Below are 57,196 nucleotides of genomic sequence, written 5' to 3'. Positions count from 1 at the left end.
CACGGCTGCCAGTGTTTCGGTGAACTCCTGGTTTGTGACGGGGCTAGGGGCCACCGCGTTGTAGATGCCTTGCCAGTGCGACTCTTCCATGGCCTGCATAAAGAGTCGGCAAACATCGTCCAGGTGAATCCACGACATGTACTGCTTGCCCGAACCCAGCACGACGCCGGCACCTAGCTTCACTGGGCGCGCAAGCTGCGGCAATGCTCCCCCTTCGGGACTCAGCACAATACCCAGGCGCATAACCACTGTTCGGACACCTAGGTCTTGGACTTTCAAGCCCGCCAGTTCCCACTGATACGATACATCAGCCAGGAAGTCTTCGGCCGGAGCGGGGGCAGTTTCTTCATCCACGAGCCGGTCGCCGCTGTCGCCGTAAATGCCAATGGCGGAGGCGGAGAGGAACGACTGCACATGATGCTTGCCTTTGGCTAGCTCCCGAAAAAGCAGTTCGGTGCCACCCAGGCGGCTGTCCATGATGTCGCGCTTGCGCTCCGCCGTCCATTTTCCCTCCGACACGCTCGCGCCGGCCAGGTTAATAACGTAGTCGGCATACGGAATAGCGGCCTCATCTACGGTACCGTGGCTAGGGTCCCAGCGGAAGCTCCGGTAGCGTCCCGTAGTCGACTGACGGCTTAGCAAGGCTACATCGTAGCCCGCATCAATGAGCATTTCGGCCAGGCGTGAGCCAATAAGACCTGTACCTCCCGTGATGAGAACCTTACGCGACATTCTTGTAGTTGCCAGTGGTGAGTTGCTGTGGTAGAGGGCCGGCTAGCTGTTCAGCTAGGTAGTTCGTCGGATTCGTGAATACGGATGCAAGCTAACAGACTGCCGCAATCTGCCAACTACTGCACCGTAACTACGCGCTTATCAGGAGGCCCGATTTACTTTCCAATCAGGCGCAAAAACTCGCTGCGTAGCGCTTCGCTTCGTCCAAATTCGCCGCCGTACTCGGCCGTGAGTGTGCTGCTGCTCGTGTCGTTCACGCCGCGGCTCATCACGCAGAGGTGGTCGGCTTCGATGAGCACGGCCACGTCGTCGGTACCTAGGGCTTGCTTCAGCTCTTCGGCAATCTGGCGGGTGAGGCGCTCCTGCACCTGCGGCCGGCGCGCGTAGTACTGCACCACGCGGTTCAGCTTCGAAAGACCAACTACATGCTCGCCAGGCAAATACGCAACGTGCGCCTTGCCGATAATGGGCACGAAATGGTGCTCGCAGCAGGAAAACAGCGTGATGTCGCGCTCTACCAGCATCTGTTGGTATTGGTAACGGTTGGCAAACAGCCGCACTTCTGGGCGGTGTACGGGGTCGAGGCCCTTAAACCACTCATGGACAAACATTTTGGCAACCCGCCGCGGGGTGCCGTTCAGGCTGTCGTCGTTCAGATCTAGCCCTAGCAGGTTCATAATTTCGCGGAAGTGCTCGGCAATACCAGCAACTTTCTCCTCATCGCTAAGGTCAAAAGCATCCGGGCGAAGAGGCGTGCGTAAATCAGGAGAAAGGTGGGCATCAACCGGGACAGCAGCGCCGTCCGGGGCAGTTGCCGCGGGCACGGATTTATCCATGATATTCTACAGAGTTGCGGTCGGTTTCGTACAGCGTGACCGATAAGGCTAGGTGCGAGGCTAGGTGGGGCCGCAACCGATTCCAGATCACGACAGCGATATTCTCGGCCGTTGGGTTGAGATGACGGAAGTCTTCCGTATCAAGGTTCAAATTTCGATGATCAAAGGTATCCAGAATCTCCCGCTTTATGAGCGTGCTCAGGCGCTTCATGTCATAGACATAGCCCGTATCTGGGTCAATGGGACCCGTTAACCGAACGGTCAACTCGTAGTTATGACCGTGGTAGTTGGGATTGTTGCACTTGCCAAATACCCGCTCATTTTGTTCCGCGCTCCACACTGGATTGTGGAGCCGATGGGCGGCATTGAAGTGCTCGGTGCGACAGACAGTAACTGGCATAGTCGTACCTGAACCAGTGGATTGCGTTTTTGTTCGCGGTGTTTGCAAGGTCCGACTCATTCAAAAAAGCTAGGTCTGGTACCTGGCTGCGGCAATCATCAGCGGAGCATGGGCAATGCAACCGGAGCCTGCCCGATTAAGCTAGCTTAGGTAGGCATGTCGTGGATTATCAGAATGGAATATAGGCCTGCTAACGCGTAGAAAAAGGCGCTTATTTTTGTACTTAGGTTATATAGGTTGTGATGAATTAAATAAAATGATGCTTTGTAGGGGAAAACCAAGTGATGGCGAGCATACATGGCATGAGTATGGCTAAATTCGAGAAGTAGTCTCTACCAGACGAAAACCCTGGAATTCTTGTAAATAACTTTCAATCAATAGTTTAATTTTTATGAAAAAAGGCGTACTCCTCTCCCTCCTGGTGTTCGTTATGACGGTGACCGGCTACGCTCAGAAGTCACCCGTAGACGAAACGGACATGGCAGTTAAAGGCATCCCTCGCAAAGGACAACGCGTTACTATCCAGCTAGATAGCAAGCGGGTGGATGAATCCTGGCAGAAGCAGTTGAACACGCAGTTCGGCAGCAAAATGAAAAGCGACAAAGGTATTTATAGCTTAGATGGTATCATTATAGAGGATATTTCCAAGACGCCAATTCGCGTAATCAGCAAGGTGGATGCCCAGCCCACAGGGACGTCGGTATGGTGGTCGATTGACCTAGGTAACGCTTACCTGAGCAAAGAAGCTACGCCGGTGCAGTGGAAATCTGCTGAAAAGTATCTGAAGGATTTCGCCCGTAGCCTCTACCGCGAAGACTTGGCCGTGCAGATTGCCGAAGCCGAAAAGCAGATGGTCGCATCGCAGAACAACCACCTAGCTGTTATTGCTAAGTCTGAGGCCATCAAGAAGGATATCGAGAAAAACAAGGCGCGCAAGATCGAAATCCAGCAGCAACTGGTTCAGAACGCAGCCGAACTGTTACAGTATAACAACCTGATCGACGCTAACCTGAAAGAGCAGGAAGCTGCCCGCGCCGACATTGTGAACATGCGCGTAGCGCTGGAAGCTGTGAAGGACCGTGCGAACAAGATCGAGTAGTTATAAGCTAGCCCGATAAGAAGAAGCCTCGTCGTATGACGAGGCTTTTTTATGCTTCTTAGGTGAGTAGTAAGCTAGGTTGCGCTACATCGAAGCGCGTACTGCTCGCTCAGCTGCCAACTCATCTTTCCAACCTACCACATGCACAGCGCCGGCCTCGCTACGGTGTAGAAACCATAGGCGCAGGCTCTCCCGCACGGCGGGGTAGTGGCGTATCAGTGCCGCCCAAGTCATTACATCCGGTAGAATCTGCTGGCTAGGTCGAACTGGTACGGCCAGGATTACCTTTTCCAAAGCGCCGGCTTCCTCCAGCACTACCATGCCGATGGGAACTACCTCTAATATGGTGCCGCTGGGCTGGCTTTCCGTGAGAATAAGCACAGCCAATGGCTTGCCCGTCGGAAACTCGGACGTTGGAACCGTATGAGTCCCAGGAATAAAGCCGTAGTTGCCGGGATAGGGGAGGAACTCGATAAGACGATCAGTGCCTGCCCGCTGCCGGTTGCGGAATTCTTTGGTAGCCGGATCATACTCACGCTCGTGGTTGGTGCCCGCGGGCGTTTCTACCACGGCTTGCAGCAGTTTATGGTCGGACGAAAAAGTGGGTAAATTGGCATAATCGGGCTGGCAGCTAGCCAGCCCGATCAGAGTAGTTGTTGTAAAAAGGTAAGGAGCAAGAAAACGCATAATAAGCAGCGTTACTGCGCTAGCCCTTCATCGAGCATGCGCAAAGGATTAAGCTGGTCGAGGCGCAGTATGAAACGGATGTTGTTGGTGAAATTTTGGCGGCTACTTGGAAAGCCATTCTGGTACTGCGAGCCGGCCACCGGAAAGTAGAGCTGTAAAATATCGTGAGCAATTGGCAGCACTAGGCCGGCATCATAAAACACGCGCTGAGCCGCCCGACCCGGCGCAACCAGCTGCTTCTCTTTCGTGGCACCTAGGTCGGTAAAAACGGCCAGGGGCGTCACGGGCAAATCAATTTGTAGGTTGAGCGTACTCATCCAACGCTGGCTTATCACCGGCAGATACGCTTTGAATGCCCCGTCCCGGCCATCCGTTTGGTGTACCTGAGCGGTAAGCGCATCAGAAATCTGCTGGCGGTCCAAGAACACCGTTTGGCGCCGATAGTCCGGGCTGCCGCTCAGGCCCATAAAGAACTCTGTGGCATCTGATTTTTGCAGAAAGCGCCCACCAAACAGGCGAAGCTGAACCCGTTTCTTGGGCGCGTACAGCCGCTCGTAGGTAGCAGCCATGCGCAGCAAGCTAGCTTCCCGTGGTTTATTGTCTTCCGACAAGGTTGGTACTAAGTGATTAAGCTCCACATGAGCGGTCCACTTCTGCAAAGCATTGCCACCGCGCACGCCGTACTCAACCGTCTGAATGCTAGAGGTACGGTTCTGGTCCTGGCTATGTACGGCAGTGTTAGCTAGCTTCACGAAGTGCTGTGGCGCGTTATAAGCCGAATGTGGCAGCATCAACGTAAGGCTAGGTTCGGCTTTGCTGTAGCGCTCAAAACGCTGAACCGTAACGCCTAGCACCACCTGACGTGCTGCCCGCCGTGGTAGCACGTTGAGGTTCAGCGTGCCAACGCCGTTCAGCTCATTTCGCTTGAAGCTGTACATAGGTATAGCCAAGTAGCTGAAGCGCTTTCGATCTAAGGGACTGTTGTAGAATGCCGCGCCCAGCATAAACTTATCGGAGGTGTTAGCGCCCACTACAGGTAGCCAGTTGATGCTGGCTTTGTCCCAGCGCTCCACGCTAGCCAGGGGCTTCAAGCTGATGGGTTCCAGTTGCCGCAATGAACCTTCGATTTTCATTCGGTCGTCGCGGCGGTTGAGTTGCGGCGTGACATACGCCGGATCAACTACGACGGCCGCAACGCCGGCACGGCGAAAGTTGAGCTGCGTTTCGGCATCTTCCTCGCCAAAGCCAAGTGCAGGCGTCCACTGCGTTTCCAGAACTTTTCCTTGAGCATCCAAGGTCGCTACTGGCACGGCAAAAGGCGCTACAGATTCGTTTCGCACTAATACTTTCACTTGCGCATCAGTTACCTGCAGATCAGATACCGTGGCATTGTAGCGGTTCGTAGTGCCCAGCATTTCCTGAAAAAACCAACCTAGCTTTTGCCCGGTGCTTTCCTCAAACACAGCCTGCATATCTTCCGGATAAGGGTGGCGAAACTGCCAGCGGGAGTAATACGCATGCATGGCTGCGTCAAATTTCTCCTGCCCTAGGTAAGCTGCTAAGTAGCGGAGCAACGTCGCCGTTTTCATGTAAACGATAGTCGCGTAGTTGATCTTGCCATAAGCGGCGGCCATGACTCCGCTCACCGGCTGATCGAGCCCGCGGCTGGCAGTGACCTGATACGGCACTTGGTTGAGTGCGGCTGTTGTAAGTCCTGCCAAACCTAGGGTACCCGCCACCTTGCCCGATTTCAGCAGGAAGCCAAACTCACCCGCTGTCGAATCTTCTCGTGTAGTTACCCGGTTTTCTACATAGGAATTTACGCCTTCATCCAGCCAGGCATAGTCCCGTTCGTTGGAAGCCAGCACGCCATAGAACCAGTTGTGCCCTACTTCGTGCACAATAGCCATCGGCATGGTCACCGTTATCATAGGATATTCCATGCCCGAGCCGGCACTCAGGGCCCCATCTACGGCCGTCGCCGACGAGTACGGGTACTCGCCCACCCACTGTGAGTAATACGTTAGGGCATCATTTACATCCTGCAAGCCCTTGATCCACTTGCCGGCTTCGTTGTTGGTAAACAATACCCAAGAAGTTACCTGTCGCCCAGAAGGCAGCGTAACGCCACTCTTCAGTACGTTGAAGCGCTTATCGGCAAACCAGGCGAAATCGTGCACGCGGTCCTGCACGTAACGCAGGGTTTTGGTGTCGGTAGAAGACGCAGGAAAAGAGAGGTCGTTGCCGAAGTCCTTTTCTGTTTTCTTCTGCGCCGTAGCAGCAGCTAGCTGATCCATGCGCTGCTGCTCATCCGGGTTTTGCAGCATGCCCGTCGCGCCAACGATATAGTTGGCGGGCAACGTGATACGCACATCAAACGAACCAAATTCTGAGTAGAACTCGCCCTGGTCTAGGTAAGCCATCGGGTGCCAGCCTTTGCGGTCATATACAGCCGGCTTAGGGTACCACTGTGTGATTTGGTACGATTGCTCAACGTGCCCGAAGCGGGAAAACGAATCCGGAATCTTAACCCGGAAAGGAGTCGTGATGGCGGCTTTTGCTCCCGAGGCCAGCGGCTGCGGCAGAATAAGCTTGGCAATATCAGGGTTTAGCGGGTCGTATTCCAGTCGCGCCGCTTGCCCATTTACCTTGAAATCAAGCTGATCAATATAGCCGCGCTGCTCGGGCTTGGCAAACTGAAACTTCGTGCTGCCATTGCGAAGCTGTTGCTTGGCAAAAGCTGTGGTATTGTCGCGATAAGCGTTAGGCCAGAGGTGAAACCAGATGAAAGTCAGCTGATCGGGAGAGTTGTTAGTGTAGGTAAGCTCCTCCTGAGCGGTCAGCACATGCTGGCGGTCATCCAGCGTCACATCAATGGAGTAGTTGACTTCCTGTTGCCAATAATCAGTCGGGACCGACGCTTGTGCCAGCGTAAGCAAAGGGGTGAGAGCCAGCCAAATGCCAGCCAGATAGCGCTTCATGTAAGGTTGGGCGTTAGCAAGCAAAGGTAGATACAGCGCGAAAGTACGTCTTCAGCCCTGAAACGCCGGAGTATAACCTTTGCGGAGTTTAGCCCGTTTGCCAAGACAAGATTCTCACCATCATCCGCCTCGGCGGATTCATCCCTTTACCAATATGTCATTCCATAAGCAGCCCAAAGACGATACCCAACACCAGAACCACCTCGACGGCACCACCAAAGTTCTGAGCGGTGACCTGCTAGAGGAAGCCTCCCGCGCCGGCCTCGACAATACGCTTCAGCGCTGGATTGAAGACCTGAAAGATGTAGACAACCCTGAGTTACACCAGCTCATCGTCGATTTGCAAGCGCTGAAAGCGCACTTTGGCGGCGGCGCGATAGATAACCGTCTGGTTGGAACGTTGCTCGGCCGCCTGGGTGAAAACACCATCAAAGCCGCGGTATTTGCCACCGGCAATACCAAGCCCCGCGTCGAAAACCTAGGGGAAGCCCTGCTAAAGGCCGCCAAGTGGGTGCAAAGCCCAACTACTACTCCCGAAGAGGATTTATCGAATAGTAATGCCAAAAGCTAGGCTAGGTTCCGACCTAGGTTAGTTGAAAACAAAAAGCCGGCTCCTTCTCAGGAGCCGGCTTTTTGAATAAAAAGCAGAGCTGAAGCGAGCTTAGCCGCGCTTCTCTTTGATTTTGGCTGCTTTGCCCGACAGGCCACGCAGGTAGAACAAACGGGCACGACGAACCTGACCGCGACGCACCAGTTCGATCTTGTCGATGTTGGGCGAAAGCAGCGGGAAAATACGCTCCGTGCCGATCTGGTTCGAAATCTTACGAACGGTGAAGGTCTCGCCGTTCGAGTTTGGGTTTTTACGCTGAATAACAACGCCCTGGAACTGCTGAATGCGCTCCTTGTTACCTTCGCGGATTTTTACGTGCACGTTGATGGTGTCACCGGCGGCGAAGGCAGGGAAGCTGGCGCGGCGCTCCTGGGATTCCTGCTGGATAAAATCGAGTAGTACGCTCATGGCTGGAAAAAACTGTAAAAGGACGGCGCCGCCGCCCAGATTATTTTTGGCTAAAGAGGCGCAAATATAGCGCTCTGTTTCGAAGATGTCAACCCTTTTCTTGAAGGATTGAATAAGTTGATGATTAAATGACCTTTACAGCGCTAGCTCGGCCATTCTGGAATTTGTTGCTAATTGATTTACTGGCTTACTCAGCCAGCAGATCGGGGCGACGCGAACGGGTGCGTTCTACGGCCTGCTCGTGCCGCCAGATCTCAATTTGCGGCGTGTTTCCGGAGAGCAGAATCTCTGGCACGTGCTGGCCACGCCATTCGGCCGGGCGCGTGTAAACCGGCGGAGCCAGCAGGTTGTCCTGGAAAGAATCGCTCAGTGCTGACTCCTCATTGCCTAGTACACCGGGTAACAAACGCACTATCGCATCAACCAGGATGGCGGCACCTAGCTCTCCACCGCTCAGCACGTAGTCGCCCAAGCTGATTTCGTGCGTGATATAGGCCTGGCGGATCCGCTCGTCGATGCCTTTGTAGTGCCCGCAAAGAATGAGCAGGTTGCCCGCCAACGACAAGCGATTCACCAGCGGCTGGCGGAGCGTTTCGCCATCAGGCGTCATGTAGATGACAGCATCATAGGAGCGCTCCGCTAGCAAACCATCTAGGCACGCTGCAATTGGCTCAACGCGCAAGACCATGCCCGCTCCACCACCAAACACATAATCATCAATCTGCCCGTGCTTGTTGATGGCAAACCGGCGCAGATCGTGCACATGGATTTCCGCTAAGCCTTTTTCCTGCGCCCGCTTCACAATGGAATGGGCGAGGGGGCTAGTCAGCAAATCGGGTTGGCACGTGACAATATCAAGGCGCATGATGGAGGGTGTAAACTAGCGTTAGCGCAGGTGCAAAGCCTAGGTTAGCAGAAGAGAATTACTGCTCGTTGGGCTCGTCCTGCTCGCGGGAGCCTGGGGTGAGATACACGTCCAGCAGACCTTCCGGCAGATTCACGTACAGCTTTCGTGCTTCCTGGTCGGCTCGCGAAATCAGCTCATCTACCACCGGAATCAGCACTTCCTTCCCCTGATAGCGCATCGCCAGCAGATCCTGCTGCGGAAGCTCGTAGAACGTTTCGACCGTACCTAGCTCACCTAGCTGCTCATCGACAACGGTGTAGCCGATTACGTCGTGGAAGTAAAATTGATCTTCTGCCAATTCCGGCAGCTCCTCAAGCGGGCGGTACAGATTGGCATTGCGCAGCGGCTCGGCCGCCTCGATCGTATCGATGCCTTTGAGCTTGAGCAACGCCCGATCGTTCGTTTGAGGCTGAACGCGCTCTACTGTGAAGGCAGTTAGCTTGCCTGGCGCCGTTGGTAGCTCCAGGTACACCGACTTCACTTTGCGGTACGCGTCCAGATTGTCTACGTCCATGAACGCAACTACCAAGCCTCGCAGGCCGTGGGGCTTTACAATGGAGCCAAGCTGATAGCAGTCGTCAATCGTCATTCTGGGAGAAGGTTAGGAGGCGATAAAAAGCTGGGGAGCTTAAGAGCAAGCCCGCGAGATGCAGGCGCTACTCTTAAACTCCCCAGCTTAGTACTGATTAACCTAGGAAGCTGCTTCTTCGGTTGCGGCGGCTTCCGTGGCTTCGCCTTCAGCGGGAGCCGGGGCAGCGGCAGCAGTAGCAGCAGCTTGCTTCTGGCGGATGGCTTCAGCGCGAGCTTCTTTCACCTTGGTTTCGGCAGCAAGCTGCGCTTTGCGTGTCTCTTCCTTGGCGGTACCCAGGGTAGTGCGCTTGCTCTCGATCTTGGCGTCTTTCTGCTCTTTCCAGTCAGCGAAGCGCTGATCGGCAACGTCTTGGGCAATAGCACCTTTGATAACACCCAGTTGCAGGTGCTTGCGGTACAGCACACCACGGTACGACAGCATAGCGCGTACAGTATCGGTAGGCTGAGCACCCTTCATGATCCAGTCGAATGCCTTGTCGGCGTCGAAGTTGATCGAAGCGGGGTTGGTATTGGGGTCGTAAGTGCCGAGTTTCTCGATGAAACGGCCGTCGCGAGGTGCGCGGGCGTCAGCTACTACGATGTCAAATTGCGCGGCTTTTTTGCGGCCACGGCGGGCAAGGCGGATTTTAACTGCCATAAACCTGGTTGGTTATGCGACGCATCCCGTGCGTCTGGTTGAAAGTGAGGCGCAAAGGTACGGAAAAGTATTCTATTGCCCAGCGCATAACTTGAATTATCCGCTGGGTAAAACTGCTCCGTCCGTGAAAGGATGACTACTGATTTGCACTATGCTATGTTAGTAGAGTTTGACTTATATAATTGGAGAATTATTAATAGATTTGATTTCATGTTAACATATTTTTAATAAATAATAAGTTTTACTAGCTTTTGAGAGTCATAGAAGTAGATGCACCTTGAAAGCTTTATCACGAAGAGACTTCCTCACAAAAAGCGCCGCTCTGGGAGCGGGTGCCTACCCGGCTCTATTAGCACTGAACCTGTTGCCGGCTGCGCCTGCCCACGCTTTTCAGCTACAGGGAAGCGGCAAAGGCAAGCACATCATCATCCTAGGGGCCGGGCTGGCTGGCATGACGTCGGCCTATGAGCTGACAAAGCTAGGCTACCAGTGTACCGTGCTAGAGGCGCGCACGCGCACCGGCGGCCGATGTTGGAGCATTCGCAACGGTGCTATTGCCGCCGAAACAACCAACCCGCAACAGGTAGCTAGGTTCGATAATGGGCTGTACTTCAACGCCGGACCATCGCGCATTCCGCACCACCATCAGCTCACGATGCACTACTGCCGGGAGCTGAGCGTGCCGCTGGAAGTGTACAACAACGTCAACGAGAACACCTACTACTACGCCGAAGGCAAAGGGCCTTTATCAAACAAAAAAGTGCGCGCCCGCGAAGTTCATAACGATATGCGGGGCTATATGAGCGAGCTGCTCGCCAAAGCCGTCGACCAGCGCAAACTCGATACCGGCCTGAGCCAGGAGGATGCTGCGAAAGTCATTGAGTATCTGAGGGCGGAAGGAGGATTGGATATTGATAAGCTCTACAAGGCCTCAGCCCGGCGGGGCTACCTGGAAGCGCCGGGAGCCGGCACAAAAAGCGGAAAGCTAGGTGACCCGCTTAAGCTGGCCGAAATAATTCAGTCGGGCCTGCTTGATCCGGACTTCTACAACGTTGCCGAGTACACTTATGAACTGCAAATGACCATGTTTCAGGCCGTCGGCGGCATGGATCAGATTGCGAAGGCGCTGGAGAAGCGAGTAGTGACCAGCCTGAACCTAGGTGCCGAAGTAACGGCTATCCAGAACCAGGCAGAAGGAGTGAAGGTCACTTATAAAGACCAGAAAGGCACGCACGAGCTGACGGGTGATCTGTGCATTTGCACCTTGCCCTTGCCCGTGTTGAGCAACATCAACCACAACTTCTCTTCTGATGTGAGCCGGGCCATCGACTTTGTGCCCTACATCCAGACCGGCAAGATTGGCTTGCAGTTCAAGCGGCGCTTTTGGGAGGAGGATGAGCAGATTTTTGGGGGTATCACGCACACCAACAACGATCTGACGCAGATCTTTTATCCTTCCTACGACTACCTGGGCAAAAAAGGAATTCTGATTGGCTACTACAACTTCAACGAAAAGGCGAAGAAGGTCGGCGAGCTTACGTATCAGGAGCGGGAAAAGCTAGCTCTGCAAAAGGGGCAGCTCATTCATCCGCAATACCCTAGGGAGTTTGAGCAGTCCTTTTCCGTGAGCTGGCACAAGCTGCCCTACAGCCTGGGTGGCTGGGCCTTGTACGGTTCCGATGAACGCAAAATTCACTACGCGGCGCTACTCAAGCCCGAGAAGAACGTGTATTTCGCCGGGGAGCACACTACGTACCTAACGGCTTGGATGGCGGGCGCTTTCGAATCGGCGCGTAGTGTGGTGGCCGCCGTACACGGGCGCCTGAGCGAGCAGCGGCTCAGCTATCCGAGCGTCGGCAGCAACTAGCGGAGCACGATCTACAACCTGAAACCTCTTAACGAACACTACATGGCTACCTCTATGAATCGACGTATCTGGCTGAAGTCGGGTGCGCTCCTGGCCGGCGGGCTAACCTTTTTGCCCGATGGGCTTGCGGCCTTTGCGGCCCGTTCGGCTGTTCTCGACAGCCCAAAGCAGCTGACCGATGAAGCCGCCGTGCTGGAAGGGCCGCCGCAGCTAAAAGCTAGGTTGCTGGCGAACGAAAATCCCTTTGGGCCTTCCGAAAAAGCCAGGCAAGCCATGGTCGAAGCCATGTCGACGAGCTACCAGTACCCATTTGCTTACACACGGGAGCTGGTGCAGAAGATAGCCGCGTATGAGGGCGTGACGCCCGAGCACATTATGGTCGAGGCGGGGTCCAGCCCGTTGCTGCAAGCGGCGGCCATCTACTACGCGCAAAAAGGCGGCGCCATCATCACCGGCGACCCATCGTACCGCGACTTGCCCGACAGCGCCAAGGATCTGAGCGCGATCATCGTGGAAGTGCCGCTCACCAAGGACTACAAGCTAGATCTGGAGGCAATGGAGCAGAAAGTAGGCAGCGGCACTGCCTTGATGTATCTGTGCAACCCCAACAACCCGACGGGCACGATGCTGGACACGGCCAAGCTGAAGGCCTTCTGCGAACGGGTGTCGAAGAAGGTACCCATCTTCATCGACGAAGCTTACATCGACTACGTGCCCAACCCGCAGGCAACTACCATGATTGAGGCCGTGAAGAAGGGGCAGAATGTTATTGTAGCGCGCACCTTCTCCAAGCTGTATGGCTTTGCCGGCCTGCGGGTGGGCTACATCGTGGCGCAGCCCGCAACAATTAAGCTGCTGAGCAAATATGCCGTGGGTGGTATGAGCATCTCGGCGCCGGCTATTCGGGGCGCTTTGGTGAGCTACCAGGATCAGGAGTTTATGAAAGATACTTTGCAGAAGACCTTGACTTCCAAGGAGTTTTTGTACGAAACCCTGAAGAAGGAAGGCTATGAATACATTCCTTCGGTCACCAACTTCGTGATGTTTCCGCTCAAGATGGATGGCAAGCGCTTCGTGGAGGAGATGGCGCGGCGTGGGGTCGGGATTCGCAACTGGAAGTTCAACAACCAGGAGTGGTGCCGCGTGAGCATCGGCCGCATGGATGAAATGCAGGCCTTCGCCGACGCCTTCAAGCAGCTATCCTAGCTCTGATTACCTGACCAAGACATTTATAACCATGCACAAACGCTTACTTATCCTAGCTTTCTCTTTGCTCGGGGCAGGTGCCTTGCAGGCGCAAACCAATCCGCTCACGCTCGACGAGTACAAGAAAGCCAAAGCTTTCCAAATCAAAGACCCGGATACGGAAACCTACGTCAAGTTTGAAAACACGTACATTCTGGATCGTTATGAGATGCGCAAGCCCTACTTTATTACGGGCGACGATGGGTTGAAAAAGCGCATGGACCTCTACAAGCTGCTCGCCAAAGAAGGTATGCAGGAGCTAGGTTTGCTGGTGCTTTATACCAACGAGAAAGGCAAGCGCTATCAGGCGCTGGTGCCCGATTTCACGGCCGACGGCAAAGTGTGGGAGCAGTACTTTGAGGACATTCACGCCATCGACAAGGAAGAGAAAAACTTCGTGCTGAAGCTTTCCTATGTGCTGTCGAAGGAGATGAGTTTTCAGCAGTACAAGAACATCAACCAGGGCAAAGACCTGAAGCTGGAATCGGCCACGTACGGCAACGATATCTGCTTCCCCGGCGACCAAGAAGTGGCCATGGAAAATGGCAGCAGAAAGCTGCTGCGCGACATTCGCCCCGGCGACCGGGTAGTGACGGTTGACCCGCAAACCAGGCATGCTACCATTACGCAGGTGAAAGAGCTGGTAGCCCACGAAGCGCATAACTATGCCATTACGCGCCTGGTCACGGTTGCAGCGCGGGAGGTAGCCAGCCCCGCGGCCACGGAAGTGCGCCTGACCAACCAAGTGCTTGAAGCCACGCCAAACCACCCCATGATGACCCGCAGTGGGCAAAAGAAGATGGGTGAGATTCAGGAAGGGGAGGAAGTCTTATGCTTCAACAAAGCCACCAAAACCTACGAGCCCTACACCGTATTGCAGAAGAAGGAGTACGCCGGCGGCGTGCAAAAAGTGTACAACATGGTAGCGGCGGAAGGCACCACATTCCTGATGAACGGCGTGATGGTGATGCAGAAGTAAACCTGTCATTCCGACCGTAGGGAGGAATCTGAGAAAACCGTTCTGGCCAGTTACATCAGATTCCTCCCTACGGTCGGAATGACAAACAAAAAAGGCGGCTCCTGTGCAGGAGCCGCCTTTTTCTATGAAACCTAGGTTTAGTTACGCCGCCATGCGAGCCGCAACTTTCTCCTTGCGCTTGATCTTAACGATACCCACTTTATCCATCGTCCAGATGAACATGTAGGTTGGATCGAACTCCCACCATTTCACACCGAAGTTAACGCGCATGGGCAGCTTATGGTGGTTGTTCTGAAACAGCTCACCGAACGCCAGGAAGTCCAGGGCCAGCGTATTCTTGGAATGGTCGTGGTTGTCGAAGTTCTGGTAGCCGTATTTGTGGCCGCCCCAGTTCACGATAGCGCCGTGCAACGGACCCATCAGGAAGTGAATTGGGAGCAGCAGGTACATCCACCAGGCCGTAGCGAAGTTGATGTAGAACAGCACATATGCCGTGCCCCAACCGAGGCGTGAGTACCACTTATCACCTAGGTTTTCAATGGCATTCCACTCTGGGTAGTCACCTTCAAAACGTTCAGCTAGCTCGTATTTCCGGTTTAGTACATCGTTGTAGATGTTCTTCGTCTTCCACATCATCGTGAAGGCATTCGAGGAGAACAGCGGCGAGTGCGGGTCCAGCTCCGTGTCGGAGTAGGCGTGGTGCATGCGGTGCAGCAGCGCATAAGCCCGCGGCGACAGGAACGACGAACCTTGGCAGATATAGGTGAACAGGAAGAAGAACTTCTCCCAGAACTTGTTCATCGTAAACATCTTGTGCGCCGCATAACGGTGCAGGTAGAAGGTCTGCGTGAACAGCGAAAGGTAGTAGTGGGCAATGAAGAAAACGAGTATAGGCATGGGCCAAAAAAGGTTAGGAACGCATTCGGGGAGCAACGAGCCGCCGCCCGCTAAAGCCAAATAGGAACAGAGAAGTTCATATTGGTTTCACAAACCTACTGCCAGTGCTGCGGGAGTTCAATATATAGCAGAAAAAGACCAAAATCTTGTTCAGGTCCAACTTAATGCACAACCTCAGCACGCCGTCAGAACGGCTACTTACCGGTGGTGGAGGCTAGCGCACTGCCTGAAAAAGCAGGCCGCAGGAGTTGGGTCGGTTAGCTAAACAGCTCGCGGGCTGCTTCCCAGTGTGCCATGTCCGGTACGGGCGCCTCAAAGGTCATCGGTTCTTTCGTGACGGGATGCTGCAACTCCAGCCGCCGGGCGTGCAGTGCAATGCTGACGTCGGGCAGGGGTGCCAGAAAACCATATTTCACATCTCCCACAATGGGCGTACCCAGGCCCGTAGCAAGCTGCACCCGAATCTGGTGCGGGCGACCCGTAATCGGGTTCACCTGGATCAGGTAGCGGTTGCCTGCCTGACCTAGCAGCTCGTAATCCAATTCTGCCTTAAGGCCTTGAGGATGCGCTGAGGAGTAAGCCTTGGTGACGTTGCGGATAGGATCTTTCACCAGCCAGTGGACCAAATGCCCTTTCTCCTGCTCCGGGCGTTTGCCGACCAGCGCCCAATAGGTTTTGTGCACGGTATTGTCGCGGAACATCTCGTTCAGGCGGCTTAGGGCTTTGCTGGTTTTGGCCATGGCCACCACGCCGCTCACCGGCCGATCGAGGCGGTGCGCTACCCCGATGAACGCGGCGCCGGGCTTCTTGTACTTGAAGCGTAGGTATTCGGCTGCCTTAGCCGAAAGCGGCTCGTCGCCCGTCGCATCGCCTTGCACGAGCATACCCGCGGGCTTGTTAAGAATAAGTAAGTGATTGTCTTCAAACAGAATTTCGTTCTGCTCGGACCACAAGTTAGGACGGTTCACTAGTTGGCAATGAACAATTAATAATGAGCAATGAACAATTATCAGTTGTCAATGAGCGCTTATACTTGATAATGGCAATCAATTGCTCACTGCTCATTGATAATTGTTCATTGGATTAGTACGCTTCCTGTTCGCTTGGGAAGTCGCGGTTCTTTACGTCCTGTACGTAGTGTTGCACGGCCTCGCTCATGATTTCGTGCAGATCAGCGTAGCGGCGCAGAAAACGCGGTTTAAACTCTTTGTTGATACCTAGCATATCGTGCACCACCAGCACCTGCCCATCTACGTGGGGGCCCGCGCCGATACCGATAACCGGAATGGTAAGCTGCTCGGCTACTTGTTTGGCCAGAGACGAGGGAATCTTCTCCAACACTACGGCAAAGCAACCTAGCTCTTGCAGAAGCTTAGCGTCTTCCAGAAGCTTCTGAGCTTCAGCTTCTTCTTTGGCTCGCACGCTGTAGGTGCCAAACTTATAGATGCTTTGCGGGGTGAGACCTAGGTGCCCCATCACCGGGATGCCGGCCGTGAGAATGCGCGTGATGGATTCCTTGATTTCGGCGCCGCCTTCCAGCTTGATGCCGTGGCCGCCCGATTCCTTCATGATCCGGATAGCGGAGCGCAGCGCTTCCGAAGAGTTGCCCTGGTAAGAGCCGAATGGCATGTCCACCACCACAAACGCCCGCTTCACACCCCGCACGACGGAAGAAGCGTGGTAAATCATCTGGTCCAGAGTAATAGGCAGCGTCGTTTCGTGGCCGGCCATTACGTTGGAGGCCGAGTCGCCAACGAGCAGCACGTCGATGCCGGCGCCGTCCAGAATGGTGGCCATCGAAAAATCGTAGGCCGTGAGCATGGAAATTTTTTCGCCGCGCTGCTTCATGGCCAGCAGTTGGTGCGTGGTCACGAGCTTAACTTCTTTGTGCTGCGACATGAGTTTTAGTGCTTAGTGCTTGGTTGGTAGGGCTTAGCAGACATTATCCAGGTAAGATGTGCTATAGCGCGAGCCAAAACTGAAGATTTTTTTACAAACCTACGGCAACCCGGCCCCTGCGTTCATCACGGCTACCTAGGTAGTAAGCACCAATTATCAGGCACTGCACTTACCGGTTCAAGAAGCTACGGTTGCGATTTAGCTTCAGATCCTGCAACAAGCTCGACTTCGCCGCGATGGTCACGTTGTAGCCGCGCGTGTAACCGAAGGGGCGCCAGTTGCCGCTGATCTGCCAGCAGTGCAGGTCGCGGTAGAAGTCCAACGACGTGAAGGTGACGTTTTTGTTCTTGAAGTCGTAGCCAGTGCTGTAGCCGAGGCGGAAGTTCTCCGTCAGTTTCACCGAGCCACTCAAGTTGAGCGCCGCTACCGTGATGGGCACAGGCCGCAGATACCGATTAAGCACCGTCAGGCGGCTGGGGCGCGGGCCGGGGTCGGTGTAAGAGGCGCTGAACGAGCTGCTTAGCTCCCACGGAATTTCAAAGTCTACGTAGTCTTCGTACGGGTCAGCTTGTTGCGAGGCGCCGAGCACCGGGTCGTTCGTAGGGGCAACGGCGCGTTGTACGTTAGACTTTTTCTTGGGCTTGGCAGCAGGATTGAACTGGTACGACAGCTGCAAGTTGGCCGCCAAAAGGCGCGCTAAACGACCCTCGTTGAATAAATACTCGTCGATGCGGGTTCCAGTAGAATCGCGCTGATAAAAGTCAAACTGGCTGCTCAGGAGAAGGTTCAACTTACGGGCAATCTGCGTGCGGAAGCTAGCCGAAAGGGGAGCTAGTTTAAACTCAGGGGCCTCGAAGTTATAGCCAGTACCAAAGTCAAGCCCATCAATCAAGCTTACCTTTTTGAAGGGGTTTGTCCCTGTGGTGTCGTTGTTGTCGCGCACCTTCATTTCCACGGAGTTCTGAAGCGTAAAGCTGAGCTGTGAAACTTTTGCGCCCCCAGGTTGCCCGAAAATAAATCCGCTACCAATATAACGAGACAGGTAGTAGGCAGTGCTATTATTAAGCTGTGGTTGGCCGATATCCTGGTAATACAGCCGTAAAGCATCATAATTATAATAATTAGGATTACCGTAATTATTAGGCGAGAAGCTATAGGTCAAGCTAGGTGTAATCTTGTGGCGGATTGCCTCAATCTTTTTGCCTTTGATGGGCACAATACCATAGATGGTGGTACCTAGGCTTGCGCCTCCCGATATCGTACTGACCGAGCTAAACTTTCTTAATGTGTCAACCCGTATAGCGCGAACCTCTGGCACATATTGATAATCGAGTTGTTTGTTATACCACGAGGCACCATAGTTTACAGAAGGCGTAAAGCTTAGATGCTTGAGTAGTGTGTAGTTACCCAGAGAGATATTGAACCGATGCTGAATACCATTCTGTGAGTTGCGCAGAATAGGCTTCAGATTAGAAAAGTCGAAAGGAATAGTACGAGTAGTGGTACTACCTCCAATTAGGGGAAGACCATTTAGACTCTGTGGTGACTCTAAATTGGAAATCGTGTTTCTGGCGTTTACATCATAGCTGATGGAAAACTGCTCGTAGAAGCGGCCCCTAGGTGTGATGCCGAGCCATTCGTATGGATACTGGCGTGCTACCTGAACTGCAATATCAGGTAGGAGAAGCGTCATCGAACCAGATTGGGTGTTCTGGCTCTGCGAGAGATTAATAGCGTAGTTGATGGGCAAATTTCGGATTTGCTTCTGATAGCTTATCGTCGAGCTAAAAGCCGGCGTCAGATAGCGCCGCACATCGAACGAGTTCTGGCGGTTGTAGTCGTTGCTGCCGGCCTGCACGCTGGCCGAGAAGCGGCCGCCACCCGGCTTCTGCACCGGCGAGTGGCTCCAGGTAAGCCAGATGGTTTTTGGGGAGGTGAACCTGCGAGGTTCCGCATCGGTAGTAGCGGTAGTTCTTGGGAAGATGGGTTCAGCTGGTCGCTGACTGTATTGCAAGCTCAAACGGCCATTGTAGGCGTAGCGCTTGATGTACTGCATCTCGCCGGTGAGGCCAAAGCCACCAAACGACTCAGCGGCGCCGGAGTAAATATCCCCCGTGACGCGCACGCCGATGTAGTCGTTGGCCGCCCAGTAGTAGCCACCATTGCGCAAGAAAAAGCCGCGGTCGGTGGTAGAGCCAAAGGTGGGAATGATAAGCCCCGAGGCGCGCCCATTGCTATGCGTCATGGGGAAGTAGCCGAACAGGAAACCTAGGGGCGTCGGGATGTCGCCGATAACCAGGTTAAACGGTCCGGTTACGACTTTCTCGCCCGGAATTACCTTCATCTTGGTGGCATTGATGAAGAAGTGCGGATGCTCCAGGTTACACGTCGTGTAGCGCCCGTAGCGCCCGTACATCTCATTCAGGGCGTTCTTCTTGATGGTTTCGGCGTGGATGTAGCCTTCACCCTCCGACGTTACGGCTTCGGAAATTTTACCCTTCCTGGACTTGAAGTTATAGTTGATAACCCCTGCCGAGTACACGCCGCCTTCGTTATTGAACACCGGCTTGCCGCGCACCTTGCCGGTCGAGTCGGCCACGCCTTCAGCTCGCACCAGGTTGGTGCCGTAGTTCACCGTAATCAGGTCAGCCTTCAGCTCCATCTTGCCGTAGTTGACGTCGGCTTTGTTGTAGAGGTAAGCCGTCTTGCTTTGTACCTCGAAGCGGATGGAGTCCTTAGCCACGTACTTCACGGTTGTTTCCAGGGCGCCTTTACGGGGCGTTACCCGGAGCGAATCAGCAACCCGGGCCGTGTCGGCAACCACTACGGTGCGCGTAACGGCAGTGTCGCCGTTAGACAAGGGCAGGCCCGGCCGGCCATCCGGCCCCAGGCGCCTCACCCTGGCAGGCTCATCGGGTTTTTGCGGACGCTGCTGCGCCGTAGCGGCGGAAGACAGACCTAGCCAGACCAGCAGAAACGGCAGCAGCGTGGCAAGCCGAACCAGGTGGGGCAAGTAGCGAAAGGAGGGGGGGCTGAACAGCGCGGACAAGGCCACGTAGTTTTATTCGTTTATTTTGTGGCGGTTTGCAAAGGTAGCGGGTAGCTACCCCAACTAACGAACTCTGTGCGGAATATTGTCGCTCTTTGTGTTTTTGGTCTGTTATTTTTAACGGGACCATCGCAGGCCGTGGCGCCGGGTGCCCCCGGCGTGCCGCGGGCTAGGTACCGTTTGCGCACGGTGGTGCTGGATGCCGGGCACGGCGGTAAGGATCGAGGGTGCGCCGGTACCAAAGCCCGCGAGGCCGATGTAGCCTTAAAAATCGTGCTGGAAGTCGGGCGCCTCATCGAGGAAAACCTGCCCGACGTGAAGGTGATTTACACCCGCAAGACCAACGTGTTTGTGGAGCTGGCCGACCGGGCCGGCATTGCCAACAAGCACAACGCGGACCTGTTCATCTCGGTGCACTGCAACTCGGGTCCTTCGGTGGCGCATGGCACTGAGGTCTGGACGATGGGTACGGCCAAAACAGCCGCCAACTTATCGGTCGCAAAGCGCGAAAATGCTGTTATTTTGCAAGAAGATAACTACCAGGAGCGTTACAACGGCTTCGACCCGAATTCGCCCCAGAGCCATATCCTGTTTTCGCTTTACCAAAGTGCGCACGTCCAGAACAGCCTCCGCTTCGCGCAGCGGGTCGATCAGCAGTTCCGCACCAAGGTAGGGCGTGCCTCGCGCGGGGTGAAGCAGGCTGGTTTCCTGGTGCTCTGGAAATCAACGATGCCCTCGGTGCTGATCGAAGCCGGCTTCCTGACGAACCGCACCGAGGAGAACTATCTGAACGATAAAGCCGGACAGTCGTATATGGCTTCAGGTATTTATCGGGCCTTCCGGGAGTACAAAAATGAGCTGGAAGGCATGAACGAAGAGTAATAGCGCTTCGTACACATCGTGACCCGTAAGTACGTGTCAGTCAAAACCCAACCTCTTCCCGCATCCGTCGTGTCGAAAGAAATAAAAGTTTCCTTGTTGGCCATTGTTGCCTTAGTTGCTTTATACCTAGGTTTCACCTTCCTGAAGGGAAGCAACGTGCTGTCGTCTAACAAAACGTACTACGCCAAGTACGATAACGTAGATGGTCTGGCAATTGGCAACCCCGTCGTGCTCAACGGTATCAAGGTGGGGCAGGTGAAGGAGATGCAGCTGCTGCCGCAGGAGATGAACCGCGTGAAAGTTTCGGTAGAGCTAGGTAAGGATGTGATAGTGGGCGACTCCACGGTGGCTAGCTTATCCGGTTCTTTGCTGGGCAGCAAAACGATAACGCTGTTTCTGGGCAAAAACTCGAAGGTTTTTGATGGCGGCGAAGAGCTAAAGTCGTACACCGTGGCCAGCATCACCGATGCGTTTCAGGCGCGGGCCTTACCGGTGCTGGGTACCGTCGATTCGACGTTGGTAAAGGTAAACGGCTTCCTGAACAAAGATGCTAGGTTGAGCATTCAGCAAACGCTGCTGAACGCGCAGGGCTCCTCCGAAGCCCTCAAGAATTTGCTGTTGATGAACCAGCGCAACATCAACCAAATCACGACCAACATGGCGCGGCTCAGCGGCGACCTAGCCGTGACGAGCAAAAAGTTTGACCGTATTGCGGCTAACTTCAGCCAGCTGACCGATTCGCTCAAAGCCGCTCCTGTTGGGCCGGCTTTGCGTAAGATGAACCTGGCAGTAGGAGAGGCACAAACTGCTATGAGCACGCTCAATAAGTCGCTCACTAGTACAAGTGGCTCTTTGGGTAAGCTCATGAACGACGATTCGCTTTATAATAACCTGAGCGCTACAGCAGCCAGCTCCAACAACTTGCTGGTCGACCTGAAAGAAAATCCCAAGCGCTACGTGCACTTCTCTCTCATTTCGTTTGGCGGTAAAGACAAAACGAAGAAGGAAGTGACAAAGAAGCCGAATGGTGAAGTAGAGGTTGAGACGAAGAAGGTGACAACTGCGCCGCAAACCTTGCTGCCCACCGACTCTACCAAGAAAGACTAACACCTGTTCGTCATTGTCTGCAGAACTCCTACCTTTAAAATCCGCCTTCGGGCGGATTTTTTGCTTCACACCCATCCGGTGAAGTGGTGAGCTGGTGAAATGGTGAGTTTAAAACCCATTAACGGTAGAATGTAAACCCACCATTTCACCAGCTCACCACTTCACCATCTCCTCCCACCCACTCATGGACGTAGCGTTCAACAAAAACGAAGACCAACTCAAACAGCTGACGTATCAGCTGCGGCACCGCCTGCAAAAAGTAAAGCTAGGTGGCGGTGAAAAACGCATTGAAGCGCACAAAGCCAAAAGTAAGCTCACGGCTCGTGAACGAATTGAGTACTTGCTTGATAAGGATTCCGAAACCGTTGAAATCGGTGCTTTCGCTGGCGAAGGTATGTACCCCGAGGAGGGCGGCTGCCCTAGCGGGGGTGTGGTAGTCGTAATCGGCTATGTACAAGGTCGGCAGTGCGTGGTAGTAGCCAACGATGCCACTGTGAAGGCCGGGGCGTGGTTTCCGATTACGGCCAAGAAGAATCTGCGGGCGCAGGAAATCAGTATTGAAAACAAGCTGCCCATTATTTACCTCGTCGATTCGGCGGGGGTGTACCTGCCTATGCAGGACGAGATTTTTCCGGATAAGGAGCACTTCGGGCGCATCTTCCGCAACAACGCCGTGATGAGCAGCCTAGGTATCGTGCAGCTGGCCGCCATTATGGGGCCGTGCGTGGCCGGCGGCGCCTACCTACCCATCATGAGCGACGAAGCCATGATTGTGGATGGTACGGGTTCGGTATTTCTGGCAGGCTCGTATCTGGTGAAGTCGGCCATCGGCGAAACCATTGACAATGAGACCCTAGGTGGTGCCACTACGCATTCGGAAATATCAGGCGTAACCGACTACAAGTTCAAGAACGACGAAGAGTGCCTCGACCACATTCGCAACATCTTTGATAAGCTAGGTGCCCAACCGTCGGCTGGTTTCTCGCGCAAAGCACCCGCACCACCCACCGAAAACGAGCAGGAAATCTACGGCCTGCTGCCCGCCGACCGCGCCAAGCCCTACGACATGATGGACATCATCCGGCGCTTGGTCGACAACTCGGAGTTTGAACCCTATAAAGCCCTCTACGGCCAGACGCTCATCTGCGGCCTGGCTCGCATCGATGGTTGGGCCGTGGGCATTGTGGCCAACCAGCGCAAAATCGTGAAGACCAAGAAGGGCGCCATGCAGATGGGCGGCGTCATCTATTCCGACTCGGCCGATAAGGCGGCGCGCTTCATCATGAACTGCAACCAGAAGCGCATTCCGCTGGTGTTTCTGCACGATGTATCGGGCTTCATGGTGGGCTCGCAGAGTGAGCACGGCGGCATCATCAAAGACGGCGCGAAGATGGTAAATGCCATGAGCAACAGCGTGGTACCGAAGTTCACGGTCATCATCGGCAACAGCTACGGCGCCGGCAACTACGCCATGTGCGGCAAAGCCTACGACCCGCGCCTCATTGTGGCGTGGCCTACGGCGCAGCTAGCCGTGATGAGCGGAGCCGCCGCCGCCAACACGCTCCTCCAGATTCAGGTAGCTAGCCTCAAGGCCAAAGGCGAAACCATCACGCCGGAAGCAGAGAAGGAACTGTTGGATAAAATCAAAGCCCGCTACGACGAGCAGCTCTCGCCCTACTACGCGGCAGCTAGGTTGTGGGTCGATGCCATTATCGACCCGCTGGAAACGCGCAAGGTGATTTCTGAGGGTATTGCTATGGCGAATCACGCGCCGATTGAGAAGCCGTTTAATGTAGGCGTGATTCAGGTGTAGAGAAGGTTGTAGGGCTTGCTAATAACGCAATTGAAATTCTCGAGTGTCCTTTATTAGTTGCATTAGAGAATATGGCTCGCTCATATCGTCGTACTCCTGTTTTTGCAATAACAAATGCCAAATCAGAGAAGCAAGACAAACGTAAAGCAAACAGGTTACTTCGCCGCAAAGTGCGTCAGGGAGACATTTACTTGGTTTTACGAGAAGTTAGTAACGTCTGGAGTTTTAGTAAAGACGGTAAGAACTTCTGGCAATTTGCTGCGGCTCAACATATGCGTAAATAGCTCGTCACAGTCGCTAAGTAATGCTTATGATTTAACTAATAGCGTTGTGCGTCCACGTATACCCATTATTGCCTAAGGTTGAAGCTGCTGAGTGTATAACAACCTCTTCAAACCGGCTACAACCCAACGAGCGGGTGAACGATACCGCACTTCTCAAGTGTTTCCGGAGTATGAAAACCTAGCCGGTTTCGTGTCGTAGCGGCACGGAACCGGTTTTTCCTATTTCACCGTACGATGAATGATGAACAGGGTGTGGCGCAAGCCGACCTAGCTAAGTATAATGACGAACAAAGAGATTAAAGCCCTTATTTCCCTGCTCGACGATCCGGAAGTTGCGCCCCAGATCCAGGACAAGATTCAGTCGTTGGGCGAGAGTATCATTCCGTTTTTGGAGGAGTCGTGGGAGGAAAGCCTGGACCCTAAGCAGCAGGAGCGGCTGGAAGACCTGATTCATAATCTGCAATTCGACGCCTTGCAGCAGCGCCTGCGGGTTTGGCGCGATTCAGGCGGCGAGAACCTGCTGGAAGGCATGTGGCTGCTCAACAGCTACCAATACCCGGATGCTGATTTTCAGGCCTTGAACCGGGCCATCGAGCAACTGCGCTTCGAAGCCTGGACCCTTATGCGTCCTGATATGCACCCAGCCGACCAGGTGCAGGTGCTGAACCATGTGCTGTTTCGCAACCACCGCTTCGCCGCGAATACCCAGAATTTTCACTCGCCGGCCAACTCCATGCTCCACTTGGTGCTGGAAACGCGGCGTGGCAATCCGCTGACGCTCTGCGTGATTTATATGCTGGTGGCGCAGCGCCTGCACCTGCCTGTCTATGGCGTAAACCTGCCGAACCTGTTTGTGCTGACGTATCGGCCCGAAATCCGGAAGGTGGAGCCATTCTACATCAACTGCTACAACCGCGGTCTTATCCTCTCCCGCGCTGATATTGAGCACTATGTGTTGCAGCTGAATCTGTCCTCCAACGATATTTTCTATGAGCCTTGCTCGCACCTTGACATTGTGCGCCGGGCTTTGCGCAACCTGATGCTGAGCTTCGAGAAGATGCAGGAACCCGCCAAAGCGGCTGAAGTTGGAAAGCTGCTGGCTATTCTCACGGATGACGCGCCATCGACCGACGACGACGAAGACGACGAGTAAAACCTAGGTAGTGCATCCAAAGAAAAAGCCCGACTTGCTGAACCTAGGTTCAGCAAGTCGGGCTTTTTTATGTAGCGCGAAGCCTGAGCTTCGCGCTACATCTTCTACATGCGTTTGATCAAACAACCCGCGGCGCGCTTATCGGTCACGCTGCTGGATCGACCGGCCAGCACATCATCCAGCGCGGTAGCCAGGTAGCGCTCTTTCACGTAGCCTTCTACCTGCGGATTGTCGTCGATAGCCCCTTTGTAGCGCACCGCAAATCCATCACCGACGGGCTGAAGCAGAACGACTTCGGGCGTCTTGGTGACACCTAGCAATGAACTTACTTTCTGGCCTTCGTCGGTGAAGAAAGGCAGGGAAGCGGCATCACCGGGGTCAACGGTTTGGCCGCCTTCCAAGTTGATGGGCGCATTAATGAAAATGAACTGTACGCCGCGCTCCTTGTAGGTTGAGGTCAGGGCGCGAAAACGGTCGCGGTACAGCTTGGAAAAAGCGCAGCTCGGGTTAACAAACGCTATTACAACGGCTTTGCTGCCGGCGTAGCTGCGCAACGATACCTCGGCATTGGAGGCATTCTTGAGGCTGAAGTCGTTGACGGAACGGTTGCCCTGCGCACGCGCAACGCCAACGGCAACTGTACAGAACAGCAGCGTAGCAGCAACAGCAGTGGAAATTCGGCGGAGAGACATTCGGGAGGTTTTGAGTTGCAAATGCTGGCTTGAGAATGATGAAGCCTAGGTGTTGAGCCGTACGCTTGATGATACAACAGCGAACTGCTAAGACGCAACATTCAGCATTTCATGGCAATAAGTGAGAACGTAGCCGGCGACGGGGCAAGTATAGTGAATCTGGTGTTGGCTGCGCGAGTTTTCTAGCAGCAGGTGTCCCGTCAACACACCTGCCTCCCGCAGCCGAAACGGGTCAAGCTTTATTTGCTCTTTAAACACCAAACCTCGGCGACTGTGCAGCTTATAGAGCGTTTCTTTGGCGCTCCAGTAAAGGCTATACTTGGTCGTTTCGTCGCCGGCATCAGCCTGCTCAGCCTCCGATAAAAAGCGGGAAGCTAGCTTTTGGGCCTTAGGGCGTACTAACTCAATATCTATGCCAAGGCTGCCTTTCGTAGCGACTATGGCGGCTACCCATTTGCCTGAGTGTGAGAGCGAAACGGCTAGCTCTGGCAAATGCTCGCAGAAAGGCCGGCCGTTGGCATCATTGCGTAGCAGCGGGGGCGCTGACGTCGTGAGCTGGCGTAGCAGCGCATGGGCTAGCACCCGGCCGGCCAGCCATTGCGTTGCGCGTGTAGTGTCACGACCAACTGGTTGCAGCTCCGCGTATCGCTCGGGGTAGGGGAGCTGCTCGATGAGTTCCGGGGCGAGTTCCTGAAGATGCCATAAGCCAAGCAAAGCACAATCGGAAAGTTGCGTGACGGAGTGAAGCGGCATGGGCAAAACAAGCTAGAGGGATTGAACCCGAAGTAAGCGCTAATTTTGTCCTTCTATTCAATCCGTAATCCATGCCGCCGCTTTTTCGCCCTCAAGTGCAAAAACTCGCCGCTCTCACCGGCCACCGCGACTGTGTGTATGCACTGACGGGCGCACCAAGCGAGAAAACCTTCTACTCCGCCGGGGCTGATGGCTTTGTGGTGGGCTGGGACATCAACGACCCAACCCGCGACGGGGAACTGATAGCGCGCGTGGAAAACTCGGTGTACGCGCTGCGCTACGTGCCCGAGCGCGATTTGCTGCTCATCGGGCACAATTTTCAGGGTGTGCAGGCTATTGCGCTGACCGGAAAAAAGCTGCTGCACGCTACGGCCTTGCCGCCCGTTGCCATCTTCGACCTAGCTTATTCGGCGCTGCGGCAGCGCCTGTACGTGGCGCTCGGCGACGGCACCCTGGCTATTTTGCGTACTGATGACTTTCGGGTGGAAAAGCTGCTGCGCATCACCGATAAAAGTCTGCGCTGCCTGGCCCTGCACGAGGAACGCGGCGAGCTAGCTATTGGCAGCAGCGATGCACTTATTCGGGTGCTGGATGCTGATTCTCTGGCAGTAAAGCACGTTCTCACCGGCTCTACCAACTCGGTATTCACGGCAGCCTATTCGCCTGATGGCCGCTACCTGCTCACCGCCGGCCGCGATGCGCATTTGCGCGTCTGGGTGGTGGCGGCCGGCTACCAAGAGCAGGAAAGCATTGTTGCCCACTTGTTTGCCATCAACCACCTGGCTTTTAGCCCCGATGGACAGCTACTAGCTACGTGCAGCATGGATAAATCCATAAAAGTGTGGGATGCCGAAACGTTCCGGCTGCTGCGTGTGGTAGATCGGGCACGGCACGCGGGCCACGGCACTTCCGTCAATCGATTGTTTTGGTCAGGATGGGAGAATAGGCTAGTTTCGTGTAGCGACGACCGTAGCCTAGCCATCTGGCAATTAATAATGAGCAATGAATAATGAACAATTGCCTGGTTGGGCAAAATCAGGTATTCAGTTCAATCGATAGTTGCTCATTGTTCATTCATCCTTGTTCATTGCTCTCTGACCATGAAAATCACCGCCCTCGATATCCGGCAAAAGACCTTTGAAAAAGCCTTTCGGGGCCTTGACAAAGACGAAGTGCAAGCCTTTCTGCTCACGCTTTCCCAGCAATGGGAGCGAATGGGCGATGAAAACCGCGAGCTGCGCCTGAAGCTGGAGCATGCCACGCAGGAGGTAAGCAAGATGCGGGAGGTAGAAACGTCGCTTTACCGCACGCTCAAAACTGCCGAAGACACCGGCAACAGCATCACCGAGCAGGCCCAGCGCGACGCCGAGCTGCGCATTCGGGAGGCGCAGCTCAAGGCCGAGCAGCTGCTGAATGATGCGCGGCAGCGCGCCCGCAGCGTGATGGACGACGCCTACAAGCAGGCAGATAAGATCGTAGTCGAGATGAAGGCGGAAGTGAATGGGCTAGGGCAGGAGTGCCAACGGTTAGAAAATCAACTGGATACCTTGGTGCGCGACCTGCACCACCTGGCTACGGATGCGCTGGACAAGGCCGAAAAGGCAAAAGCTCGACCGAAAGCGGGCGTAGCGGCCATCCTTTCCCGAGCCGCAAGCGTAAAGGTGAACAAACCTGATTCTTCACCCGAAACTGACGCTCCCATGTTCGTACATACTGCTTCCACTTCTTCTGCCGCGGCCGTAGCGGGCGCTTCCGCTGCCACGTTTGGCGGCTCCGCGGCGCTGGCCGAACCTAAGCCTATTGGTCCGCAGCCCGGCAGCTATAATCCTAAACCCGGTCAGCAGCCTGACCCCGGCGCGCCAGCTCAAACGCCCGGTCCCGACATCGACCCGGCGCACCCGGCCGAAAACCCCGGCATTTCGGAACCCTCACGCATCTACCAGCCGGGTCCGGCGCAAGTGCCTGAACCTGATGCGCCTAACGTAGAGCCTATGGCACCGGATATTCAGCCGATTGGCCCCAGCCATCCTGAAATTACGCAGCCCTCGCCGGCCACCCACCCCGGCATGGTAGCCGTAGCAGCCGAAAAGTCGTTTTTTGACGAGATATAGATTTAGTGCTTAGTCACAGACTATAAAGTAAAAAGGTCCGCAACAAGTAGGTGCGGACCTTTTTTATAACCTAGCCTCAAAAAGCAAGTACGCCACTACTCACTACTCACTACTCACTACTCACTACTCACTACTCACTACTCACATGGGGCAGATTGCGCTGGAAGGAATGGAGTTCTTCGCTTTTCACGGGTATTATGATGAAGAGCAGAAAATCGGGAACAAGTACGGTGTTGACCTCTACATCCGCACCGATTTGCACGCGGCCGGCGCCTCCGACGACCTAGCTCGAACGATCAACTACGAGGTGCTCTACCGCTTGGTAGCGGAAGAAATGCTCGCCCCAGCACGCCTGCTTGAACACCTAGGGTACCGGGTGATAGATCGGATTTTAGCCCGCTTTCCCCATATCCACGCTGTGAAGGTGAGCGTATCCAAGTTCAACCCGCCGCTTGGGGGCATTTGTACCCGTGCCCGCGTCACGCTCAAGCGGAAGAGAACGTCGGCAACCTAGGTCAGGTATAAACTTGTTTTTCGGAAATAGAATGGGGCAGCTCAAGCACTATCATGCGCTTTGGCTGCCCCGTTCTGGTAAGAAGGGTGCGAACACGTAATCCTTACTGAACTCTAGCGTAATATACTCTGAATTGCAAGGGATTAGTAGAGTTGCGGCTGGCGCCTAGCACCACACGCGCCACGTCGTCCGTTGTCGTGGGACTCAGCAGCAAGCCGTTATTCGTAAACGTGCGGTTCAGAAGCGCCTGTGCGTAAGTGGTGAGCTGAAACGTATAGCGGCCCTGCTCCAGCCCTGTACGGGTCGAAATAAGCCGTTGATAAGTGCCCGTAACCGGCACCGTTGGATCGGCGGTGCTAAGGGTAGAACCTCTACGGTTGGCGGCATCCGTTAAGCCGACGGTTATCCTAGCGGGTGGTGCCAGGTAAGGCGACTCGGTGCCCTGCACCGATTCCATCGTCAGCTCCGCGGATATTATGGCGAACGTGCCACCTAGCTCCCGCAGGTCGGTGAGGTATGGAATGTCTACTCGCGTGTACAGACCCAGGCCAGCCTGGATGTACGTCTCGGCAGCGGTGTTGGTACTGCTCAACGCCTGATACGACTTGGTCAGGGGCGCTAGCAACGATGCCCGGCGGTCGGCACGCAGGCGGTAGAAGTGGCGGTTTCCAACCGTGAGCGTAAAGCTGCGCACAAGGGCATCAGCGGGCGCGGCGGCTTCATGGTAGTAAAGGTTTAAGGCCGAAGCATTGTCGGTTGCTAACAAACGCAACAACGCAGCATTGTCGGAAGCACCGGGCGACAGAACGAGACCTTTGAACCGTCTTTGTAGATCATCTTCGGAATTAAGCTGCTGAGTCTGGCCCAGTTGAAATAACTCCTTGCCTAGGTCGTCGTTTAGGCGGATGCGGAAAGTACGCGCGCCGGGCCGGGCCCGGAATGTGTACTCCTTGGCTCTGCTAGTTCCAATCTGCCCCAGCGGCGTATCGTTGTAGCGCAGGGCATCAGACGTATAATACGTTTTGTCGACAAAATTTTCTTCCAAACGCTGCACCAGCAAGTGCTGGGTGCGCGTTGTGTCGCCATACCGATATGCATCAGCGCGCAGGGTAATTACCAGCGAATCGAAGGAGGAGGTGGCAGAGGGCACAAAAGCACTACCTAGCCCCACTTGGGTGAAGGCGCGCGCTTCCACTGTGCCCAGCCGCGGATCAACGTAGCGGCCCACCAGTAGATTGGTGCTGGTAGAGGAAGGAATGGAATCGAGCAGCACCGTGGCAGTGCGCACCGTGAACGTATCGACGTAGGTGAGGCCTACTTTGTCCGTCGAGACGGGTAGATCATTCCCGATAGACCCAGGGTCGGAGCAGGCAGTAGCCAACGCAGCCAGCAGCAGACTGCCGGCCACGCTTAAGCTACGAAACAGATTTCTACTCATTAATTGGTTTCGTCTGGAGCCAGTTGCCAAACGTCGTCGAGGCGTGTTGTGCCCGATGAACCCGTTGCAACGTAGCCGGTGTTACCTAGCCCAAAGCCAATGCCGTAAGTACGGGGCGAACCAGGAAAGTCTGTTTTCTGCGTCCAAGTATCTCCATCCGGGTTGTACTCCCAGCAGTCGATAGGAGTAGCAGCGCCCGTGTTGCCCAGCGCAACGTAGCCTTTGCCATTCACCACGAAGCTCACGCCGTTGTTGCGAGCTACTCGGCTGTAGTCGTAGTCCTGATCCGTGTTATTGGTCAGGGTGCGAAGCGTGGTCCAGGTGTCGGTGCTGGGGTCATATGCTTCGTTGTCGGTCAGGTTAATGCCGTTGTCGGTGCCCGACACGATGTAGCCAACATTGCCAATCGTGAAAGACATGGCGCCGATGCGCTTGTTGCCGAAGAGGCTAGCTTTCCGCGTCCAGGTGTCAGAACCAGGGTTGTACTCCCAGAAGTCCTTTAGGTTGGCGCCGTTGTAGCCAGTGCCAATGTAGCCTTTGTCGCCAATGCTCAATGCCACAGCGCCATACCGTTCGCCACCAGCGAAGTCAGCCTTTTTCGTCCATTTGTTTCCGTTTGGATCGTACTCGTAAAAGTCCTTCAAACGGTTGGCACCGTCATAGCCGGTTCCTACGTAGGCTTTGCCATTCACCGCAAAAGCGGTGGCTTGGTAGCGAGCCACGCCGGGGAAATCAGCTATCTGGCGCCAGCTTCTGTTGTCGGGGTTATACTCCCAGAAGTCTTTGTATTTGTCGACACCGTTCCAACCTAGGCCTATATAAGCCCGGTTGCCAATGGTAAAGCTGACAGCACCGTTGCGGGGAGGCCCCTCAAACTGAGCGCCAGCGCTCCATACACCAACAATGGCATCGGTATCATTATCATCCTTGTTGCAAGAGCTAAAACTGAACGCGCTGAGCAGTAAGCAAACCGCGAAGAGAAGGTGTTTCATAAAAAGCGAAAACGGTAAAAGAAAAAGGGTACAGCAATAAGAGTTGAAAACCAGGACTAAGGTGGCAGCAAGTTCCGTATTTTTTAGACATTCTGCCTCACTACAAATCTACGAACGCCTAAGCAGGGGGCGAAATTGCCTCTACCAAGGCCACAGGAATGTAGATAAACAGCTCAGGAACTAGCCTCAACCCTAGGTGCAAACTTGCACCTAGGCCCGCGATTTTATATATTACGAAATAAATCGTAGGCATTGCTTGTATCTACGACGCCGTTCGTATATGTTTGTCATACGAATCAATTCGTACTATTAATTGCCTGTAAGTATGAGTACATCACCCATTCCCAAGCCTACCGAATCGGAACTGGAGATTCTGCAAGTGCTGTGGCAGCACGGCCCCAGCACCGTCCGTTTCGTGAACGATCAACTAAGCCAGAAGCGCGAAGTGGGCTATACCACCACGCTGAAGCTATTGCAACTAATGCTGGAAAAAGGCCTCGTACACCGCGACGACGACAGCCGCACGCACGTGTACCGCCCGGCCGTGCGCGAGGAGGAAACCCAGGGCCTGCTCCTCGACCGGTTCGTGGACGCGGCGTTCGGCGGCTCGGCCATGAAGCTGGTGATGCAGGCGCTCGGCAACCGCCGCACCTCGCGTGAAGAACTGGACCAGATCCGGTCATTGCTCAACGACATCGAGAACAACGAGGACCAAACCCCTAATAAAAAGGACTAATGAACTGGCTGGAGCACACTTTTTCGCCGGCGCTGATCCGCGCCCTGGGCTGGATGCTGATTCACTCGGTGTGGCAAGGCGCAGTAGTGGCGCTGGCGTTGGCCGGGTTGCTGCTGCTGCTGCGCAGGCATAGCGCGCAGGTGCGTTATACCACTGCAACGGTGGCGCTCGTCACGTTGTTGTTGCTCTCAGCGGGTACATTTGTACGGCATTATTACGCAGCGGTGCCCACAATTAGCACAGCAGCTACTACGTCGGTGCAGGCAAAAACTACGACCGCAACTGCTACAACCACTGCCTCGGTGCAGGTGAGCAGCGAAAATGCTACACCAGCACCGGCCAAGAACAATCGAATGCTGGCCTGGCAGCGCTACTTTGAGCAGAACATGCCTGTACTAGTGCTGGCCTGGACCCTAGGTTTACTGGCCATGACGCTGCGTTTGCTCGGCGGCCTGGCTTATGTGCAGCGCGTGCGGCACTATCGGGTGCAGCCGCTCCCGGCCGAGTGGAACGCCCGGCTGGCAGGGCTAGCGGCGCGGGCTGGACTGCGCCGACCGGTGTTGCTACTAGAATCGGCGCTGGTGAAGGTGCCGTTGGTAGTAGGGCACCTGCGCCCGGCTATTCTGCTGCCGCTGGGAACCGTAACGGGCCTGAGCCAGCTACAGCTAGAGGCCATCCTAGCCCACGAGCTAGCCCACGTAGCCCGGCGTGATTACCTGATGAACCTGCTGCAATCGGTAGCTGAAACGCTGTTTTTCTACCATCCCGCCGTGTGGTTTATCTCCGCCTGCCTGCGGACAGAGCGCGAAAACTGCTGCGATGATGTGGCCATTACGCTTTGCGATAATAACCCGCTGCACCTAGCTCGTGCTCTGGCAGCATTGGCTGAGCTAAGCCTGGAGCCACGCGCCACACCGCGCCTCGCTCTGTCAGCAGTAGGGCCGGATGGTTCGCTGCTCGGTCGCATCAAGCGGCTGGTGCAGGGTCACAGCACCCCAACTTTTGCTGAAGGCTTTCTGGCCGCTTGCGTGGTGCTGGCAGGCCTAGGTCTGCTGAGCACAGCCGTAGCCCTGGCCGATCCGCAGCCGATGGGAAGCGCTATCAAGCTTGGAAGTTTGCGCGAGCTGCCCATCAACCTGGATGCGGCCTGCACAGAAAGCAAGGGCCCAACGACGCACCTGGTACTCGCACAGCCCGTGCTGCTCACGCCCGAGCAGGAAGACAGCCTCAAGAAGTCCGGGACGGTCATTATCAAGAAAGATAAAAAAGGCCGCCTCACCGATTTGTACGTGGATGGTCAGCGCATAGAAACCGCCGCTCCCACGAAAGGCAAAAAAGCCGCGCAGGTAGAAGTGGTGCAGCTGCCGGAGCGCAACGTTGAGCACATGGATGTGGACGTCAACGTGGGTGAAATAACCCGACAGGCACTGGCGCAAGCTAATGAGGCCCTGAAGAACATCGACATCGACGCCATGACGCGCAACGCCCTGCAAAGCGCCGAGCAGGGCCTGCAGGAAGCTGAGAAGACTGCCACTACCGCAGAGGAGCGCCGGCAGATTCAGGAGGCGCGGCAGAGCCTGCGGGGTCAGCGGAAAGAAACGCGTGAAGAGGTGCAGATGCGCTTGGAAGAAGCACGGCGTGCGATGGAAGAAGCTCGACGCGAGGCTGAAGAAGATCGTCGGCAGGCGCAACTCGATGCCGAGCAGCGCCGCCGCGACAAAGAGCAGGAGCGCCGTGATGAAGAGCAGGCTCGCCGGGATGTAGAACAGGCGCGGCGCGACGAAGAAGCTGAAAAGCGCGAAGAGCTGGAAGATGCTCTGCTGACTTCGCTGGAAAAAGACGGCTTGCTTAAAGACCCCAACAATTACCAGCTAAAGCTGAGCGCCAACGAGCTGGTAGTTAATGGCAAGAAGCAGCCGGCGGCCATGTTGAAGAAATACCTAGGTATCTACGAAAATAAAACTGGCCGGAAGCTCACGGGCACGCATTCCTATAATAGCGTGCGTAATTCTACTGGATTGAACATCAGAGGAACGCTTTCATCCCGCTTCTCTGAGCGTCCGGAGCGGCCAGAAAGACCAGAGCGCCCGGAGCGCCCCGAACGTCCAGAGCGGGCTTTCTCCTACGGTACACCGCCCGTGGCACCAGTCCCGCCAGTACCACCTGTGCCACCAGTTCCGCCTGTACCACCAGTTCCGCCCATGCCGCCAACCTTCGATAGTGATGCTATCCGGGAGGAACTGCGCAAGGATGGCCTAATTGGGAAAAAGGATAAAGGCTATCAGTTTCAACTCAATAACAAAGGCCTGCTGGTGAACGGCAAAAAGCAGTCGGAGGCGCTGACGCAGAAGTATCGGGAGCTGCTGGATGCACCCGCCGATGCGACGGGTAAGAACTCCCGCAATATCCAGATTTCGGTAAGCGAATAAGCTAGGTCTGCTCAAAACCGGCTGCTTGCACAAGTGGCCGGTTTTTTTGTGCCTTTCACTTGACCTAGGCAACGGTTCAGACCTGCTTACCATCTATTCTCCAGCTTGCCACCAACTTGCCCTGGTTAAGCAACAAGGCAGCTTTTACCCACCCAACGTCTTGCCACTGCACCTTTCTACCCGCCCCACTCCGATGCGTTTTTGTCTTCTGCTGCTGAGCTGTTTATGGTTTGGCGTACTGACGGGCTACGCCCAAAAAGCCGCTACTCCGTCATCTGCGCCCAACCTAGCCCCCAAGCGCCAGCTAACGGCGTTGCGCATCACGCAGGCACCCAAATTGGATGGCGTGCTTAACGAAGCGGTATGGCGCGAGGCGCCCATTGCCACAAAATTCATCCAGAACCGGCCCAACCCCGGCCCGCCCGAGCAGCACCCCACCGAGGTGCGCGTGCTCTACGACGACGTGGCGCTGTACGTGGGCGCCGTGATGCACGACGTAGCACCCGATTCGATTTTCCGGGAGCTAGGTCAGCGCGATGACCTAGGTAACACGGACTTCTTTGCCATTTTCCTGGATACGTACCGCGACAAAATCAATGGCTACGGCTTCTTCATTACGCCCGGCGGCGTGCAGCTGGATGCACGCTACTCGCCCGCAGGCGGCGAAGATTTTGCCTGGAACGCTGTGTGGGAAAGCCAGACCACGCTGCAAGGCAACGATTGGGTGGCCGAGCTGCGGATTCCATATTCGGCCATTCGCTTCAGCGCGGCCGCCGAGCAGGTGTGGGGGCTGAACTTTATGCGGCAGCGCAAGAGCACCAACCAAGGCTTTTTCTGGAACGAAGTGAAGCCTGAAACCGACGGCTTCGTGAACCAGTGGGGCGAGCTGAGCGGTTTGCGCGACCTAAAGCCGCCCTTGCGCCTTTCACTCACGCCATACGTCTCCACGTACCTCAACCACTACCCATACCAGGAACAAGGCACTCGCAACACCAGCACCAGCTTCAACGGCGGCGCTGACCTGAAATACGGCATCAACGAAAGCTTTACGCTCGACGCCACGCTGGTGCCGGATTTTGGACAGGTGCAGAGTGATAATCAGGTCTTGAACCTGTCACCTTTCGAGGTGCAGTACCAGGAAAACCGGCAATTTTTCACCGAAGGCACCGAGCTGTTCAACAAAGGCAACCTGTTCTACTCGCGGCGGGTAGGCGCGCAGCCGATTGGCTTTTCAAACGTGGAAGACCAGTTGCGGCCGGAGGAGAAAGTAGTGAGCAACCCCGGCGTGACGCGCCTGCTGAACGCCACCAAAGTCTCGGGTCGCATGCAGAAGGGCCTAGGTATCGGCTTGTTCAACGCACTGTCGAACAACGTGTATGCTACCGTGCGCGACAGCATCACCGGCGCCGAGCGTAAGGTGCTGACGCAGCCGTTCAGCAACTACAACATCTTCGTGCTCGATCAGTCGCTGAAGAACAATTCTTACGTTTCGCTTATCAACACCAACGTCACGCGGGTAGGTAGCACCTACGACGCCAACGTGACTGGCGGCCTGTTTCGCTTTGCCGATAAGAAGAACGCCTACGCCGTGGATGGACAAGTGGTGTACTCGCGGCGGCGGGGGCAAAGCTTCGGCTCGGAAGCGCCCGTCGACAACCCGAGCGGCTACAAGTACAAGCTAGGTTTTGGCAAGATCAGCGGCAACTTCACCTGGAAGCTTAGCCAAGGCATCGAGTCGGACCACTACGACCCGAACGACCTAGGTATCCTGTTCGGCAACAACAACATCTCGCAGTCAATTGACTTCAACTACAACAAGTACAAGCCGTTCTGGAAGGTGAACAACATGTACACCTACTACGGCGTCAGTCAATCGTTGCTATACAAGCCGACCCGTTATCAGAACGTAACGGCGTACGCCGGTGGCAACACCACCTTCACCAAGAACTTCCTGACCCTTGGCACCGACCTCGACTACTCGCCCGCCACGCACGACTTCTACGAGCCGCGCACCGAGCCACTGGGGCGCTACTTCGTGCGGGTGCCGGCCAACTTCGGCGTCACCGTCTTTGCATCGTCTGACTACCGCAAGAAGCTAGCCTACGACGTGAACCTACGCACGCGCCGGCACGCCAACGACGGCAACCGCACCGGCCGCACCGGCTACGACATCAGCCTGAGTCCGCGCTACCGGGTGAGCAACCAACTCACGTTCCGCTACGATTTCAGTTGGGGAATACGCCGCAACCAAATCGGCTACGGCGGCGACCTAGATGGCGATGAGCCGCTGGATTCGGCTTTTATGAGTGCGCCGTTGCTAGGTCGGCGCCGCGTGGTGACAGTGACCAATACCGTGTCGGGCTCCTACACCTTCACCAACCGCATGTCGTTCACGATTCGTACGCGCCACTACGTGAGCAGCGTGCGCTACCGCGACTTCTTCAGCCTGGATGAGGCCGGCCACGAAACGCCCGCCGACTACCGCCGCAACCGCGACACGAGCTTCAACGCCTTCAACGTAGATGCGGTGTTCTCGTGGTGGTTTGCGCCCGGCTCGCAGATGAGCATTGTGTGGAAAAATGCCGGCTCCAGCTTTCTGGAAGCCAACGAAGCCACGCCGCTCTATTTCAATAACCTGAGCAACACGATGAACACGCCGCACAATAACTCGCTGTCGGTGAAGGTGCTGTATTACCTAGACTACTTAGCGGTGAAGCGCTTGCTGCCGGGCGCGAAAGGCTAGGAAAGCTAGGTTGAACTTGGTCGAACTAGGTTTGTTCATTAGCTGTGAGCTCGATCAGTAAGACGCTGATCTGCTGAGAAAAGCGCCGCAGGGCAGAACAAATTCTATGACGAAGAAGCATGTAGCAGTAGTGTTCTTACTGCTTATGGCTGCTGTGTGCAATGCGCAGCCGAGTACGGTCAATCTGGATAGCCTGCGTGTGCGGACGCGGCGAGCGATGCGCGCTAACGACCTTATAAAAGGAGCTAGCTTTTACCATCAGCAAGCGGAAGTCGAAAAATATCGGTCGGCGAAAGCCAACGCGCATTACAACGCCGCTTGCGCCTACGCCCGCGCCAATGCTCCCGAGCCGGCATTAGCGGAGCTGAAAGCCGCTCAAAAGCTAGGTTGGCACAACGTGGCGTTGGCGAAGGAAGATGCTGACTTAATCAACCTAAGACAGCTTCCGAAGTTCGATGCCATTCTGCGGCGCATGGCAAAAGTCGAAGCCAAACAGCGCAATCCACGCAAGGCAAAGCTCGTCACGAGCGACATTGATTTGTTCTGGAAAGCCTACGATGCAACGCTCAGGAATCCTGGGCTGAAGGAGGAAATCTACCAGGCCCAGTATTTCGATAAAGGCACGGTAGGTTTGCAGGACTACTATCTGAGTAAGATTCGGTCAACGCACTTGTTCGTGAAAAACCTCGACAGCAAGCGCGCCTTTTACCGGGCCATTCGAGCCAACACAAAGCAAGTGGCGGCCATGAAAAAGCAGATTCGGGCGAGCTTCATCAAGCTGAAGGAGCTGTATCCGCCCACGTGGTTTCCGAACGTATATTTTGTGATTGGGCGCTTCAATGCGGGCGGCACAGTTTCCGGCAACGGTATGCTGATCAGCGCAGATATGGAGGCGCGCTCGGCCAATACGCCACTCGGCGAGCTGACCTTGTGGGAACGGAACAACCTAGGTTCCTTGGATGAGCTGCCCGCCATTGTGGCCCACGAGCACATCCACATCATCCAGAAAAAGCCCAGGGGCCGCACCTTGCTCGAAGGTGCCATTCACGAAGGTATGGCCGACTTCCTGGCCGAGCTAGTCACGGGCAAGAACCCGAACGCTCGCCTAATGACCTACGGCAACCTGCACGAAAAAGAACTCTGGGCCGATTTCAAGCAGGAGATGACCGGCAACAGCTGGCGCAACTGGCTGGCTAACGGCGACCAGGAAACGGCCGAGCGCCCCGCCGACCTAGGGTACTTCATCGGCTACAAAATCTGCCAGGCGTATTATGAGGACATGCCTGATAAGAAACAGGCCATTGCTGATATGCTGAACCTTGCGGATTATTCGGCCTTTTTACAAAAGAGCCGCTACGAGGAAAAGCTAGCTTTGCGGTAGCATCCGCTTTACACGCTCATTTTATGGCTCAACACATCGGCCGCGTTACGCTCATCGTGCGCAATTATGACGAGGCAATTGCCTTCTACACGCAAAAGCTAGGTTTCGAACTGCTGGAAGATACCGACCTGGGTGGTGGCAAACGTTGGGTGGTAGTGGCGCCTGCTAGTGCAGCTACCGGCGTGCTCCTGGCGCAAGCCGCTGATGAGGCGCAGGCCGCGTACATCGGCAACCAGGGCGGTGGCCGGGTTTGGCTGTTTCTGCATACCGATGATTTCTGGAGCGACTACCACCGCATGAAAGCGCAAGGTGTGCGGTTTTTGGAAGAACCCAGGCAGGAAGTCTACGCGACCGTCGTCGTGTTTGAAGACCTGTACGGCAACAAGTGGGACTTGCTGGAACCAGCAAAAAGCTAGGTTGTAGCGCAAAGCGTAGGCTTCGCGCTACATGCTTAGTAGCTCACCTGCCGCGCCAAAAGCCGACTTCTGACCTTGTAGAACTTGTTGACGCACAATTGCTATTTGTGCCTGCACCTCTGGTCTGGCATAAAATTGCTCCTCTAAGCCGTGGCGAATGGCTTCGTGCAGCCAGTGCAGGTTCTGCGCTTGGCGCCGCTGCTGAAAGTAGCCGCTGGCTTGTGTTTGCTGCACGTATTGCTGCACCACGCCCCACACTTCCGGTACGCCCGCACCGCTCACGGCCGAGCTAGTCGTGACGACCGGCTGCCAGCCCGACTCGGTGGTGGGGAACAGATGTAGGGCATTCTGGTACTCGCGTCGGGCGCGCCGGGCAGCTAGCTCATTGCCGCCATCAGCTTTGGTGATGGTGATGGCATCGGCCATTTCCATGATGCCTTTCTTGATGCCTTGTAACTCGTCGCCGGCGCCGGCCAGCATCAGCAGCAGGAAGAAGTCGACCATGCCGTGCACGGCGGTTTCGCTCTGGCCCACGCCCACCGTTTCAATAAAGATGATGTCGTAGCCGGCTGCTTCGCACAGCAGCATGGCCTCGCGGGTGCTGCGCGTGACGCCGCCCAAAGAGCGCCCGGCTGGGGAAGGTCGGATATACGCCTGTGGGTGCGCCGCGAGCTGGCTCATGCGGGTTTTGTCGCCCAGGATGCTGCCACCGCTGCGCTGACTGCTCGGGTCGACGGCTAGCACGGCCAGGCGCTTCTGCTGCTCATTCACCAAAAACAGCCCGAGTGCCTCAATAAACGTGCTTTTGCCTACGCCCGGCACACCCGTGATGCCGACCCGCACTGAGTGCCCGGCGTGTGGCAGTACTCGGTCCAGAACGTGCTGCGTCAGGGTTTGGTCACTGAGTAAGGTGCTTTCTGCCAGCGTAATAGCTTGGCTAAGTACAATACGGTTGCCGGCCAGAATGCCATCAGCGTACTGGTCAGCGGTGAAGCGTTTGGCCAAGGAAAAGAGAAGTTGAGGAAGAAAGTAAACGGAAGAAGCGCCCTAAGGGTAAAGCGCAAGCAATAGAAACACAGGTGAAGCGTTGACTGGTCATTATTGCATAGTGCTATTTATTCTAGGCTTTTCAATAAATTGTTTGCGCAGGTACTCTACCTTTACCACTAGTCGCGCGAGGCGAAACGGATAAAAGTAGCAGATTACCTACGTTTCCTGGTGCACCTGGTATTCCGAACCCACCTAACCTTCTATGACCAAAAAATCTACGCTATTGTTGGCTGCCTTGTGGGTGGCTTTGCCGTTTACCTTGCGCGCCCAGAATGAGCTAAGCAACTTCACCGCCACAGGGCGCGGGGGCGTTATCAATACCTTTGCCACCGATTATCAGGTTATTGGCATCAACCCGGCAAACCTAGGTCGGGCCGGCGGAGCCAAGGTTGCCTTCACGATTGGGGAGTTTGGGGTGGGCGCCAGCTCGCAGTCGCTCACGCGGGAGCAGCTCAAGCGCTTCATCTCCGACCGCGACCAGGAGCTAACCCAATCCGAAAAGCAGGGGCTGGCCCGTTCCTTTACGTCGGATAATGCCTTGAACGTGAATGCGGCCGCTACCACGCTCGGGCTGGCCGTGCAGCTGCCCGTGATAGGGGGCATTGCCATCAGCAACCGACAACGGGTAGTAGGGCACGTGGCGCTGAACAGAAACGCGGCGGAGCTGCTGTTCCTGGGTCGCGACGCGCCCATCTACGCCAACTACGACCCGAACAGCGGGCAAGTGCCGCTCATCTCGGAGGTGCTGTCGGGGTCGGAAGTGCAGGCTTCGTTTCTGAACGAGTACAACATTTCCTGGGGCAAGCGCCTCCTGGATTTGCCTTTCCTACAGCTCTCGGGTGGGGTGGGCTACCGCTACGTACAGGGCTTTGGCGTGCTGGATATTCGCATCAAACCTGGCGACTTAAGGGCATATAGCTCATTGTCGCCGGTGTTTGATATTGACTACAGCAGCATCGTGGCCGGCAACCCCAACTTCAACGCGCAAGTGAACGGCGGGCTGGAAAAAACCGGCAAAGGCCACGGCTTCGACCTAGGTCTGGCGGCCGAAGTCGGCAAGATGGTCCGCGTGGGTGTGTCCGTCACCGACATCGGCCACATGACCTGGGAAGGCAACCTCATATCGGCCAACGATCAGAAGCTGAAGCGGCTCAACTCGGCCGGAGTCGGGACCTACAACTTCTTCAAGGAAGCTTCCGAAATTCTCGCTTCGGGCACCGACAGCTTGTTTCAGTACCAGGCCGGGCAGTCGCGTCAGGCGAACATGCCCACCAAGCTGCGCGCCGGTGTGGGCCTGCGCATCAGCGAGTTTCTCGAAACCGGCCTCGATGTAACGCTGCCGCTGAATAACGTGGCCGGCAACATCATCTCGCCCTTCGTGGGAGCCGGCGTGGATTATAGGCCGGTCCGTTGGGTGCGGCTCAGCAGTGGCGTATCGGCCGGCGCCGGCTACCGGGTGAGCATTCCGTTCGGCATCACCTTCGTGAGCAAAGTATACGAAGCCGGCATCAGCACCCGCGACGTGCCGGGCTTGCTGACTTCCAAGAACCCGTATCTGTCCGCGGCGGCAGGTTTTCTGCGGTTTCGGTTTGGGAAAGCGGATTGACGGGAAGACGCGCTAGGCAGAATTTATCTTAATCGTTGTCATCCTGACGCAGAAAGGACCTTATTACGCCAGAACAACAAGCGTAATAAGGTCCTTTCTGCGTCAGGATGACAACAGGTTTTTTAGGCTAATACTATTGCTGAAAAGCTAGCTATTGCGGACTCAACAGGAAAATCGGCAGACCTAGCTTGCTGCGGCGGCCACCTAGGTGTAGGCCGTCATCGAGGTAGTTGCAGGCCTTGCCGGCGGCGTTCGGGTTCTGAATGACACCTAGGTACGGGTTGTCTTCGCGGGCCACGTAGATTTTGCCATCGGGCGCCCGCTGGAGGCTACCGACTTTGCGGTTGGCGGAGTTGCCGATGGCCGTCACTTTGCCGCTGGCCAGGTCGAACTGCCAGACCTGGGCGTTGCCGCCGCCGGTGCCGTTACTGGTGCCGTAGAGCTTGCTGCCGTCGGGCGAGAACTCCACGCCGTAGGCTTCCTCGTAAGGCCCGAAAGAGCGCGGCTTGCTCACCTGGCCCGTGTGCCGATCGAAGTTGAATACCTCAAACTTGTTGCTTTCCCGCCACAGGGCGCTGGCGAGCTTGGTACCATCGGGCGAGAACTTGAGGCAGCCAATGGCGTTGCGGCCGGGGCCGGCGTTCATGCTGCCCACGTTGCTCATGATGGGTTTGCCGGCCACGCCATCGGCCGTCACGAGGTACGACACGAAAGCGTTGGAGTTCCAGCGGTGCGCCACCACCCACACGTCGCGGCCGTTCTGGTGGCGCACGGCCGCTAGCTTTTCGGCCACGGGTGTGATAAGCAGTAAGTTGGCACGAGGCACGTCGCCGAGGCCATTGTCGCGGGTCATATCCACCACCGAGTAGCGCAGGCCATTCACGCCGCCCTGCGGCGCCGTCGTGAACACATAAAACACGTTGCCGCTGCCAGGGTCGGGCACGATGAGGGCGCTTTGGGTGCTAGAGCCGCTGCCCATCAGCTTGCGGCCGTTGGGCATCACCTGGTGCTGGCGATTGAAGACGTTTTCGCCGTTGGTGTAGAACAGCAGCTGACCTTTGCTGTTGGTGGCCACGGCGGAGCCTTCGTAGGTCGTCATCTTGCTGTCGAGCAGGGGAGTAGGTTGGGCGTCGGCAAAGGAGACGCCCGCTTGCTGCCCGAAATACCAGATGGATTGTTCGCGCTGGGCATAAGCGCCAAAGCTAGGTAAGCTCAGCAGGAGCGCTAGCAGAAAACGATAGAACATGGAGGAGAGAGGATTCGTTATCGGGTAAACTAACGAAATATCAGCGTGCCCTGAGATACGGATGATCCGAAGATTTTACCTGCCGCCCACGATCAATCATCGGAAAACGGATGATCACCCAGAATAGCGAGTAAATGACGCTGCTGGCGTTCGGACCATTGCGCGCTCAGGTGCCCCAGCAGAAGCAACTGGTGCTGAAACAGCAGGCGCCGGAAATCCTGGCCCGGTACGCGGTGCGCTACTTCGTAGGTGCCAGCCATTGTGAACGTGACGCCCTCAAACACCCAGTACAGCAGTTCATCGAGGTCCTGCGTGGTGCGTCGTTCGAGTTCCTGACCGCGTTCTACCACCACGAAGTGCATTCCGGCTGCATTTACTTCCAGGTGCGGCCGGGCAAAATCCTCGCTGCGGCCATACGTCGGTAGCAGGTGCGCGGGCGCCTGAATGTGCTCCGCAATGGCTTCGATCCAGGTTTGTAGCGTGGCTAAGCTGTAGATAATGCTCATTTGGCGCGCAAGCTAGGCTTAAATAGCCCACTCGCTTGCCAACAAACGCGGAATCAGGGGGAGCACAATGCGGTAGCTGGCGCCCCAGAGCCGGTGCTCGCCAACCCGGAAAAACGGAAAGCGGACGTAGGCATTCTGGCTAGGTATCCAGAAGTCTTCCTCGGTGTGCGTGGCTGGGTCGGCGAGGTGGCGCACGCTCACTTCGAGCACCTCCGCAATTTCGTGCTCCATGGGTTGCCACGCAGCGGGCGGCACAATGCGACCCAAGAAAGGAGTAATCAGAAAGTTGCTGACGTAGGTCGGGATAGGCGGCAAGGTAGCTAGCACCTGCACGGCACTCGCGGGCAGCCCAATTTCTTCCTGCGTTTCGCGCAGTGCCGTATCGACCAGGGACGCGTCGGTAGACTCAGGTTTGCCGCCCGGGAAAGCTAGCTGCCCGCCGTGCACGCCGAAGTCGCCGCGGCGCACCAGCACCAGGCGCAGCTCGCCGGCCGCATCGCGGTAGACGGGAACAAGCACGGCGGCCTGAAAAAGCGGAGCAGCGGAAAAGCGCATTGTTGGGAGCGTTGGATGGTAATGAATGGAGTGCGAAGCGTCTGCCTCGCTTGCTGTTGAACGACGGGTACCTAGGTTGGTTAAGCGCGTCGTTCTGCGTTGCAGCAAGGAACAAGCAACTAAAAGGACTGTTCGGGCGGCCTGGGGAAAAGCCGGTTCATTGCCGGGAATCGACGGACCTATACAGCCATGGCAGCCCTTATTGAACCACGTAGCAGCCTGCCGGATCGACCGTTACTTCCGGCAACGTATGGTGCTGCTCGAAGTAGTTGTAGCCCAGCTTCAGGCTTCGCCAAAAGGCACTATGTCGGCTTTGCTGGTGGGTCAGTAGGTTTTCTTCACTCAGCGCAAAAGGGAAAATATGCACGGGTATACTCTGCTGTCCGGCTGTACGGGCTTCCACGGCCAGCACGTAGGCTTCCCGGATCAGGGCATCGGTGATGGGCAGGCAGCCAATTGTCACATTGGAGCCGTGAATGAAAATATCCTGGCCAGGTTGCGCGCTGCCCAGCAGCCGATCGGAGGCATTAGGATAATTCAGGCCCAATGATAAGTGGTACAAGCTCTTGGGGTTGAACCGATCAAGCTCGTAGAAGCCTTCCGGCACTTGCCCGTCGCCGGCCGCCCGCTTCGGACCTAGGGTGCCCGAGGTGCCCGCAATCGGGTAGGTACGCAACAGCTGAAAAGTTCCCAGGCTCCGGTTGCGGCCCCATACTTCCAGCCGACGCCCGATTTTGAAAGCGCGGAAGAAGATTTCGAGCTGGTGCGGATCGATGTTGCGGCTCCAGAGCAAGTGCCGCAACGGCTCCCAGGTAGCCGCATACGCCGCCTGCACCCGCGGATTCATAAGCTGCTGGTCCCGAAAGCTAGGTGCATCCGGCGGCACATGGCGCGCAATCAACAAGAGGATAGCCGTGAGAAGCAAACGCATAAAAAAGCCAGCCTGCTTGTCGAGCTAGCAAGCGCTGGCTAGCTGAGGGCTGGTGTGGAAGCAGAACGATTAGATCCTTTATATAAGTATATTAATGATATAATATAAATAGACTGGCCAGACTAGCGACTTGACAGGAAGCTCCAACGAGGAATTTGCAGGGTTAATAGAGAAAACATAATACATTGTCTAATTACTATGTGTTTCTACTGTCGAGTTCGTTCCTTTGTAGCATGAAAGCCAAATAGAATTGAATTTCTGACTTTCCTGATCCCATTTCCTGTCCTTTTCTACCTATTATGCACGTTTGCTTTACTCGAATTACTGCATTCTTCCTGCTTCTTTTTGTGTTGCTGACCAATAGCGCTGCGCTAGCTGGTACGCCTTTTACCAAGGCGCTGCTGCACGGTCGCACCTATGCGCACCGGCCGTACTACAAGCCCTATCATAAGCACCACGGCTTGTTCGGCCGCCGCTAGACGTTTTCGGCCCCGCGCCCCGGCCCGTGTTGCAGCGACTGCCATCGTTGCGACACGGGTTTTCTTTTGGGCTTACCACGCTATAAATCAGCTACTTTTCAGTGCCGGCTTGTCCTGGTTTGGCGCTAACCTGTTTTTGCCGGAGCTTTTCAGCCGTGCGCTTCTACGCCAGAAAATACAGCAACGCCGCCACCAGGGCGCCGGTCAGGGTGTTGAGGAAGTTGACGGCATCGTTCGAAAGGTACTGCTGCCGCTCCAGCGTTGCACCCAGCACCGAATCCAGCAGATTGCCGACGGTGCCCGCCACCAGCACCCACCCGATTGCCGTGCTCCACCCGAAGCCCAGGCTGTAGATAACGGCAATCAGGAGGCTGCCCGCCAGCCCAAGCAACGTGCCTTCGGCGCTGACAACGCCGTTGAGGCCACGCGCATCACGCCTCAGAGTCAGGATGTTATAATACCGCCGGCCATATATGTTTCCTAGCTCGGAGGCCAGCGTATCGGCGGTAGCCGCGGCAAAGCTACCGGCAATCATCAGTTGGAGTACGGGGGCAAAGCTAGGTTGTAACCAGCTCAGCAAACCCAGCATACCAGCCACACCGCCGTTGGCCAGCGCCTGGCTGGTCGTACGACGGCCTTTGTTTTCTTCCGCCAAGCCAGCGCTGCGTTTCTCTTCCACGCGCCAGCCCGAGGCCGCCGAGCCAAGCAGGAAAAAAGCACCCAGCATCGCCAGGCCTGTAAAGCCGGCGCCCAGGAAAAGCAGCCCGCCCAGCACGCCACCGATGCAGGCACCGGCCGCTGTGAGCTTGCCGGCCCGCACACTATAGAGCATGCCCAGACCCAGGATCAGGGCTACTGCGCCAACATGTAGGAGGTTGTTCATCTGGCTAGCGTGCTCGGCTGGAAAACAGAAGGTGTTGCCTAGGCTACGTCGGAAATAACAACCTGCGTTTTTTCCAGAACAGCAATGGGCAAGCGCGTGTGCAGGAGCAGCGTAGAAATGGGCTCTGGAATATCCTTGATCGTAAGCGGATTAACGGGCCGTGCTACTAAATGGTACTTTGAATCCAGATGCTTGTTCAACAACGTCTTATCGAAGGAGAAAAGCCCGCGGCGAGCGTAGCGAACCGCGTTCTGGTAGTTGCGGCCGCTCTTTTCAGCGTTGGCTTCCACCTGCACCAGCGCCGCCGAGGCCGTGTCGGGCAGCGCCAGAAAGTACTGGTGCAGGTGCAGCAGCGTCTCCTGGGAAGAAGCCACCGACTCGGGCAGCACCCCGCCGCCGGAGGAAAAGTGCACCACATATCCGGCGCCGTCGACGGCAAACCACTCGATGTCAGAATCTTCTTGTTCTAGTTCGTCGATGCGCATAAAGAGAGGATTAGTAACGGGCGATTAGACGTAGTTTCAAAGCTAGGTGGTTTGTGCCCAACTCATACGCAACTATTGGTAAGCGCGGATGGGCTGAACAATCTTCAGTTTTTCTTATACTTGCAGCCAGGTAAGCCAAGAAGTACTCCAATGGAAATCCGCTGAGTTGCCCCGATGATTGCGTGCCAGCACACGTTCTGCCGAAGCAGAAAGGCCTGGTAACCAATTTATCCACTCGTTCATCACGCAGTAATTACGCGCGGCGACCAAACTCAGCTTTTATGTAATCCAGTTGTCGGCAGCGCCGCGGGAGCATACTTCAGGTGCCGTCTTTCCTGGACAGCACCAGCCAGGGCGCCTCACAGATGCCGGCAGGCCGGCTAACCAATACCCGAACGGTAGCGCACTGAACCAAGCCAAGCAATTCGCTCCGGCGGCTCTGTCCGGCTCGTGTTGCACCTAGGGTACTGTTTGCCCGCCAAATCAAGCGCGTCAAGTGTGTTGCTTCGCCGCATCATTTCCGGTCTTCAACCTAGCTTTTCTGCTTATTGCGCGAGCTAGGGGTATTCCATTCCTTACTTTTTACGCCTTACGCTATGAGTATCGTAGTGAACGCGCTTTCCTATAGGCACCCCGATGGCGAGGTGCTGTTTCAAAACCTGCATCTGGTTGTTGCTCGGGGGGGCAAAGCCTCGTTGGTAGGTCACAATGGCGCGGGTAAATCGACTTTACTGCAAATCATTGCCGGGCGCATTCCGCCATCCGTTGGCGAGGTGGCGCTGGAGGAAAAACCGTATTACGTGCCCCAGCACCTAGGTCAGTACGACGATTGCTCGGTAGCGCAGGTATTGGGAATCGACCAGAAGCTAGGGGCTTTGCAGGCTATTCTGGCCGGCGATGCGGCCCCCGAGTACTTCGCCCAACTCGATGATGATTGGGAAATCGAGGAGCGCGCGCAAGCCGCCATGGCGTTTTGGCACTTGCAGCACCTCGACCTAGGTCAGCCCATGCACGCGCTGAGCGGCGGGGAGAAAACCAAAGCGTTTCTGGCTGGTGCGCTCATTCACGCGCCCGGCATCATCCTGCTCGATGAGCCCTCCAACCACCTCGACGCCGAAAGTCGCCGTCTGCTTTATGATTTCATTCAACGCAGCAAAGCCACAGTGCTGGTCGTGAGCCACGACCGGACCCTGCTGAACCTGGTTGACCTAACATTGGAACTCACCAAAACCGCCGTGGAAGCCTACGGCGGCAATTATGACTTCTACAAAGAGCAGAAGGAAACGAAGCTCGCTGCCTTGCAGGCCCAACTCGACGATAAAGAGAAAACCCTCCACCAAGCGCAACAAAAAGCCCGCGACGTCGCTGAGCAACGACACAAGCAAGAAGCCCGAGGCAAAGCGCAAGGGCTGAAAAAAGCCTTGCCGCGCATCGTAGCCGGTCACCTTAAGCGCCAAGCCGAACAAAGCTCAGCGCAGATGAAAGAGGCGCAAAGCGAGAAAATTAACGGTATTGCCAGCGACCTGAAGCAGATCCGGACGCAGATCCAGGAGCAGAAAACTCTCAAAATAGACCTGAGCCAATCGCACTTGCACCGCGGGAAAATACTGGTGGAATCCAGGTCCATCAACTTCGCCTATGGCGAGCAGCAGCTGTGGCAAAGCCCGTTAACATTTCAGGTACGCTCCGGCGATAGAGTGCGAATAACGGGCAACAACGGCGTGGGCAAAACAACGCTGCTGAAAATCATGACCGGTAGTTTGCCGCCATCGGTGGGGGAGGTGTTCGTCGCTGATTTCGAGTACTTCTACATCGATCAGGATTATTCGATAATCGAGAACCAGCTTTCGGTTTTTGAGCAGCTTCAGAAGTTTAACTCGCGCCAACTGCTGGAGCATGAGCTAAAAACCGTGTTGCACTATCATCAGTTTCCGCGGGAAAGCTGGGACCGGAAATGCGCCAGCCTGAGCGGTGGGGAGAAGATGAAGCTGATTCTCTGCTGCCTCACGGTGAGCAACAACGCACCCGACGTGCTCGTCCTCGACGAGCCGACGAACAACCTGGATGTGCGCAGCCAAGACGTGCTGACGCAGTCAGTAAAAGACTTCGGCGGCTCGGTGCTGCTGATTTCGCACGATCAGTATTTTGTGGATGAGATTGGAGTTGACGTTACTATTAATTTTTCTTAGAAGCCATATTCGCTCGCTAACCTTCACCAAGTAAGAAGGCTGCTGTCATTCTTAATAATCTTCTATGCTCACGATTAAGGATTTCTTTGCGCTCGACGATCTTGTAAATAATAAATGGGGTCGTAAGGCTTATCAGCATGTTGACTACTGCGGCCTTGAACCCATTATGCCGCCAGAAAATTATTCCTACTTCTGCACGCCAGTCAATACCATAAGTTTTGCACGTACCGGTGGTAATGGAGTTCACTTTGGCATTTTGAATGGTGTAGGAGAAGAAGCTTGTGGACCTGTCATTATGACTGTGCCTATGGCTTCTGTTAACAACATCGTTGTGGCTGAAACATTGGAAGAGTTCCTTGGTATAGGTTGCCGCAACGGCTGGTTTGTGTTAGAACAACTTGCTTACAATGCCTCAGAAGCGTTAGCGTATTATGCTAGCCAGGATGAAGATTTATCCGAAGAGGAGCAAAGTTTCTTGAGCCTAGTACGTTCCGAACTGCAAGTTGAGTATGTCCCCCTTTTGGCTGAACGGTTAGCATATCTTAAACATCAATTTTTACCGCAGTTGCAGGTAAAACCAATTGAATGAGTGCCTAGGTTGATAGCTAATTCATTCCTCTGGTTCCGTATGGGGCCCGCCACCTTCCCTCCTCTACTATGATCAGGTTCCTGTCCTCGTTCCTCCTGCTGGTCTTTCTATCCCTCGGCTTCGGCGCTTTCAAACCTAGGCCAGTGGTGTTAGGAGTGGTGAAAACCCGCAGCGGACCCGTATCAGGTGGCCAGAATAAAGCGGGCGATGTGGCCTATTACAAAGGCATTCCCTTTGCCGCGCCGCCGGTGGGCAACTTGCGTTGGAAAGCCCCGCAACCGGTGAAACCCTGGTCTGCGGTGCGGGCGTGCCTGGCGTATGGACCTAGCCCCGTGCAAGCGGCGCCCGCACCGTTCAGCATGTGGAGCGCGGAGTTCCTGATTCCGGCCGCGCCCATTAGCGAAGATTGTCTGTACCTGAACGTGTGGACCGGGGCTAGCTCAGCGACTGAGCGGAGGCCGGTGCTGGTGTGGATCTACGGGGGCGGGTTCACGAGTGGCGGCAGCGCCGTACCCATCTACGACGGCGAGGCCCTCGCTCAAAAAGGAGTCGTGTTCGTCAGCCTCAATTACCGGGTCGGACCCCTTGGCTTTCTGGCGCACCCGGAGCTAACGAAAGAATCCGAGAACCACGCTTCCGGCAACTACGGCTTGCTCGACCAGCTAGCGGCTCTGCGCTGGGTGCAGCAAAACATTGCCGCGTTCGGCGGTGACCCTACCAACGTGACCATTGCCGGGCAATCGGCGGGCTCGATGAGCGTCAATTGTCTGGTGGCTTCGCCCTTGGCCAAAGGGTTGTTCACCAAAGCCATTGCCGAGAGTGGGGCTGGGTTTTCGCGCCCGTACCCCACGCTGGCCCAAGCCGAGCAGGAGGGCGTGCGCTACGGCCAAGAGCTGAAAGCGCCGACGCTAGCGGAACTGCGCCAGCTGCCGGCCACCGCCTTCGTGCAGAAAATGCCTAGCCTGCGCGGACCCATCACCGATGGCTACGTGCTGCCTGCTTCCATCCCCGAGCTGTTTGCGGCGGGGAAGGCCAACCCCGTAACCCTGCTCACCGGCTGGAACGAAAACGAAGGCTTACTGGCCGGCCCCCTGAAGAACGCCGCCGATTTCCGGCAGCAGGCCGAGCAGCAATACGGCGCCCAGGCCAGCACCTTCCTGCGCTTCTTCCCGGCCCACGACGATGCCGAAGCGGAAGTTTCCCAGCAGAACCTAGGGCGTGATATCATCTTTGGCGTCCCGAATTATACCTGGGCCAACGTGCAAAGCCAGACCCTGCGCCGCCCCGTGTACGTGTACCGTTTCGCGCGCAAAGTGCCGGCTACCGGCCAATACGTGAAGTACGGGGCGTTTCATACCGGGGAAGTGCCCTATACCTACCACAACCTGCGCTTCGTGGACCGCCCCTGGGAGCCCGGCGATGAGAAGCTAGCCAATACCATGACGGCCTATTGGGTAAACTTCGCCCGCACCGGCAATCCCAATAGCGCCGGCCTACCCAAGTGGCCCGCTTACCAAACCGCCGATAAACAAGTCATGGTGCTGGACCTGAACCCGGCCGCGCACCCCTTACCCGATCAAGCTAGCCTGGACTTCTTGGCTACCCAAGCTGGTAAGAAATAATAAGTCGAGTAAAGCTATCGTCTGCCTTCTGCTCGGCCGGATTACAAATCCGGCCGAGCAGAAGGCAGAGCTAACAACTCTTGCTGTATTGATCTTAGTTGAAAGTTTGTTAAACTTTTTTCTTTATTGTTTTCAAAGTAGTGTGTAAATACTTTATCAAGGTTTTTAAAAAATAGTTCTTCTTCAGAAGTGTCAAATGAATACGCTGGATTTTTATACTTAATTTTCAGAAATATTTTAAATTTTTCTAAATCATTAAATGGCTGGCTTCTCAGTGCTTCGAATATCTCATCTGGGTTAGCTTCAATGAATATTGGTATCGATATATAGTCCCCGTTTACTGTATTAGCTTCTTCGTAGAACTCTTTTCTATTGTTTATGAAAAGATCTACAATTGCTCTTCTTTTTTCCAGTGCTTCTTGCTTCATTAATGATTCGTTCTTCTCTATTGCATATTTGGAAATTTCTTTGAGTTTAGTATAATTATCGTTGCTTTCTGGGATCTGTAATTGAAATGAAAGTGATGGCTGGTATTTTAAATATTTATTGTTGTCTATGCCTTCTATTAGTTTTTTGGTTAAATCATCTAAATCTAATTCTAAGAGATTGTCAAATCTCGTTACAAAGTGAAAAACTTTGAAAAGCCCTAGAATATCATACTTGCCTAATTGTGCAAACTGTACTATTTTATTTGTTTTATTAATATAATCTTGGTTGGTTAATGCATCAAGGTTTATGTACTCGAGCTGATTTAGTACTAAATGAGGATCTTCTACTTCTCCTGGCTGCGGAAAAAGTTTTTCTATATCTTTTATTAATTCACTTTCGTGAAGATTGATAGATAATGTTATATAGTTAAATATACTTTCGATAAAGACAAAAGATGCCTGGTTGCTATAGAATTTGGATAGAAACTTTTCTCTCTTGCTTTTCGAGCTTTTTGTAGTACTTGTGTTTTTTGCATCACCTAAATAAAATTTCGATAGATCAAGAATGGGCCTCGTTGAAAGAACGTCTTTATCGTTTTTCGATATCTTTCTCTTGCTGAATTGAATTGATAAAGCTAATGTGAATGTAATAATAGAATCTAATTGTTGTTGATGATTTGTGCTAATAAAGTCTACATTTTTTAATGTTGTAAATACTTGATGGAGTTTGTCTATTGCAGTTATTATAATTCTTAAGTTGTCGTTTGTATGCTTTAGTGTGTTTAATATATGTGATTTATTTTTAAGCAAAAAATCGCCGTATGTATTTGTATCTGTTGAATACAGATCACTTATTAATGAATCGTACGATTCTATAATAGGTTGACTGAAGTCTAATGTTACTCCAATGGTTTTCTCTTTTATCTTATTATAATCATCTTGTGTTATTTCACCTTCGTTTGACAAGATAATTACCTTTGTATTATTGTTTTCTGTCAAAGAATTTATATAACCAATAATTTGGTTTATAGATAATCCATCCGACTTCCTCTCTATGTCATCAAAGCATATAACCGTTCTCTCGTATCTGATCAATGAGTTTTTATCAAATTCTACCGTGTCAGGTAAATATTCTTTAATGTCTACTTCCGTTTTGTTCTTTATATATCCTCTAACTGCCGAGAATAGTAGCTTTCCGCCCGTTTTAATAGTTTTGCTTTCAAGATAAGGTAATAGCTCTGTGCTTATTTCTGATTCTAGAGCTTCTATGCTATTAATTCCAAATAATGATATTCTTATCGGAATAAAAGTGGTTTGGCTATCAGCAACTTTTTTCTCCCTTATCAGCTTGACTAAAGTGTTTTCATAGAAGTAAGTTTTGCCGCTGCCCCATTTGCCAGTAATTAACACTGCATATTTAGTGTTAGATGACAAATATTTGTCAACTGCTTCAGTTATGTGATTGAGATTTGGCATAAGTATTTTGCTGATTTAGATTGAAATAACTACAGTTTTCCCAAAATCTCTTGCGCTGCCACGGCAATAACCGTCCCTGGCCCGTACACGCCGACCACGCCGGCATCATACAAGAACTGGTAGTCCTGCGCAGGAATGACGCCGCCGGCAATAACGAGAATATCTTCGCGACCTAGCTTGGCTAGCTCCGCAATGAGCTGGGGGATTAGTGTTTTGTGACCGGCGGCTAGGCTGCTCACGCCCACTATGTGCACGTCGTTTTCGGCCGCTTGGCGGGCTACTTCGTCGGGGGTTTGAAAGAGGGGCGCGATGTCCACGTCGAAGCCCACGTCGGCGAAGGAGGTGGCAATGATTTTGGAGCCGCGGTCGTGGCCGTCCTGGCCCATCTTGGCCACCATCATGCGGGGGCGGCGGCCTTCCTTCTGGGCAAACTCGTCGGCCATCTGGCGGGCGCGGTTGAACTGCTCGTCGTAGTCCATTTCGGAAGAGTACACGCCCGACACGGCGCGGATAGTAGCTTGGTGACGACCGTATATCTTTTCGAGCGCATCCGAGATTTCACCTAGGGTCGCGCGCAGGCGGGCGGCGTTTACGGCTAGCGCCAGCAGGTTTTCCTGGCCCGAGCGCGCCGCGTCGGTGAGGGCGTCGAGGGCGCGTTGCACGGCGGCACTGTCGCGCTCCGAGCGGGTTTTGTTCAAGCGAGCTATCTGCGACTCGCGCACGGCAGCGTTGTCGATGTCGAGGATTTCGATGTCGGTCTTCTCGTTGACCTGGTACTTGTTCACGCCCACAATCACCTCCTTGCCCGAATCAATGCGCGCTTGCTTGCGGGCAGCGGCTTCCTCGATGCGCAGCTTCGGCAAACCCGTTTCGATGGCTTTGGCCATGCCCCCTAGCTCTTCCACTTCCTGAATGAGCGCCCAGGCCTTGTCGGCTAGCTCGTGGGTCAGGCGCTCCACGTAGTAAGAGCCGCCCCAGGGGTCCACCACGCGGGTAATGTCGGTTTCGTGCTGGAGGTAGAGCTGGGTGTTGCGGGCAATTCGGGCCGAGAAGTCGGTGGGCAGAGCAATGGCTTCGTCGAGGGCGTTGGTATGCAGGCTCTGGGTGCCACCGAGCACGGCGGCCAGCGCCTCCACGCAAGTGCGCGTCACGTTGTTGAACGGGTCCTGCTCGGTGAGCGAGTAGCCCGAGGTCTGACAGTGCGTACGCAGCGCCAGCGACTTCGGGTTTTCGGCCCCAAACTGCTTGATGAGCTTGGCCCACAAGAGCCGCCCGGCGCGCAGCTTGGCAATTTCCATGAAGTGGTTCATGCCGATGGCCCAGAAAAACGACAGGCGCGGTGCAAACTGGTCGATGGTCATGCCCGCTTTCAGGCCGGCGCGCACGTACTCCACGCCGTCGGCTAGGGTGTAGGCTAGCTCCAGGTCGGCGGTGGCGCCGGCCTCCTGCATGTGGTAGCCCGAGATACTGATGGAGTTGAAGCGCGGCATCTGCTGGGCCGTATAGGCGAAGATGTCGGCAATGATGCGCATCGACTGCTCGGGCGGGTAGATGTAGGTATTGCGCACCATGAACTCCTTCAGAATGTCGTTCTGAATGGTGCCCGTGAGCTTTTCTGGCGTCACGCCCTGTTCCTCGGCCGCCACAATGTAGAAGGCCATAATCGGCAGCACCGCCCCGTTCATCGTCATCGAAACCGACATTTGATCCAGCGGAATCTGGTCGAAGAGCAGCTTCATGTCCTCCACCGAGTCGATGGCTACGCCCGCCTTGCCCACGTCGCCGACTACCCGAGGGTGGTCGGAGTCGTAGCCGCGGTGGGTAGCTAGGTCGAAAGCCACGGACAGCCCTTTCTGCCCACCGGCTAGGTTGCGGCGGTAGAAAGCGTTCGATTCCTCGGCCGTGCTGAAGCCCGCGTATTGGCGGATGGTCCACGGGTTCTGCACGTACATGGTGCTATAAGGCCCGCGCAGGAACGGCGCTTGGCCCGCCCCAAAACCTAGGTGGTCAAGGCCAGCCACGTCGTCGGCGGTGTAGTAGCTTTTCACCGCAATGCCTTCGGGCGTGGTGGTCTGTGTCGAGCTAGCCGCCGGCGACGGAAGCGAAGCCGCATTATATGGTATCTGAGAGAAGTCAGGCTTCATGGGTGGAGTGGTTTGTCCTCCTGAGTGCAGCGCAGCGGAGCGAAGGATGACAGATGGTAGTTTACTTACCTTGCAAACGCGCTAGCACTTCTTCAGTGCTGTAGCCGTTCACGGTGAATTCCTGAAAGCCGAAAAATTGCACGGCTTCCTGCAGGGTGGCTAGGTCGGCACTTAGTAAGGTAGGAGCCGCGAAAGAAGGATCTTCCGGATCGACGCGGCAGATGGTGCGGGCAAAGGCGTTGAACTGTTCGGGCGTGGCATACATCAGGGTCGCTTCTTCCGGCGAAGAAAACAGCACCGACAGCGTGCCCACCGGATGCGCCGCAGCTAGCTCCGGCCGCTCTTCTTTGGGAAGCGTACGCATGAACGACTCCATGATATGCTGATTGGTATGGGGCCCGAGCAGCACTACGGCTGCCCGCTTCCGCCTTCGCTCCCGGCGCTGAAAGTGCATAACCGTAGCCAAGCGCAACACTTCGGACGGGTACGTGGCACGAGTCGTATCGAATTCCTTACTGCGCAGCAGTCGTTTCGGATTGAAGCTGAATTGCTCCTGCGCGTTCTGAAAGCGGTTGGTGCCCACTACTACTTGCTCACCGGCGGCAATGCGTCGAAACTGAGCCTGGGCAGCCTCGTGCAGCTCCTGCACCACTAGGCGCGTAGCAGAGGGTAGTCCACCGGCAGCCTGGATGCGTTGGAACAACGACCAGGCTTCGCGAGCTAGCTCATCGGTAAGCGTTTCAAGGTAGTAAGAGCCCGCCGCCGGATCAGCCACGCGGTTCAGGCCAGATTCTTCCCGAAGAATAATGGGTAGGTTGCGGGCAATGCGCGCCGAGAATTCATTGGGCGCCTCATACAAACTATCGAAGGTGCCAACGCTCACGGCATCGGCGCCGCCCAGCACGGCGGCCATCGTCTCGGTCGTTACCCGCAACAGGTTAGTGTGCGAGTCGAGCGTCGTTTTTGACCAGCTGGCGGTGCTGGCGAAAATCGTCAGCGAGGCTGCGCCGGCTGGGGGCAATTGGTAGGCGTGGAGCAAGGTTGCCCACAAGCGCCGGAGCGCCCGCAGCTTGGTTAGCTCGATGAAGTAGCTAGGGTTGATGGCAACGTGCACCTGCATCGTAGCGGCCACATCCACGACGGAAAGCTCCGCATCTGACAGTTCGCTCAGGTACGCGGCGGCTGTGCTGAGGGCAAAGGCAAGCTGCTGCGTAGCCGTCGCGCCGCAATTACCGAAGTTGTCGATGTGGAGTGATAAGCCCCGAAACTGAGGCATCGCGCGCGTCAGCCGGAGCACTTGGCGCAACTCGCTTAGCTGGCTAGCTAGGTTAGGGGTGTGGTTGGTAATGGGGTCGTATTGCAGAAAGCCGCGCAACGTGGTAGCGCCCGTGGCCAGCAGCCGCTGCACTAGGTCAAGCCCCGCCGATTTCAGCGAGTAGCCGATGTAGGTAGTAGCCAGCGGCAGCCGCGCGCTGAGGTAAGTAACGTCAAACGTAGCCGCATCAGCCAGCACAAAATAAACACCATCGGCACCGCGGGCCAGAGCGTCAGCAGCCTGGTCGATGAGGGTGTGGCCGTGGTCGGCGGCGGGTACGTGGTAGGTGGGCACGTTCAGCCACGTAGGAGCTCCCTGCGCCTGCGGAACCGGCTGCTGACCTAGGTTTTCCAGGGCTTCCCGGTGGTAGAAAGGCTGCACCGTGAAGCCTTCCGGCGTGTGCCATTCCAGCGAAGCTAGGTCG

The 57,196-nt window shown here is 55.3% G+C and carries 50 protein-coding genes (2 of these 50 only partly in view); 23 read left to right on the top strand and 27 right to left on the bottom strand.

Annotated elements, in window-relative coordinates; translation table 11 throughout:
* The 3 genes from IEX74_RS01400 to IEX74_RS01390 form a co-directional block, all read right to left on the bottom strand.
* Positions 1-732, bottom strand: the 5' portion of a protein-coding gene (locus tag IEX74_RS01400; protein ID WP_188810199.1) for a TIGR01777 family oxidoreductase. The gene continues 186 nt to the left of window position 1, outside the view; only the first 732 of its 918 coding nucleotides appear in the window; the start codon lies at positions 730-732; the stop codon falls past the left edge of the window.
* A gap of 155 nt (positions 733-887) precedes the next feature.
* A complete protein-coding gene (gene folE, locus IEX74_RS01395; RefSeq protein WP_188810197.1) occupies positions 888-1,568 on the bottom strand; it encodes a GTP cyclohydrolase I FolE in 681 nt (226 codons plus the stop codon).
* Entirely contained in the window at positions 1,561-1,968 is a 408-nt protein-coding gene (locus tag IEX74_RS01390) for a 6-pyruvoyl trahydropterin synthase family protein (RefSeq protein ID WP_188810195.1), read from the bottom strand. Before IEX74_RS01390 ends, folE begins: the two co-directional genes overlap by 8 nt.
* Before the next feature lie 391 nt (positions 1,969-2,359).
* On the opposite strand from IEX74_RS01390, the gene IEX74_RS01385 reads away from it, so the two are divergent.
* On the top strand, positions 2,360-3,067 hold the full coding sequence (locus IEX74_RS01385; RefSeq protein ID WP_188810193.1) for a hypothetical protein: 708 nt from the start codon (positions 2,360-2,362) through the stop codon (positions 3,065-3,067).
* An 84-nt stretch (positions 3,068-3,151) separates the two neighbouring features.
* Here IEX74_RS01385 and IEX74_RS01380 read toward each other — a convergent pair whose 3' ends face one another.
* Both IEX74_RS01380 and IEX74_RS01375 read right to left on the bottom strand, forming a co-directional pair.
* On the bottom strand, positions 3,152-3,754 hold the full coding sequence (locus IEX74_RS01380) for an inorganic diphosphatase (RefSeq protein WP_188810191.1): 603 nt from the start codon (positions 3,752-3,754) through the stop codon (positions 3,152-3,154).
* A gap of 11 nt (positions 3,755-3,765) precedes the next feature.
* Positions 3,766-6,735, bottom strand: a complete 2,970-nt coding sequence (locus IEX74_RS01375; protein WP_188810189.1) for a M1 family metallopeptidase — start codon at positions 6,733-6,735, stop codon at positions 3,766-3,768.
* Between the two features lie 154 nt (positions 6,736-6,889).
* Between IEX74_RS01375 and IEX74_RS01370 the strand changes: the two genes are divergently transcribed.
* The gene (locus tag IEX74_RS01370) at positions 6,890-7,306 is read left to right on the top strand and encodes a hypothetical protein (RefSeq protein ID WP_188810187.1); all 417 of its coding nucleotides are present in this window, start codon (positions 6,890-6,892) and stop codon (positions 7,304-7,306) included.
* Positions 7,307-7,396: 90 nt separating this feature from the next.
* Here IEX74_RS01370 and rplS read toward each other — a convergent pair whose 3' ends face one another.
* The 4 genes from rplS to IEX74_RS01350 form a co-directional block, all read right to left on the bottom strand.
* Positions 7,397-7,753, bottom strand: coding sequence for a 50S ribosomal protein L19 (gene rplS / locus IEX74_RS01365; RefSeq protein WP_188810185.1), 357 nt, complete (start codon positions 7,751-7,753; stop codon positions 7,397-7,399).
* Positions 7,754-7,940: 187 nt separating this feature from the next.
* Positions 7,941-8,618 (bottom strand): tRNA (guanosine(37)-N1)-methyltransferase TrmD, encoded by a 678-nt coding sequence (gene trmD, locus IEX74_RS01360; protein ID WP_188810184.1) that lies wholly within the window; start codon positions 8,616-8,618, stop codon positions 7,941-7,943.
* 58 nt (positions 8,619-8,676) lie between these two features.
* Positions 8,677-9,249, bottom strand: coding sequence for a ribosome maturation factor RimM (gene rimM / locus IEX74_RS01355; RefSeq protein ID WP_188810183.1), 573 nt, complete (start codon positions 9,247-9,249; stop codon positions 8,677-8,679).
* Positions 9,250-9,351: 102 nt separating this feature from the next.
* Positions 9,352-9,888 (bottom strand): 30S ribosomal protein S16, encoded by a 537-nt coding sequence (locus tag IEX74_RS01350; protein ID WP_188810182.1) that lies wholly within the window; start codon positions 9,886-9,888, stop codon positions 9,352-9,354.
* Positions 9,889-10,165: 277 nt separating this feature from the next.
* Between IEX74_RS01350 and IEX74_RS01345 the strand changes: the two genes are divergently transcribed.
* Genes IEX74_RS01345 through IEX74_RS01335 form a run of 3 tightly spaced genes read left to right on the top strand, consistent with a single transcriptional unit; the run spans position 10,166 to position 13,979 of the window.
* Complete coding sequence (locus IEX74_RS01345; RefSeq protein WP_188810181.1) at positions 10,166-11,755, top strand: flavin monoamine oxidase family protein; 1,590 nt, start codon at positions 10,166-10,168, stop codon at positions 11,753-11,755.
* A gap of 54 nt (positions 11,756-11,809) precedes the next feature.
* Entirely contained in the window at positions 11,810-12,961 is a 1,152-nt protein-coding gene (locus IEX74_RS01340) for a pyridoxal phosphate-dependent aminotransferase (protein ID WP_188810180.1), read from the top strand.
* Between the two features lie 31 nt (positions 12,962-12,992).
* Positions 12,993-13,979: a Hint domain-containing protein gene (locus tag IEX74_RS01335; RefSeq protein ID WP_188810179.1), complete on the top strand. Its 987-nt coding sequence runs from the start codon at positions 12,993-12,995 to the stop codon at positions 13,977-13,979.
* Positions 13,980-14,120: 141 nt separating this feature from the next.
* Here the strand turns inward: IEX74_RS01335 and IEX74_RS01330 are convergent, their stop codons facing one another.
* The 4 genes from IEX74_RS01330 to IEX74_RS01315 form a co-directional block, all read right to left on the bottom strand.
* Positions 14,121-14,876, bottom strand: a complete 756-nt coding sequence (locus IEX74_RS01330) for an acyl-CoA desaturase (RefSeq protein ID WP_188810178.1) — start codon at positions 14,874-14,876, stop codon at positions 14,121-14,123.
* 257 nt (positions 14,877-15,133) lie between these two features.
* On the bottom strand, positions 15,134-15,844 hold the full coding sequence (locus tag IEX74_RS01325; RefSeq protein WP_188810177.1) for an RluA family pseudouridine synthase: 711 nt from the start codon (positions 15,842-15,844) through the stop codon (positions 15,134-15,136).
* Positions 15,845-15,959: 115 nt separating this feature from the next.
* The gene (panB, locus tag IEX74_RS01320; RefSeq protein ID WP_188810176.1) at positions 15,960-16,775 is read right to left on the bottom strand and encodes a 3-methyl-2-oxobutanoate hydroxymethyltransferase; all 816 of its coding nucleotides are present in this window, start codon (positions 16,773-16,775) and stop codon (positions 15,960-15,962) included.
* A 169-nt stretch (positions 16,776-16,944) separates the two neighbouring features.
* Entirely contained in the window at positions 16,945-19,788 is a 2,844-nt protein-coding gene (locus tag IEX74_RS01315; protein WP_188810175.1) for a putative LPS assembly protein LptD, read from the bottom strand.
* 111 nt (positions 19,789-19,899) lie between these two features.
* Between IEX74_RS01315 and IEX74_RS01310 the strand changes: the two genes are divergently transcribed.
* The 5 genes from IEX74_RS01310 (at position 19,900) to IEX74_RS01290 (ending at position 25,063) form a co-directional block, all read left to right on the top strand.
* Entirely contained in the window at positions 19,900-20,706 is an 807-nt protein-coding gene (locus IEX74_RS01310) for an N-acetylmuramoyl-L-alanine amidase family protein (RefSeq protein WP_188810174.1), read from the top strand.
* Between the two features lie 69 nt (positions 20,707-20,775).
* Positions 20,776-21,813: an MlaD family protein gene (locus IEX74_RS01305; protein WP_188810173.1), complete on the top strand. Its 1,038-nt coding sequence runs from the start codon at positions 20,776-20,778 to the stop codon at positions 21,811-21,813.
* 184 nt (positions 21,814-21,997) lie between these two features.
* Entirely contained in the window at positions 21,998-23,626 is a 1,629-nt protein-coding gene (locus tag IEX74_RS01300) for an acyl-CoA carboxylase subunit beta (RefSeq protein WP_188810172.1), read from the top strand.
* Between the two features lie 71 nt (positions 23,627-23,697).
* The gene (locus IEX74_RS01295) at positions 23,698-23,910 is read left to right on the top strand and encodes a hypothetical protein (RefSeq protein ID WP_188810171.1); all 213 of its coding nucleotides are present in this window, start codon (positions 23,698-23,700) and stop codon (positions 23,908-23,910) included.
* A 280-nt stretch (positions 23,911-24,190) separates the two neighbouring features.
* Positions 24,191-25,063, top strand: a complete 873-nt coding sequence (locus IEX74_RS01290) for a transglutaminase-like domain-containing protein (protein WP_188810170.1) — start codon at positions 24,191-24,193, stop codon at positions 25,061-25,063.
* A gap of 104 nt (positions 25,064-25,167) precedes the next feature.
* On the opposite strand, the gene IEX74_RS01285 is transcribed toward IEX74_RS01290, so the two are convergent.
* Both IEX74_RS01285 and IEX74_RS01280 read right to left on the bottom strand, forming a co-directional pair.
* Positions 25,168-25,755, bottom strand: coding sequence for a redoxin domain-containing protein (locus IEX74_RS01285; protein ID WP_188810169.1), 588 nt, complete (start codon positions 25,753-25,755; stop codon positions 25,168-25,170).
* Positions 25,756-25,842: 87 nt separating this feature from the next.
* The gene (locus IEX74_RS01280) at positions 25,843-26,508 is read right to left on the bottom strand and encodes a 4'-phosphopantetheinyl transferase superfamily protein (RefSeq protein ID WP_188810168.1); all 666 of its coding nucleotides are present in this window, start codon (positions 26,506-26,508) and stop codon (positions 25,843-25,845) included.
* A gap of 71 nt (positions 26,509-26,579) precedes the next feature.
* Here IEX74_RS01280 and IEX74_RS01275 point away from each other — a divergent pair, with 71 nt between their 5' ends.
* The 3 genes from IEX74_RS01275 (at position 26,580) to folB (ending at position 29,133) form a co-directional block, all read left to right on the top strand.
* Positions 26,580-27,518: a WD40 repeat domain-containing protein gene (locus IEX74_RS01275; RefSeq protein WP_188810167.1), complete on the top strand. Its 939-nt coding sequence runs from the start codon at positions 26,580-26,582 to the stop codon at positions 27,516-27,518.
* Positions 27,519-27,608: 90 nt separating this feature from the next.
* A complete protein-coding gene (locus IEX74_RS01270) occupies positions 27,609-28,619 on the top strand; it encodes a DivIVA domain-containing protein (RefSeq protein ID WP_188810165.1) in 1,011 nt (336 codons plus the stop codon).
* A gap of 145 nt (positions 28,620-28,764) precedes the next feature.
* Entirely contained in the window at positions 28,765-29,133 is a 369-nt protein-coding gene (gene folB, locus IEX74_RS01265; protein ID WP_188810163.1) for a dihydroneopterin aldolase, read from the top strand.
* 103 nt (positions 29,134-29,236) lie between these two features.
* On the opposite strand, the gene IEX74_RS01260 is transcribed toward folB, so the two are convergent.
* Positions 29,237-30,571 (bottom strand): DUF4270 family protein, encoded by a 1,335-nt coding sequence (locus tag IEX74_RS01260; protein WP_188810161.1) that lies wholly within the window; start codon positions 30,569-30,571, stop codon positions 29,237-29,239.
* The gene (locus tag IEX74_RS01255; protein ID WP_188810159.1) at positions 30,571-31,563 is read right to left on the bottom strand and encodes a Kelch repeat-containing protein; all 993 of its coding nucleotides are present in this window, start codon (positions 31,561-31,563) and stop codon (positions 30,571-30,573) included. The genes IEX74_RS01260 and IEX74_RS01255 overlap by 1 nt, the downstream gene beginning before the upstream one ends.
* A 325-nt stretch (positions 31,564-31,888) precedes the next feature.
* Between IEX74_RS01255 and IEX74_RS01250 the strand changes: the two genes are divergently transcribed.
* The 5 genes from IEX74_RS01250 (at position 31,889) to IEX74_RS01230 (ending at position 39,268) form a co-directional block, all read left to right on the top strand.
* On the top strand, positions 31,889-32,299 hold the full coding sequence (locus IEX74_RS01250) for a BlaI/MecI/CopY family transcriptional regulator (RefSeq protein WP_188810158.1): 411 nt from the start codon (positions 31,889-31,891) through the stop codon (positions 32,297-32,299).
* Positions 32,299-34,728: a M56 family metallopeptidase gene (locus tag IEX74_RS01245; RefSeq protein WP_188810157.1), complete on the top strand. Its 2,430-nt coding sequence runs from the start codon at positions 32,299-32,301 to the stop codon at positions 34,726-34,728. Before IEX74_RS01250 ends, IEX74_RS01245 begins: the two co-directional genes overlap by 1 nt.
* Before the next feature lie 193 nt (positions 34,729-34,921).
* Complete coding sequence (locus IEX74_RS01240; RefSeq protein WP_188810156.1) at positions 34,922-37,471, top strand: DUF5916 domain-containing protein; 2,550 nt, start codon at positions 34,922-34,924, stop codon at positions 37,469-37,471.
* Positions 37,472-37,616: 145 nt separating this feature from the next.
* Positions 37,617-38,852 (top strand): gliding motility protein GldB-related protein, encoded by a 1,236-nt coding sequence (locus tag IEX74_RS01235; RefSeq protein WP_229755072.1) that lies wholly within the window; start codon positions 37,617-37,619, stop codon positions 38,850-38,852.
* Between the two features lie 23 nt (positions 38,853-38,875).
* A complete protein-coding gene (locus IEX74_RS01230) occupies positions 38,876-39,268 on the top strand; it encodes a VOC family protein (protein ID WP_188810154.1) in 393 nt (130 codons plus the stop codon).
* Between the two features lie 27 nt (positions 39,269-39,295).
* On the opposite strand, the gene meaB is transcribed toward IEX74_RS01230, so the two are convergent.
* A complete protein-coding gene (meaB, locus tag IEX74_RS01225; protein ID WP_188810153.1) occupies positions 39,296-40,273 on the bottom strand; it encodes a methylmalonyl Co-A mutase-associated GTPase MeaB in 978 nt (325 codons plus the stop codon).
* A gap of 247 nt (positions 40,274-40,520) precedes the next feature.
* Between meaB and IEX74_RS01220 the strand changes: the two genes are divergently transcribed.
* A complete protein-coding gene (locus tag IEX74_RS01220) occupies positions 40,521-41,924 on the top strand; it encodes a DUF5723 family protein (protein ID WP_188810152.1) in 1,404 nt (467 codons plus the stop codon).
* A 151-nt stretch (positions 41,925-42,075) separates the two neighbouring features.
* Here IEX74_RS01220 and IEX74_RS01215 read toward each other — a convergent pair whose 3' ends face one another.
* From IEX74_RS01215 to IEX74_RS01200, 4 genes are all read right to left on the bottom strand, one after another.
* Entirely contained in the window at positions 42,076-43,170 is a 1,095-nt protein-coding gene (locus IEX74_RS01215; protein ID WP_188810150.1) for a WD40 repeat domain-containing protein, read from the bottom strand.
* 92 nt (positions 43,171-43,262) lie between these two features.
* A complete protein-coding gene (locus IEX74_RS01210) occupies positions 43,263-43,676 on the bottom strand; it encodes an Imm63 family immunity protein (RefSeq protein ID WP_188810148.1) in 414 nt (137 codons plus the stop codon).
* Positions 43,677-43,694: 18 nt separating this feature from the next.
* Positions 43,695-44,231 carry an NUDIX hydrolase gene (locus IEX74_RS01205; RefSeq protein ID WP_188810147.1) on the bottom strand — a complete coding sequence of 179 codons (537 nt, stop codon included), beginning with the start codon at positions 44,229-44,231 and terminating at the stop codon, positions 43,695-43,697.
* 199 nt (positions 44,232-44,430) lie between these two features.
* The gene (locus IEX74_RS01200; RefSeq protein WP_229755071.1) at positions 44,431-45,162 is read right to left on the bottom strand and encodes a L,D-transpeptidase family protein; all 732 of its coding nucleotides are present in this window, start codon (positions 45,160-45,162) and stop codon (positions 44,431-44,433) included.
* Between the two features lie 347 nt (positions 45,163-45,509).
* Between IEX74_RS01200 and IEX74_RS23320 the strand changes: the two genes are divergently transcribed.
* On the top strand, positions 45,510-45,641 hold the full coding sequence (locus IEX74_RS23320; protein WP_262892021.1) for a hypothetical protein: 132 nt from the start codon (positions 45,510-45,512) through the stop codon (positions 45,639-45,641).
* Positions 45,642-45,804: 163 nt separating this feature from the next.
* On the opposite strand, the gene IEX74_RS01195 is transcribed toward IEX74_RS23320, so the two are convergent.
* On the bottom strand, positions 45,805-46,524 hold the full coding sequence (locus IEX74_RS01195) for a DUF92 domain-containing protein (RefSeq protein WP_188810145.1): 720 nt from the start codon (positions 46,522-46,524) through the stop codon (positions 45,805-45,807).
* A 38-nt stretch (positions 46,525-46,562) separates the two neighbouring features.
* Complete coding sequence (locus IEX74_RS01190; RefSeq protein ID WP_188810143.1) at positions 46,563-47,009, bottom strand: hypothetical protein; 447 nt, start codon at positions 47,007-47,009, stop codon at positions 46,563-46,565.
* A 596-nt stretch (positions 47,010-47,605) separates the two neighbouring features.
* On the opposite strand from IEX74_RS01190, the gene IEX74_RS01185 reads away from it, so the two are divergent.
* The 3 genes from IEX74_RS01185 (at position 47,606) to IEX74_RS01175 (ending at position 51,409) form a co-directional block, all read left to right on the top strand.
* Positions 47,606-49,198 carry an ABC-F family ATP-binding cassette domain-containing protein gene (locus IEX74_RS01185; RefSeq protein ID WP_188810141.1) on the top strand — a complete coding sequence of 531 codons (1,593 nt, stop codon included), beginning with the start codon at positions 47,606-47,608 and terminating at the stop codon, positions 49,196-49,198.
* 64 nt (positions 49,199-49,262) lie between these two features.
* Positions 49,263-49,787: a hypothetical protein gene (locus tag IEX74_RS01180; protein WP_188810139.1), complete on the top strand. Its 525-nt coding sequence runs from the start codon at positions 49,263-49,265 to the stop codon at positions 49,785-49,787.
* A gap of 68 nt (positions 49,788-49,855) precedes the next feature.
* Entirely contained in the window at positions 49,856-51,409 is a 1,554-nt protein-coding gene (locus tag IEX74_RS01175; protein ID WP_188810137.1) for a carboxylesterase/lipase family protein, read from the top strand.
* A gap of 41 nt (positions 51,410-51,450) precedes the next feature.
* On the opposite strand, the gene IEX74_RS01170 is transcribed toward IEX74_RS01175, so the two are convergent.
* The 3 genes from IEX74_RS01170 to IEX74_RS01160 all read right to left on the bottom strand — a co-directional run.
* Positions 51,451-53,313 (bottom strand): P-loop NTPase fold protein, encoded by a 1,863-nt coding sequence (locus IEX74_RS01170; RefSeq protein ID WP_188810135.1) that lies wholly within the window; start codon positions 53,311-53,313, stop codon positions 51,451-51,453.
* Between the two features lie 29 nt (positions 53,314-53,342).
* Positions 53,343-55,457, bottom strand: coding sequence for a methylmalonyl-CoA mutase (scpA, locus tag IEX74_RS01165; RefSeq protein ID WP_188810133.1), 2,115 nt, complete (start codon positions 55,455-55,457; stop codon positions 53,343-53,345).
* A 61-nt stretch (positions 55,458-55,518) separates the two neighbouring features.
* Positions 55,519-57,196: the 3' portion of a methylmalonyl-CoA mutase family protein gene (locus tag IEX74_RS01160; RefSeq protein WP_188810131.1), read on the bottom strand. Its footprint extends 101 nt past the window's final position; the window shows 1,678 of its 1,779 coding nt (coding positions 102-1,779); its start codon lies beyond the right edge, outside the window; it ends in the stop codon at positions 55,519-55,521.

The sequence above is a fragment of the Hymenobacter cavernae genome (assembly GCF_014641455.1).
Taxonomy (GTDB): Bacteria; Bacteroidota; Bacteroidia; order Cytophagales; family Hymenobacteraceae; genus Hymenobacter; species Hymenobacter cavernae.
This window is presented reverse-complemented; position numbering and strand designations above follow the sequence as displayed.

What these genes read in the sequence shown, in the direction of transcription:
- IEX74_RS01260 (WP_188810161.1), bottom strand. Translation starts at nt 30,571, where the DNA reads ATGAGTAGAAATCTGTTTCGTAGCTTAAGCGTGGCCGGCAGTCTGCTG.
- IEX74_RS01220 (WP_188810152.1), top strand. Translation starts at nt 40,521, where the DNA reads ATGACCAAAAAATCTACGCTATTGTTGGCTGCCTTGTGGGTGGCTTTG.
- IEX74_RS01340 (WP_188810180.1), top strand. Translation starts at nt 11,810, where the DNA reads ATGAATCGACGTATCTGGCTGAAGTCGGGTGCGCTCCTGGCCGGCGGG.
- IEX74_RS01280 (WP_188810168.1), bottom strand. Translation starts at nt 26,508, where the DNA reads ATGCCGCTTCACTCCGTCACGCAACTTTCCGATTGTGCTTTGCTTGGC.
- IEX74_RS01385 (WP_188810193.1), top strand. Translation starts at nt 2,360, where the DNA reads ATGAAAAAAGGCGTACTCCTCTCCCTCCTGGTGTTCGTTATGACGGTG.
- scpA (WP_188810133.1), bottom strand. Translation starts at nt 55,457, where the DNA reads ATGAAGCCTGACTTCTCTCAGATACCATATAATGCGGCTTCGCTTCCG.
- IEX74_RS01290 (WP_188810170.1), top strand. Translation starts at nt 24,191, where the DNA reads ATGACGAACAAAGAGATTAAAGCCCTTATTTCCCTGCTCGACGATCCG.
- IEX74_RS01245 (WP_188810157.1), top strand. Translation starts at nt 32,299, where the DNA reads ATGAACTGGCTGGAGCACACTTTTTCGCCGGCGCTGATCCGCGCCCTG.
- IEX74_RS01215 (WP_188810150.1), bottom strand. Translation starts at nt 43,170, where the DNA reads ATGTTCTATCGTTTTCTGCTAGCGCTCCTGCTGAGCTTACCTAGCTTT.
- IEX74_RS01300 (WP_188810172.1), top strand. Translation starts at nt 21,998, where the DNA reads ATGGACGTAGCGTTCAACAAAAACGAAGACCAACTCAAACAGCTGACG.
- IEX74_RS01390 (WP_188810195.1), bottom strand. Translation starts at nt 1,968, where the DNA reads ATGCCAGTTACTGTCTGTCGCACCGAGCACTTCAATGCCGCCCATCGG.
- IEX74_RS01370 (WP_188810187.1), top strand. Translation starts at nt 6,890, where the DNA reads ATGTCATTCCATAAGCAGCCCAAAGACGATACCCAACACCAGAACCAC.
- IEX74_RS01200 (WP_229755071.1), bottom strand. Translation starts at nt 45,162, where the DNA reads ATGCGTTTGCTTCTCACGGCTATCCTCTTGTTGATTGCGCGCCATGTG.
- IEX74_RS01230 (WP_188810154.1), top strand. Translation starts at nt 38,876, where the DNA reads ATGGCTCAACACATCGGCCGCGTTACGCTCATCGTGCGCAATTATGAC.
- IEX74_RS01170 (WP_188810135.1), bottom strand. Translation starts at nt 53,313, where the DNA reads ATGCCAAATCTCAATCACATAACTGAAGCAGTTGACAAATATTTGTCA.
- IEX74_RS01240 (WP_188810156.1), top strand. Translation starts at nt 34,922, where the DNA reads ATGCGTTTTTGTCTTCTGCTGCTGAGCTGTTTATGGTTTGGCGTACTG.
- IEX74_RS01375 (WP_188810189.1), bottom strand. Translation starts at nt 6,735, where the DNA reads ATGAAGCGCTATCTGGCTGGCATTTGGCTGGCTCTCACCCCTTTGCTT.
- IEX74_RS01195 (WP_188810145.1), bottom strand. Translation starts at nt 46,524, where the DNA reads ATGAACAACCTCCTACATGTTGGCGCAGTAGCCCTGATCCTGGGTCTG.
- IEX74_RS01270 (WP_188810165.1), top strand. Translation starts at nt 27,609, where the DNA reads ATGAAAATCACCGCCCTCGATATCCGGCAAAAGACCTTTGAAAAAGCC.
- trmD (WP_188810184.1), bottom strand. Translation starts at nt 8,618, where the DNA reads ATGCGCCTTGATATTGTCACGTGCCAACCCGATTTGCTGACTAGCCCC.
- IEX74_RS01285 (WP_188810169.1), bottom strand. Translation starts at nt 25,755, where the DNA reads ATGTCTCTCCGCCGAATTTCCACTGCTGTTGCTGCTACGCTGCTGTTC.
- IEX74_RS01275 (WP_188810167.1), top strand. Translation starts at nt 26,580, where the DNA reads ATGCCGCCGCTTTTTCGCCCTCAAGTGCAAAAACTCGCCGCTCTCACC.
- IEX74_RS01255 (WP_188810159.1), bottom strand. Translation starts at nt 31,563, where the DNA reads ATGAAACACCTTCTCTTCGCGGTTTGCTTACTGCTCAGCGCGTTCAGT.
- IEX74_RS01210 (WP_188810148.1), bottom strand. Translation starts at nt 43,676, where the DNA reads ATGAGCATTATCTACAGCTTAGCCACGCTACAAACCTGGATCGAAGCC.
- rimM (WP_188810183.1), bottom strand. Translation starts at nt 9,249, where the DNA reads ATGACGATTGACGACTGCTATCAGCTTGGCTCCATTGTAAAGCCCCAC.
- IEX74_RS01350 (WP_188810182.1), bottom strand. Translation starts at nt 9,888, where the DNA reads ATGGCAGTTAAAATCCGCCTTGCCCGCCGTGGCCGCAAAAAAGCCGCG.
- IEX74_RS01235 (WP_229755072.1), top strand. Translation starts at nt 37,617, where the DNA reads ATGGCTGCTGTGTGCAATGCGCAGCCGAGTACGGTCAATCTGGATAGC.
- IEX74_RS01175 (WP_188810137.1), top strand. Translation starts at nt 49,856, where the DNA reads ATGATCAGGTTCCTGTCCTCGTTCCTCCTGCTGGTCTTTCTATCCCTC.
- IEX74_RS01205 (WP_188810147.1), bottom strand. Translation starts at nt 44,231, where the DNA reads ATGCGCTTTTCCGCTGCTCCGCTTTTTCAGGCCGCCGTGCTTGTTCCC.
- IEX74_RS01295 (WP_188810171.1), top strand. Translation starts at nt 23,698, where the DNA reads ATGGCTCGCTCATATCGTCGTACTCCTGTTTTTGCAATAACAAATGCC.
- panB (WP_188810176.1), bottom strand. Translation starts at nt 16,775, where the DNA reads ATGTCGCAGCACAAAGAAGTTAAGCTCGTGACCACGCACCAACTGCTG.
- folB (WP_188810163.1), top strand. Translation starts at nt 28,765, where the DNA reads ATGGGGCAGATTGCGCTGGAAGGAATGGAGTTCTTCGCTTTTCACGGG.
- rplS (WP_188810185.1), bottom strand. Translation starts at nt 7,753, where the DNA reads ATGAGCGTACTACTCGATTTTATCCAGCAGGAATCCCAGGAGCGCCGC.
- IEX74_RS01380 (WP_188810191.1), bottom strand. Translation starts at nt 3,754, where the DNA reads ATGCGTTTTCTTGCTCCTTACCTTTTTACAACAACTACTCTGATCGGG.
- IEX74_RS01180 (WP_188810139.1), top strand. Translation starts at nt 49,263, where the DNA reads ATGCTCACGATTAAGGATTTCTTTGCGCTCGACGATCTTGTAAATAAT.
- IEX74_RS01185 (WP_188810141.1), top strand. Translation starts at nt 47,606, where the DNA reads ATGAGTATCGTAGTGAACGCGCTTTCCTATAGGCACCCCGATGGCGAG.
- IEX74_RS01250 (WP_188810158.1), top strand. Translation starts at nt 31,889, where the DNA reads ATGAGTACATCACCCATTCCCAAGCCTACCGAATCGGAACTGGAGATT.
- IEX74_RS01330 (WP_188810178.1), bottom strand. Translation starts at nt 14,876, where the DNA reads ATGCCTATACTCGTTTTCTTCATTGCCCACTACTACCTTTCGCTGTTC.
- IEX74_RS01335 (WP_188810179.1), top strand. Translation starts at nt 12,993, where the DNA reads ATGCACAAACGCTTACTTATCCTAGCTTTCTCTTTGCTCGGGGCAGGT.
- folE (WP_188810197.1), bottom strand. Translation starts at nt 1,568, where the DNA reads ATGGATAAATCCGTGCCCGCGGCAACTGCCCCGGACGGCGCTGCTGTC.
- IEX74_RS01190 (WP_188810143.1), bottom strand. Translation starts at nt 47,009, where the DNA reads ATGCGCATCGACGAACTAGAACAAGAAGATTCTGACATCGAGTGGTTT.